This window comes from Flagellimonas sp. 2504JD1-5, from assembly GCF_053618295.1.
This window is the reverse complement of sequence record NZ_JBSIOU010000002.1, coordinates 346,029-403,310: the sequence shown is the minus strand read 5'-3', so window position 1 is coordinate 403,310 and position 57,282 is coordinate 346,029. Positions and strand designations below refer to the sequence as shown.

General features: G+C 39.1%; 61 protein-coding genes (1 of these 61 cut by a window edge). 41 read left to right on the top strand and 20 right to left on the bottom strand.

All coding sequences use genetic code 11. From position 1 onward, the window contains the following. Window positions 1-4: 4 nt before the first annotated feature. Window positions 5-1,231: an HD domain-containing protein gene (locus tag ACULLG_RS11255; RefSeq protein ID WP_452126888.1), complete on the bottom strand. Its 1,227-nt coding sequence runs from the start codon at window positions 1,229-1,231 to the stop codon at window positions 5-7. Between the two features lie 37 nt (window positions 1,232-1,268). Here ACULLG_RS11255 and porX point away from each other — a divergent pair, with 37 nt between their 5' ends. From porX to ACULLG_RS11225, 6 genes are all read left to right on the top strand, one after another. Continuing rightward, a complete protein-coding gene (porX, locus tag ACULLG_RS11250; protein WP_452126887.1) occupies window positions 1,269-2,813 on the top strand; it encodes a T9SS response regulator signal transducer PorX in 1,545 nt (514 codons plus the stop codon). A 9-nt stretch (window positions 2,814-2,822) separates the two neighbouring features. After that, entirely contained in the window at window positions 2,823-3,233 is a 411-nt protein-coding gene (gene tsaE / locus ACULLG_RS11245) for a tRNA (adenosine(37)-N6)-threonylcarbamoyltransferase complex ATPase subunit type 1 TsaE (protein ID WP_452126886.1), read from the top strand. A 173-nt stretch (window positions 3,234-3,406) separates the two neighbouring features. Continuing rightward, window positions 3,407-3,541 (top strand): hypothetical protein, encoded by a 135-nt coding sequence (locus ACULLG_RS11240; RefSeq protein ID WP_452126885.1) that lies wholly within the window; start codon window positions 3,407-3,409, stop codon window positions 3,539-3,541. Window positions 3,542-3,627: 86 nt separating this feature from the next. Further along, a complete protein-coding gene (locus tag ACULLG_RS11235; protein ID WP_452126884.1) occupies window positions 3,628-4,170 on the top strand; it encodes a hypothetical protein in 543 nt (180 codons plus the stop codon). A 43-nt stretch (window positions 4,171-4,213) separates the two neighbouring features. Next, window positions 4,214-5,413: an alanine dehydrogenase gene (locus ACULLG_RS11230; protein ID WP_452126883.1), complete on the top strand. Its 1,200-nt coding sequence runs from the start codon at window positions 4,214-4,216 to the stop codon at window positions 5,411-5,413. A gap of 6 nt (window positions 5,414-5,419) precedes the next feature. After that, window positions 5,420-5,770 carry a DUF4258 domain-containing protein gene (locus ACULLG_RS11225; protein WP_452126882.1) on the top strand — a complete coding sequence of 117 codons (351 nt, stop codon included), beginning with the start codon at window positions 5,420-5,422 and terminating at the stop codon, window positions 5,768-5,770. Window positions 5,771-5,772: 2 nt separating this feature from the next. On the opposite strand, the gene ACULLG_RS11220 is transcribed toward ACULLG_RS11225, so the two are convergent. Next, on the bottom strand, window positions 5,773-6,945 hold the full coding sequence (locus ACULLG_RS11220; RefSeq protein WP_452126881.1) for a proline dehydrogenase family protein: 1,173 nt from the start codon (window positions 6,943-6,945) through the stop codon (window positions 5,773-5,775). Between the two features lie 91 nt (window positions 6,946-7,036). Here ACULLG_RS11220 and aroB point away from each other — a divergent pair, with 91 nt between their 5' ends. Continuing rightward, window positions 7,037-8,095, top strand: coding sequence for a 3-dehydroquinate synthase (aroB, locus tag ACULLG_RS11215; protein ID WP_452126880.1), 1,059 nt, complete (start codon window positions 7,037-7,039; stop codon window positions 8,093-8,095). A gap of 95 nt (window positions 8,096-8,190) precedes the next feature. Next, window positions 8,191-8,529, top strand: a complete 339-nt coding sequence (locus ACULLG_RS11210) for a hypothetical protein (protein WP_452126879.1) — start codon at window positions 8,191-8,193, stop codon at window positions 8,527-8,529. A gap of 10 nt (window positions 8,530-8,539) precedes the next feature. Here ACULLG_RS11210 and ACULLG_RS11205 read toward each other — a convergent pair whose 3' ends face one another. From ACULLG_RS11205 to ACULLG_RS11195, 3 genes are all read right to left on the bottom strand, one after another. After that, the gene (locus ACULLG_RS11205; protein ID WP_452126878.1) at window positions 8,540-9,058 is read right to left on the bottom strand and encodes a DinB family protein; all 519 of its coding nucleotides are present in this window, start codon (window positions 9,056-9,058) and stop codon (window positions 8,540-8,542) included. Between the two features lie 20 nt (window positions 9,059-9,078). Next, a complete protein-coding gene (locus tag ACULLG_RS11200) occupies window positions 9,079-9,558 on the bottom strand; it encodes an Lrp/AsnC family transcriptional regulator (protein ID WP_166522416.1) in 480 nt (159 codons plus the stop codon). Between the two features lie 100 nt (window positions 9,559-9,658). Then, on the bottom strand, window positions 9,659-10,768 hold the full coding sequence (locus tag ACULLG_RS11195; RefSeq protein ID WP_452126877.1) for a M14 family metallopeptidase: 1,110 nt from the start codon (window positions 10,766-10,768) through the stop codon (window positions 9,659-9,661). 284 nt (window positions 10,769-11,052) lie between these two features. Between ACULLG_RS11195 and ACULLG_RS11190 the strand changes: the two genes are divergently transcribed. The 3 genes from ACULLG_RS11190 to ACULLG_RS11180 are packed head-to-tail and all read left to right on the top strand — an operon-like array spanning window position 11,053 to window position 12,674. Continuing rightward, on the top strand, window positions 11,053-11,436 hold the full coding sequence (locus ACULLG_RS11190) for a helix-turn-helix transcriptional regulator (RefSeq protein WP_452126876.1): 384 nt from the start codon (window positions 11,053-11,055) through the stop codon (window positions 11,434-11,436). 45 nt (window positions 11,437-11,481) lie between these two features. Beyond that, the gene (locus ACULLG_RS11185) at window positions 11,482-11,859 is read left to right on the top strand and encodes a DNA topoisomerase IV (protein ID WP_452126875.1); all 378 of its coding nucleotides are present in this window, start codon (window positions 11,482-11,484) and stop codon (window positions 11,857-11,859) included. A gap of 2 nt (window positions 11,860-11,861) precedes the next feature. After that, the gene (locus ACULLG_RS11180; protein ID WP_452126874.1) at window positions 11,862-12,674 is read left to right on the top strand and encodes a TerC family protein; all 813 of its coding nucleotides are present in this window, start codon (window positions 11,862-11,864) and stop codon (window positions 12,672-12,674) included. Here the strand turns inward: ACULLG_RS11180 and ACULLG_RS11175 are convergent, their stop codons facing one another. The 5 genes from ACULLG_RS11175 to ACULLG_RS11155 all read right to left on the bottom strand — a co-directional run bounded on the left by ACULLG_RS11175 (window position 12,675) and on the right by ACULLG_RS11155 (window position 19,670). Continuing rightward, window positions 12,675-13,631 carry a sterol desaturase family protein gene (locus ACULLG_RS11175; RefSeq protein ID WP_452126873.1) on the bottom strand — a complete coding sequence of 319 codons (957 nt, stop codon included), beginning with the start codon at window positions 13,629-13,631 and terminating at the stop codon, window positions 12,675-12,677. Window positions 13,632-13,693: 62 nt separating this feature from the next. After that, entirely contained in the window at window positions 13,694-16,324 is a 2,631-nt protein-coding gene (locus ACULLG_RS11170; RefSeq protein WP_452126872.1) for a DNA gyrase/topoisomerase IV subunit A, read from the bottom strand. Between the two features lie 30 nt (window positions 16,325-16,354). Continuing rightward, the gene (locus ACULLG_RS11165) at window positions 16,355-18,208 is read right to left on the bottom strand and encodes a DNA topoisomerase IV subunit B (protein WP_452126871.1); all 1,854 of its coding nucleotides are present in this window, start codon (window positions 18,206-18,208) and stop codon (window positions 16,355-16,357) included. Between the two features lie 101 nt (window positions 18,209-18,309). After that, window positions 18,310-19,404 carry a redox-regulated ATPase YchF gene (ychF, locus tag ACULLG_RS11160; RefSeq protein WP_452126870.1) on the bottom strand — a complete coding sequence of 365 codons (1,095 nt, stop codon included), beginning with the start codon at window positions 19,402-19,404 and terminating at the stop codon, window positions 18,310-18,312. Window positions 19,405-19,541: 137 nt separating this feature from the next. Beyond that, complete coding sequence (locus ACULLG_RS11155) at window positions 19,542-19,670, bottom strand: hypothetical protein (RefSeq protein ID WP_452126869.1); 129 nt, start codon at window positions 19,668-19,670, stop codon at window positions 19,542-19,544. A 109-nt stretch (window positions 19,671-19,779) separates the two neighbouring features. Between ACULLG_RS11155 and ACULLG_RS11150 the strand changes: the two genes are divergently transcribed. Further along, a complete protein-coding gene (locus ACULLG_RS11150; protein ID WP_452126868.1) occupies window positions 19,780-20,556 on the top strand; it encodes an agmatinase family protein in 777 nt (258 codons plus the stop codon). Window position 20,557: 1 nt separating this feature from the next. On the opposite strand, the gene ACULLG_RS11145 is transcribed toward ACULLG_RS11150, so the two are convergent. Continuing rightward, complete coding sequence (locus ACULLG_RS11145; protein WP_452126867.1) at window positions 20,558-20,911, bottom strand: 4Fe-4S dicluster domain-containing protein; 354 nt, start codon at window positions 20,909-20,911, stop codon at window positions 20,558-20,560. Between the two features lie 90 nt (window positions 20,912-21,001). Between ACULLG_RS11145 and ACULLG_RS11140 the strand changes: the two genes are divergently transcribed. From ACULLG_RS11140 to ACULLG_RS11105, 8 genes are all read left to right on the top strand, one after another. After that, window positions 21,002-22,048 carry an acyl-CoA reductase gene (locus tag ACULLG_RS11140; protein ID WP_452126866.1) on the top strand — a complete coding sequence of 349 codons (1,047 nt, stop codon included), beginning with the start codon at window positions 21,002-21,004 and terminating at the stop codon, window positions 22,046-22,048. Window positions 22,049-22,163: 115 nt separating this feature from the next. Next, window positions 22,164-23,228: a 3-phosphoserine/phosphohydroxythreonine transaminase gene (serC, locus tag ACULLG_RS11135; RefSeq protein ID WP_452126865.1), complete on the top strand. Its 1,065-nt coding sequence runs from the start codon at window positions 22,164-22,166 to the stop codon at window positions 23,226-23,228. A gap of 6 nt (window positions 23,229-23,234) precedes the next feature. Continuing rightward, window positions 23,235-24,185, top strand: coding sequence for a D-2-hydroxyacid dehydrogenase (locus tag ACULLG_RS11130; protein ID WP_452126864.1), 951 nt, complete (start codon window positions 23,235-23,237; stop codon window positions 24,183-24,185). Between the two features lie 53 nt (window positions 24,186-24,238). Continuing rightward, entirely contained in the window at window positions 24,239-24,880 is a 642-nt protein-coding gene (locus ACULLG_RS11125; protein WP_452126863.1) for a DUF937 domain-containing protein, read from the top strand. Window positions 24,881-24,948: 68 nt separating this feature from the next. Next, window positions 24,949-25,407 carry a DUF6146 family protein gene (locus ACULLG_RS11120; RefSeq protein WP_452126862.1) on the top strand — a complete coding sequence of 153 codons (459 nt, stop codon included), beginning with the start codon at window positions 24,949-24,951 and terminating at the stop codon, window positions 25,405-25,407. A 30-nt stretch (window positions 25,408-25,437) separates the two neighbouring features. Beyond that, the gene (locus tag ACULLG_RS11115; RefSeq protein WP_452126861.1) at window positions 25,438-25,953 is read left to right on the top strand and encodes a DUF6787 family protein; all 516 of its coding nucleotides are present in this window, start codon (window positions 25,438-25,440) and stop codon (window positions 25,951-25,953) included. Between the two features lie 54 nt (window positions 25,954-26,007). Beyond that, window positions 26,008-26,343, top strand: a complete 336-nt coding sequence (locus ACULLG_RS11110; RefSeq protein ID WP_452126860.1) for a hypothetical protein — start codon at window positions 26,008-26,010, stop codon at window positions 26,341-26,343. 37 nt (window positions 26,344-26,380) lie between these two features. Beyond that, a complete protein-coding gene (locus ACULLG_RS11105) occupies window positions 26,381-28,630 on the top strand; it encodes a TonB-dependent receptor (RefSeq protein ID WP_452126859.1) in 2,250 nt (749 codons plus the stop codon). Window positions 28,631-28,753: 123 nt separating this feature from the next. On the opposite strand, the gene ACULLG_RS11100 is transcribed toward ACULLG_RS11105, so the two are convergent. Genes ACULLG_RS11100 through msrA form a run of 3 tightly spaced genes read right to left on the bottom strand, consistent with a single transcriptional unit; the run spans window position 28,754 to window position 30,235 of the window. After that, window positions 28,754-29,050: a hypothetical protein gene (locus tag ACULLG_RS11100; RefSeq protein ID WP_452126858.1), complete on the bottom strand. Its 297-nt coding sequence runs from the start codon at window positions 29,048-29,050 to the stop codon at window positions 28,754-28,756. A gap of 40 nt (window positions 29,051-29,090) precedes the next feature. Further along, complete coding sequence (gene folE / locus ACULLG_RS11095) at window positions 29,091-29,690, bottom strand: GTP cyclohydrolase I FolE (RefSeq protein ID WP_452126857.1); 600 nt, start codon at window positions 29,688-29,690, stop codon at window positions 29,091-29,093. Window positions 29,691-29,692: 2 nt separating this feature from the next. Further along, window positions 29,693-30,235, bottom strand: a complete 543-nt coding sequence (gene msrA, locus ACULLG_RS11090; RefSeq protein ID WP_452126856.1) for a peptide-methionine (S)-S-oxide reductase MsrA — start codon at window positions 30,233-30,235, stop codon at window positions 29,693-29,695. Between the two features lie 175 nt (window positions 30,236-30,410). On the opposite strand from msrA, the gene ACULLG_RS11085 reads away from it, so the two are divergent. From ACULLG_RS11085 to ACULLG_RS11070, 4 genes are all read left to right on the top strand, one after another. Continuing rightward, entirely contained in the window at window positions 30,411-31,073 is a 663-nt protein-coding gene (locus tag ACULLG_RS11085) for an ABC transporter ATP-binding protein (protein ID WP_452126855.1), read from the top strand. A gap of 8 nt (window positions 31,074-31,081) precedes the next feature. Then, on the top strand, window positions 31,082-31,846 hold the full coding sequence (locus ACULLG_RS11080; RefSeq protein WP_452126854.1) for a TIGR02757 family protein: 765 nt from the start codon (window positions 31,082-31,084) through the stop codon (window positions 31,844-31,846). Between the two features lie 62 nt (window positions 31,847-31,908). After that, window positions 31,909-32,754: an alpha/beta hydrolase gene (locus ACULLG_RS11075; protein ID WP_452126853.1), complete on the top strand. Its 846-nt coding sequence runs from the start codon at window positions 31,909-31,911 to the stop codon at window positions 32,752-32,754. A 16-nt stretch (window positions 32,755-32,770) separates the two neighbouring features. Further along, window positions 32,771-33,175 carry a gamma-glutamylcyclotransferase family protein gene (locus ACULLG_RS11070; protein WP_452126852.1) on the top strand — a complete coding sequence of 135 codons (405 nt, stop codon included), beginning with the start codon at window positions 32,771-32,773 and terminating at the stop codon, window positions 33,173-33,175. 20 nt (window positions 33,176-33,195) lie between these two features. Here ACULLG_RS11070 and ACULLG_RS11065 read toward each other — a convergent pair whose 3' ends face one another. Beyond that, window positions 33,196-34,230 carry a helix-turn-helix domain-containing protein gene (locus ACULLG_RS11065; RefSeq protein ID WP_452126851.1) on the bottom strand — a complete coding sequence of 345 codons (1,035 nt, stop codon included), beginning with the start codon at window positions 34,228-34,230 and terminating at the stop codon, window positions 33,196-33,198. A gap of 87 nt (window positions 34,231-34,317) precedes the next feature. Here ACULLG_RS11065 and ACULLG_RS11060 point away from each other — a divergent pair, with 87 nt between their 5' ends. The 14 genes from ACULLG_RS11060 (at window position 34,318) to ACULLG_RS10995 (ending at window position 49,103) form a co-directional block, all read left to right on the top strand. Beyond that, window positions 34,318-35,493: a hypothetical protein gene (locus ACULLG_RS11060; protein WP_452126850.1), complete on the top strand. Its 1,176-nt coding sequence runs from the start codon at window positions 34,318-34,320 to the stop codon at window positions 35,491-35,493. Beyond that, on the top strand, window positions 35,490-36,878 hold the full coding sequence (locus ACULLG_RS11055) for a hypothetical protein (protein ID WP_452126849.1): 1,389 nt from the start codon (window positions 35,490-35,492) through the stop codon (window positions 36,876-36,878). Before ACULLG_RS11060 ends, ACULLG_RS11055 begins: the two co-directional genes overlap by 4 nt. A 251-nt stretch (window positions 36,879-37,129) precedes the next feature. Further along, entirely contained in the window at window positions 37,130-38,146 is a 1,017-nt protein-coding gene (gene mgrA, locus ACULLG_RS11050) for an L-glyceraldehyde 3-phosphate reductase (RefSeq protein ID WP_452126848.1), read from the top strand. Between the two features lie 54 nt (window positions 38,147-38,200). Continuing rightward, on the top strand, window positions 38,201-39,688 hold the full coding sequence (locus tag ACULLG_RS11045) for a S10 family peptidase (protein ID WP_452126847.1): 1,488 nt from the start codon (window positions 38,201-38,203) through the stop codon (window positions 39,686-39,688). Window positions 39,689-39,710: 22 nt separating this feature from the next. Then, window positions 39,711-40,316, top strand: coding sequence for a carboxymuconolactone decarboxylase family protein (locus tag ACULLG_RS11040; protein ID WP_452126846.1), 606 nt, complete (start codon window positions 39,711-39,713; stop codon window positions 40,314-40,316). A 5-nt stretch (window positions 40,317-40,321) separates the two neighbouring features. Continuing rightward, window positions 40,322-41,491: a heparan-alpha-glucosaminide N-acetyltransferase domain-containing protein gene (locus ACULLG_RS11035; protein WP_452126845.1), complete on the top strand. Its 1,170-nt coding sequence runs from the start codon at window positions 40,322-40,324 to the stop codon at window positions 41,489-41,491. After that, window positions 41,488-42,066 carry a hypothetical protein gene (locus tag ACULLG_RS11030; protein ID WP_452126844.1) on the top strand — a complete coding sequence of 193 codons (579 nt, stop codon included), beginning with the start codon at window positions 41,488-41,490 and terminating at the stop codon, window positions 42,064-42,066. The genes ACULLG_RS11035 and ACULLG_RS11030 overlap by 4 nt, the downstream gene beginning before the upstream one ends. A 52-nt stretch (window positions 42,067-42,118) precedes the next feature. Beyond that, window positions 42,119-42,808 carry an SGNH/GDSL hydrolase family protein gene (locus tag ACULLG_RS11025; protein ID WP_452126843.1) on the top strand — a complete coding sequence of 230 codons (690 nt, stop codon included), beginning with the start codon at window positions 42,119-42,121 and terminating at the stop codon, window positions 42,806-42,808. Then, window positions 42,805-43,749 (top strand): hypothetical protein, encoded by a 945-nt coding sequence (locus ACULLG_RS11020; RefSeq protein WP_452126842.1) that lies wholly within the window; start codon window positions 42,805-42,807, stop codon window positions 43,747-43,749. Before ACULLG_RS11025 ends, ACULLG_RS11020 begins: the two co-directional genes overlap by 4 nt. 32 nt (window positions 43,750-43,781) lie before the next feature. After that, on the top strand, window positions 43,782-44,789 hold the full coding sequence (locus ACULLG_RS11015) for a glycosyltransferase family 2 protein (RefSeq protein WP_452126841.1): 1,008 nt from the start codon (window positions 43,782-43,784) through the stop codon (window positions 44,787-44,789). 144 nt (window positions 44,790-44,933) lie between these two features. After that, on the top strand, window positions 44,934-46,856 hold the full coding sequence (locus tag ACULLG_RS11010) for a BatA domain-containing protein (RefSeq protein ID WP_452126840.1): 1,923 nt from the start codon (window positions 44,934-44,936) through the stop codon (window positions 46,854-46,856). Further along, window positions 46,853-48,106 (top strand): dihydroorotase, encoded by a 1,254-nt coding sequence (locus tag ACULLG_RS11005; RefSeq protein WP_452126839.1) that lies wholly within the window; start codon window positions 46,853-46,855, stop codon window positions 48,104-48,106. The genes ACULLG_RS11010 and ACULLG_RS11005 overlap by 4 nt, the downstream gene beginning before the upstream one ends. A 4-nt stretch (window positions 48,107-48,110) precedes the next feature. After that, complete coding sequence (locus ACULLG_RS11000) at window positions 48,111-48,434, top strand: DUF4870 domain-containing protein (RefSeq protein WP_452126838.1); 324 nt, start codon at window positions 48,111-48,113, stop codon at window positions 48,432-48,434. Window positions 48,435-48,443: 9 nt separating this feature from the next. Further along, window positions 48,444-49,103 (top strand): alpha/beta hydrolase, encoded by a 660-nt coding sequence (locus ACULLG_RS10995; RefSeq protein WP_452126837.1) that lies wholly within the window; start codon window positions 48,444-48,446, stop codon window positions 49,101-49,103. 286 nt (window positions 49,104-49,389) lie between these two features. On the opposite strand, the gene ACULLG_RS10990 is transcribed toward ACULLG_RS10995, so the two are convergent. Both ACULLG_RS10990 and ACULLG_RS10985 read right to left on the bottom strand, forming a co-directional pair. After that, on the bottom strand, window positions 49,390-49,884 hold the full coding sequence (locus tag ACULLG_RS10990) for a hydrolase (RefSeq protein WP_452126836.1): 495 nt from the start codon (window positions 49,882-49,884) through the stop codon (window positions 49,390-49,392). A 19-nt stretch (window positions 49,885-49,903) separates the two neighbouring features. Then, the gene (locus tag ACULLG_RS10985; protein WP_452127970.1) at window positions 49,904-50,668 is read right to left on the bottom strand and encodes an MBL fold metallo-hydrolase; all 765 of its coding nucleotides are present in this window, start codon (window positions 50,666-50,668) and stop codon (window positions 49,904-49,906) included. Between the two features lie 88 nt (window positions 50,669-50,756). On the opposite strand from ACULLG_RS10985, the gene ACULLG_RS10980 reads away from it, so the two are divergent. Next, a complete protein-coding gene (locus tag ACULLG_RS10980) occupies window positions 50,757-52,223 on the top strand; it encodes a TonB-dependent receptor (protein ID WP_452126835.1) in 1,467 nt (488 codons plus the stop codon). A gap of 34 nt (window positions 52,224-52,257) precedes the next feature. On the opposite strand, the gene ACULLG_RS10975 is transcribed toward ACULLG_RS10980, so the two are convergent. Together ACULLG_RS10975 and bcp are read right to left on the bottom strand one after the other, a co-directional pair. Then, window positions 52,258-52,977, bottom strand: coding sequence for a carbohydrate-binding family 9-like protein (locus ACULLG_RS10975; protein WP_452126834.1), 720 nt, complete (start codon window positions 52,975-52,977; stop codon window positions 52,258-52,260). An 83-nt stretch (window positions 52,978-53,060) separates the two neighbouring features. After that, window positions 53,061-53,513 (bottom strand): thioredoxin-dependent thiol peroxidase, encoded by a 453-nt coding sequence (bcp, locus tag ACULLG_RS10970; protein ID WP_452126833.1) that lies wholly within the window; start codon window positions 53,511-53,513, stop codon window positions 53,061-53,063. A gap of 39 nt (window positions 53,514-53,552) precedes the next feature. Here bcp and ACULLG_RS10965 point away from each other — a divergent pair, with 39 nt between their 5' ends. After that, the gene (locus tag ACULLG_RS10965) at window positions 53,553-54,209 is read left to right on the top strand and encodes an endonuclease III domain-containing protein (RefSeq protein WP_452126832.1); all 657 of its coding nucleotides are present in this window, start codon (window positions 53,553-53,555) and stop codon (window positions 54,207-54,209) included. 370 nt (window positions 54,210-54,579) lie between these two features. Here ACULLG_RS10965 and ACULLG_RS10960 read toward each other — a convergent pair whose 3' ends face one another. Then, window positions 54,580-55,161 (bottom strand): RNA polymerase sigma factor, encoded by a 582-nt coding sequence (locus ACULLG_RS10960; RefSeq protein ID WP_452126831.1) that lies wholly within the window; start codon window positions 55,159-55,161, stop codon window positions 54,580-54,582. A gap of 247 nt (window positions 55,162-55,408) precedes the next feature. On the opposite strand from ACULLG_RS10960, the gene uvrA reads away from it, so the two are divergent. Then, window positions 55,409-57,282 carry the 5' portion of an excinuclease ABC subunit UvrA gene (gene uvrA / locus ACULLG_RS10955; protein ID WP_452126830.1) on the top strand. 904 nt of this gene lie beyond the right edge of the window, so 1,874 of the gene's 2,778 nt are visible here — the first part of the coding sequence; its start codon is at window positions 55,409-55,411; its stop codon lies beyond the right edge, outside the window.

The window sequence follows — 57,282 nt, the reverse complement described above, 5'->3', positions numbered from 1 at the left end:
TTTGTTAAACGCTTTCTTTGGGGTAACAGCAATAATATTTTGTCACTGTTTTGGACAGGGCTTTTAAGCTCAACTGGTCCGATTCTTTAAGAACATCGGTCACCTTGCCATTTTTCTTGAGTATTTTAATTGCCTGATGCCCCTGATTGTAGGCCTTGTTCGAAATTTCACCTTGAAAAACAAAATAAGGCACCTCACCCTCTGTAAGATTTAACGTTTGAGCCACCGTTTTAAGTTTAGCATTAATTTTTTCAGGTGCAAATGGCTTATTCTTTATTTTGATGTTCAGCAGATTCCGGTTCAGAAGCATTTGACAAAGTTTCGACAGCACAAAATCATTATGGAACTGCCATGCCTTGATTGCACCCAACACATCAATATCATCCAAAAGCGCAAATTTTTTCAAGGTGCCTGGATTGAAACTCGGACTATCTTGCGTCTTAAGGAAAGACAATACGGTTAGTCCACCTTCTATTTCAACATCTTCTATTAACAGCTGCTTGGCCCTGTGCATAATTCGAACTAGAAGTTGCTCTGCCATTAAACCTGTTTTATGCAGATACACCTGCCAGTACATAAATCTCCGCGCCATTAAAAATTTCTCAACGGCATAAATTCCTTTCTCCTCCACTACCAAATTGCCATCAACAACATTCAACATCGAAATTAATCGCTCTGAATTGATATTACCTTCGGTAACCCCCGCATAAAAACTATCCCGTTTTAAATAATCCAATCGGTCCATATCCAATTGACTCGACACCAATTGATTAAGGAATGGTCTTGGATACTCACCCTTGAAAATGGAAATGGCCGTATCCAATTTACCTTCAAACTCCTTATTAAGGTATAGCATAAACTCGAGGGACAATTGCTCATGACTAATTCCTTTCACAAAAAAACCTTCCAAGGCATGTGAGAAAGGACCGTGGCCAATATCGTGCAAAAGAATGGCACATAACAGGCCGGTTTCTTCTTCTTGACTTATGTCAATGTCCTTCCATCTAAGAATTTGAATTGCCCTGGTCATCAAGTGCATACTTCCCAGTGCATGGTGGAATCTGGTATGATGCGCCCCGGGATAAACCAAGTATGACATCCCCATTTGCGAAATCCTTCGTAAGCGCTGAAAGTACGGATGGGCGATTAGGTCAAAAATAAGTTGATTTGGTGTTCCAATAAAACCGTAAATTGGATCGTTAAATACTTTGAGCTTATTGGTGTCTGCCAAGAAAGTTGATTTTTAGTAGCGCAAAGATAACCACTATATGAACAAGATCACAATTCTGTGGGTCGATGACGAGATCGACCTCTTAAAACCGCATATTCTTTTTCTTGAAAATAAAAACTATAAGGTAGTCACCAGCCAGAGTGGACAGGATGCCTTGGAAGAGTTGCGGAATTCCTTTTTTGATATCGTTTTTTTGGATGAGAACATGCCCGGCATCTCGGGTTTGGAAACCTTGACCGAAATAAAAAAACTCGATGCCTCAATTCCGGTGGTGATGATCACCAAGAGTGAGGAAGAGTATATCATGGACGAGGCCATCGGCTCCAAGATTGCCGATTATTTAATCAAACCCGTAAATCCAAACCAGATTTTGTTGTCCTTAAAAAAGAGTTTGGACAATTCCCGTTTGGTTTCTGAGAAAACAACCGCCAACTATCAGCAAGAGTTTCGGAAAATCGCAATGGATTTGTCCATGGTGAACAGCCATGAGGAATGGACAGAGCTCTATAAAAAATTGATCTATTGGGAACTGCAACTGGAGGAAATTGAGGATACCGGCATGACGGAGATTTTGGAATCGCAAAAGACCGAGGCCAATTCCCAGTTCAGTAAGTTTATCGACAAAAATTACCCGGATTGGTTTCAAAATGGGGAGGGGCCCATCATGTCGCATACCCTATTTCGGAAAAAGATTCAACCCGAACTCGAAGGCGGCAAAACTTTATTGGTTGTAATTGACAACCTTCGGTTTGATCAGTGGTTGGCCTTTGAGGAAACATTGAGTATGCATTACAAGAAAAAGCAAGAAGATTCCTATTATAGTATTTTGCCCACCGCAACACAATACGCCCGTAATTCCATTTTCTCGGGCTTGATGCCTTTGGATATGGAAAAAAGACATCCCAATTGGTGGAAAAATGATACCGATGAAGGCGGCAAGAATCTGTTTGAGGCAGAATTTTTGGGTGCCCAGCTCAAACGTTTGGGCTTGGACCTGAAATGGGAATACCACAAGATCAGCAGTTTAAAACAAGGGAAACATCTGGCGCAGAACTTTAGATCTCAAAAAGACAACGATCTTACCGTTTTGGTTTACAATTTTGTGGACATGCTATCCCATTCCAAGACTGAGATGGAAGTAATCAAGGAACTCGCTTCCAATGACAAGGCCTACCGTTCCCTTACAGTAAGTTGGTTTAAAAACTCACCTTTGTTGGAAATTATCCAATCTGCACAAAACATGGACATGAAATTGATATTGACCACCGATCATGGCACCATCAATGTAAAGCAACCCTCAAAGGTTATCGGAGATCGAGACACCAGCCTTAACTTAAGGTATAAAACAGGTAGAAGCCTAACCTATGAAAAAAGAGACGTGCTTGCCGCGGAGAATCCCCAAAACATTCACCTTCCCAATATTAATCTGAGCAGTTGTTTCATTTTTGCTAAGAACGATATGTTCTTTGCCTATCCCAATAACTACAACCATTATGTGGGATATTACAGAAATACCTATCAACATGGAGGGGTTTCTCTTGAAGAAATGATCGTACCTTTTGTAGTTTTGGACCCAAAATAGATTCGTTCGATGACCTTCCATAAAGATGAACTGGAAAAAACGGCCCAATATGTTTTGGACAATGCCAAAACCAAAACCCTTTGTTTTTATGGAGAGATGGGTGCCGGTAAAACAACATTGATAAAATCCATCGTAAAAAAATTGGGGGGAATGGATAATGCCAACAGCCCAACGTTCGGATTGGTGAACGAATATCACGATCAAGATGGAAATCTTTTGGCCTATCATTTTGATTTTTACCGGATTGAAAATGAAATGGAAGCTTTGGATTTGGGATTGGAAGATTATCTGAATTCCGATGCCTGGATTTTTATGGAATGGCCGGAGAAAATAGAATCCTTGCTGCCCAACGAAGTTGTCTCCGTTTACTTACACTTTATCGATGAAAACACCCGTTCAATCGAGTTTAGTGCTGATTGAAATTAATTACAACTATCTTTTTTCAAGTTTCGATAAACGGCAAATCTGTCGGTAAAATGCTTTTATTTTAGGATGAAATGCAATTTTTATCGATGAAATGCATGTAGGATAAGTAAAATTTCCTACATTTGTTATTGAAATGAATTCATTTATTAACCAAAAACTCTTTTACGATGAACACTAAAAGATTATTTTTTGGATTATTGGCTGTTGCTTTTTTGGCAATGACGGCGGTTTCAACCGATGTTATCAATGTTGATAAGGACCAGCAGGTTAATGTCAATAAATTAAAAATTGGCAAAAAGTAAGTAACATAAAAGATGCTTTCTTTTAAACCCCTTCAAGTAAGGGGTTTTTTTATACAATAAATGGAAGGATCTTTAGTTATTACTGTATGCAAGCCAAAAAAAAGGTAAGAAAGAGACTTATAATAGAGGGGTTGTTAACTTTATTAGTTGCACTATCTCCTGTCTTATTTTATTCTTATAAGTACACCTCTAATGATACCGAATCTCTTGATTTTATTTTTTTTGAGATTAGTTCAAATGGATTCGCAGATGCTCGAACTGCTCTGTGGTTCTACCTCATTAAAATTGTCCCATTGACCTTGCTGATCATATGGTTTGTTACTAATAAACAATGGTGGTATCATGCCATTTTAATTCCAATTGCGATGTATAGCTTTCAGCTGTACAGTGTTATTGCGAACAATTCTCAAGACGTTGATGAAAATGAGGTGTTTTATGTAATTGCGGTAACCATGGTAGTGGTACCCATTGTATATTTCATAAGAGTGAAGTTAATAGATAAACATGTTCATGGCATTGACTTGGACGCCATGGATACGGAACTCCGCATCTTAAAAGAAAAAGAAGAACTGCGTAAAGAGCGTGAGAAATTGGAGCAACGCCAGAAGACCCTTGCGAAAAAAATGTAAATTTGTTCCCATAGCCTAGGGATAAGCAACAGATTTACATGGTATGAACCAACCCTCCTCTCCTTTTAGTAAGCAACAACTTTTACCTCAAGAAGAAACTTTAGAGGTCCTAAAGCAAAAAGGTGAACTGTTTATTGGCCTTCCCAAAGAAAACCAATACCAAGAAAAACGAATCTGCCTTACCCCCGATGCGGTGAACGCGATTACCGCTCATGGACATCGTGTGCTTATTGAATCAGGAGCTGGTGAAGGGGCTAATTTTTCAGATGCTGATTATACCAATGCCGGTGGGGAAATTACCCGCGACACAAAAAAGGTGTTTTCTTGTCCACTGATTCTTAAAGTGGAACCTCCTACCCTTTCGGAAATTGACTTACTGAATCCCCAGACCACTGTGATTTCGGCACTGCAAATAAAAACACAGAGCAAAGAATACTTTGAGGCTATGGCCAAAAAACGGTTGACCGCCATTGCTTTTGAATACATTCGTGATGAAGATGGAAAATACCCAGCGGTAAGGTCATTAAGTGAAATAGCCGGGATTTCCTCCATCCTAGTTGCTTCCGAATTGATGGCCACAACCAATAAAGGAAACGGTTTGATGTTCGGAAACATTAGCGGAGTCCCTCCTGTTGAGGTTGTTATTATCGGTGCGGGGACGGTTGGTGAATTTGCTGCACGTTCCGCTTTGGGACTTGGTGCCAACATCAAAGTGTTTGACAATTCCATTACCAAGTTGCGGAACATACAGACCAATTTGAATCAAACGGTATACACATCGACCATTCAACCCAAAAATTTATTGAAGGCCTTAAAACGGTGCGATGTGGCCATTGGAGCGACCCGCGGAAAGGACCGCTCCCCCATTGTCGTGTCCAGTACTATGGTGGAAAATATGAAAAAAGGAGCCGTGATCATTGATGTAAGTATTGATATGGGCGGTTGTTTTGAAACCTCCGAAGTGACGAGCCATGACAAACCCACCATAGAAAAGTTTGAGGTGATACATTATGGGGTTCCCAATATTCCATCACGGTACCCGAGAACTTCATCCATTTCCATTAGCAACATTTTTACGCCCTATCTTTTAAAATTGGGCGAAGATGGCGGACTGGAAAATTCGTTGCGATTTGACAAAGGGCTACGCAATGGCCTATATATGTACCACGGCATTTTGACCAATAAATCAGTTGGGGATTGGTTCGGACTTACGTACAACGATATTAACTTTCTTATTTTTTAACAGCACATGGCATTTTTAAGACGCTTGGGATGGTATCTGGTTGGACTGTCCATTGGAATCATCTTTCTTATTTTCTTTCTGAAGAAAAAATCTGGGGAAAGTGGAATTGAGTTCTGTTATTTTCCCAATTGTCGGGTGTTAAAGGATATGCGTTCCAAGCCCATGGTCTTTTCAGAAGAGTTTAATCAAGCCAAAGATACTCTCCTTATCAAATCGTTTTTGACCGATGGCGATATTGACTTTGGAAAAAGCGACACCAAATCCGAGCCCTGCAAAACCTATTTTGTTAGTTATGAGCTTAAAACCTTAAAAGTTCAAAATTGCTCGGACGAAATTGTAATAGAATCCTTAGAGTAGAATCATAAATCCAATTTTCTTCGTTTCTTCTCTTTTTGTAATAACGAAAGTTCACGGGTGGTTTGTCCGGCAACGGAGGTATTTTCCTCGGCACGCCGAATCAGATAGGGCATTACATCCTTGACCGGGCCATAAGGCACATATTTGGCGGCATTAAATCCTTCGGCCGTTAAATTATAAGTGATGTGGTCGCTCATCCCGTACAATTGTCCAAACCAGATATGTTCCTCATTCGGCTTTAAACCCTTTTCCTCCATCTGCGTGATCAACTTTAAACAACTTTCTTCATTATGCGTGCCTGCGAAAATGGAAAGTACACCCAAATGTTGCATCATAAAGGTAATGGCAGCATCAAAGTTTTCGTCTGTCGCTTTTTTGGAGGGACAGATTGGGCTTTTATATCCCATTTCCTCAGCCCTTTCATTTTCTTTTTCCATATAGGCACCGCGTACCACTTTAAGCCCGATTTTAAATCCTTCGGATTCAGCAACACCATGTATCTCTTTCAGATAGTCCATCCTATCCCATCGGTACATTTGAAGGGTATTGTAAACTATGGTTTTTTTGGTGTTGTACTTGCGCATCATATCCATGGCAATGTCATCGGCTGCGGCTTGCATCCAGCTTTCTTCCGCATCAATAAGTAAGGCGACCTCCAGGTCATGTGCCTTTTTGCATACTTGGTCATAACGGTCCAATATGCGGTCCCAAGCTTTAGATTCTTCATCATTTAACGCTTTCCCAGCACTGACTTTTTCATAGAGTTCGAATCGCCCGAACCCGGTTGGCTTAAAAACGGCAAAGGGAATGGCATCTTTTTCCTTCACAAAATTCAATACTTCAAGGGTTTTGGATAGGGCAAAATCGAATTGGTCTTCGATCTCCTTTCCTTCTACCGAATAATCCAAAATGGAACAAACCCCTTTTCCATACATTTTGTCAATGATGGGTAGGCAGTCTTCCTCGTTTACCCCTCCGCAAAAATGGTCAAACACGGTTGCCCTTACCAAACCTTCAATGGGTAGATGTGCTTTGAGGGCAAAATTGGTGACAGCGGTACCAATCTTGACCAAGGGTTCGTTGGCTATCAATCTAAAAAGAAAGTAAGCGCGTTCTAGCTCGGAGTCGGTTTTTAATTGAAAAGCCGTTGCGGTATTCTCAAAATTCGGTTGCATTATTAGGAATCTTTTAAAGATTCAAATATAAGTCGGTCTTTGGGAAGATTATCTATTAAAATAGTCTTTATTTTGCACTGCAAACCAAATTATGGAATCCATCAAATCCCTCGCTTACGAAGTACATATGGAGGAGCTTGCCGAGGCCTCGCTCAGGCAGCATATCGCCAAAAGTGGTTACTCCTCAGTTTTTGTTTTGGTTGATGAGAATACCAAGGTACATTGCCTACCCAAGTTTATACACAAATTGGGCATGGCTCCTAACGCAATCTATGAAATTAAGGCAGGGGAAGTACACAAACATATTGGAACTTGTTCGCTAGTTTGGGAATGGTTGTCAGACGAAGGGGCCGATAGAAAAAGTCTGTTGATCAATCTTGGAGGAGGGGTTCTTACCGACCTTGGCGGTTTTGTGGCGTCCACTTTTAAAAGGGGAATTGATTTTATCAACGTGCCCACTACCCTTTTGGCCATGGTTGATGCATCCATCGGGGGGAAAACAGGTGTGGATCTGGGGGCGCTCAAAAATCAGATTGGTGTGATCAATCAACCACAGATGGTATTGGTGTTTCCTGAGTTTTTGGAAACCCTGGAACCCAGACAGGTAAAAAGTGGTTTTGCTGAAATGTTAAAGCACGGATTAATTGTTGATGAGGAATACTGGAAAACTTTACGTGCTACGGAAAACTTTGCCAACGGAAAATGCATTCAACAGTCCATTGCCATAAAAAATGAGGTGGTGAGCCAGGATCCTACCGAAAAAGGGCTCCGAAAAATCTTGAATTTTGGACATACGCTGGGTCATGCCATAGAATCCTATTTTTTGGAAAGTAATGATAAACCAACCTTGCTTCACGGGGAAGCAATTGCTGTTGGGATGATTCTTGAAGGGTATCTTTCGCATGAGCTTAAAGGTTTGTCCAAATTATCTCTGCAAGAAATCAAAGACACCTTTTTAAACCACTTTGACCGTGTAGAGTTTGATGGGAAGGACATACAGGCCATACTCCAACTTTTGATCTACGACAAAAAGAATTCACATGGAGAGGTGAACTTTGTACTGCTTCAGGCAATCGGATCTTCGGTTACTGATGTCAAAGTTCCGGAAAATCTTTTTGCAAAAGCTTTCGCTTACTACAAAGAACGATAGGTACGTATACTAAAACTGTATTGTTTACAACTCTTTGCAAGCTTCGATTTCAAAAATTTATAGCTTAGGATAAGAAATCAAAAACCTAATCTACCATGAAACGAATCTTGATCGATTACAAAAAACTGGACCACGCTGTGGCAGCGGTACTTATTGATTCTTATCCATATGGTTATGGTGATGAAGATATTATCACCCTTAAAAAACCCAATGGGGAAATCATTGAAGCCGTTGAGGTTAAAACAGCAGATGCCATTTATTTGGTGAAGATAAGTAAGAGTCTTTCCAATTTTATTTCCAATTTCGAGGAAAACATTGAAAAGGAATTGGACAAGAGTTCAGAAACAGAGGCTGTTTCGGGGACAGAGGAAAGTCCTTTGCCAAACCAGGAAAAAGAATCAGAAAACGATGCTGAAAATAATAGCTTATTGTAAATAGTTACGCCTAATCCAGATATCGTTCGTGTACAATTTTCAGGTGATGCGCCTGATGTCCGCAAATAATAAAGCCCATGGCCCTTGTGCTCATTTCCGAACCACTGGCCATACCCACCCTTTTTAAAGCTTCCTCATCAAAAGAACGAAATAGGGTAATGGTTGACTCACGTACCGTCTTATACTCTTCAAGTATATCTTGCTTACTTTTTGAATCCACATTTGATTGCGGAACATAGATATCCTGATCAAATCCTGCTAAAGCGGTTTTGTCATTTCGCGCAAAGCGCAAAGCTCTATATTGAAAAACCCTTTCGGCATCAATTACGTGAACCAAAAGTTCCGCCAAAGTCCATTTTCCATCGGCATAGGCATAACCCAATTTGTTTTCTGGAAGGTTTTCAAGGAAAGAAATCAGTCTGTCCCTCCCCTGTTCCAATTCAATTAACAAAGGATTTTCTCCAACCGATAGCACATAGTTATGGTAAAAGGGGTTGTATTCCGAAGGCGATAATTCAGATGCAAGCATTGTTTATGTAAAAAAGTAAATTAAAGTTCGTTGAAAATGGTATGCATCAAACGTTTTTTGTCGTTGATGCTTTCCTCAAGAGAAATCATGGTTTCTGTTCGGCTGATTCCATCAATATCATCAATCTTAAAAATAATGTTCTTGGCGTGGGTTGTATCCTTTGCCCTGATCTTACAGAAAATATTGAATTTACCGGTGGTGATATGCGCAACCGTTACATAAGGGATTTGACTCAAGCGTTCCAATACAAATTTGGTTTGATGGGTTTTTTCAAGAAAAATGCCAACATAGGCTATAAACGAGTATCCAAGTTTTACATAATCCAAAGTCAATGAAGATCCCTTGATAATTCCAGATTCTTCCATTTTCTTGACTCTTACATGGACCGTTCCAGCAGAAATCAGCAATTTTTTGGCAATATCCGTAAAAGGTGTACGGGTATTATCAATCAACATGTCTAAAATCTGGTGGTCAATCTCGTCTAGTTTTACCTTGCTCATAGTGTGATTATTTTCAGCAAAATTAGTTAATTAAGAAATTATATTTAAAAAAAATGAGGTTTTTTTAAACAAAATGTAACATTTGCCCAAAATTGCGATACTATTTTCTTATATCCAAGATTAAATCAAGGACTTCCTTTTTATTCTTTAAAAGATTTAGGTCTTTTTCATTTGCACAATCTAGTTTCTGGTGACCAAAATAACCTTCCAAATCACCAGAATTGGCAAGTTCAGGAATAAAGATGATGGTTTCATTTTCCACTACTTCTTTATAACGAACACCAATGCTTGTTCCACTTATTAGTCCTGGATTGATTTTCTGGGCGTTCTGAATCAAGATATCATAAAACAGCTTTTGATTTTCTGGTATATCAAAATAGTCCTCTGTTTTATTCGCCTCAACAGTATCTTTTGAAATTGTTTTGATGCCCTCTATCAAAGCCTGAAAGATATATTCCCTGGTCCGTTCCCGTTCATAATCTTCTGGATAGTGTCCCGCTTCAAAAAGAATAGTGGGCACGCCTGACATTTGGAAGGAGTCGCCGACGCAATTGTCGTTGAACCCATCGTCATACCGTCCAACCTGTCCGGGGATTAGTGCCTGTAACCTTCTATTCATAGCTACAATCAATTTCATTGCCGTCTCACGTGTAGGCGTCAGCTTTCGACTTTCATCACTTGAGGGTGACAAAAATGAAATTGTTGCCGGTTTTGAAAGCTTCCCTGCACTAAAAAGGGTTCGCTGATCATGAAGATTGAAGCAAAAATCTGGTTTAAATTCGTTGAAGAGCTTACGCAGTATTTTACTTTCAGGTTGTGTTCGTTCCTTGGCATCCCTGTTCAGATCAACGGCATTTGCATTTACCCGGGTGTAATTCTCTGCTCCATCTGGATTTAAAATAGGAACAATCAATAGGCTACAATTTTTTAAAACAGCATTGGCAGTTTCAACTCCAGAATGAAAAAAATTGACCAAGTCCAAAACAGCTTTTGTTGTGGTTGATTCGTTTCCATGCATTTGGGACCACATTAAAATCTTAGTGGAGCCTTCTCCGATTGAGATGGACTTTATGAGTTTTTTATTAACGGATTCACCCACCACATTTATAGCTGACTGTTCCAACTTGGGAAGCCATTTATACTCCAACATTTTGGATGTAACATATCTCCCGTGAACTGATACTTCTTTAAAATTCTTGTGATTGATCATTACACAACATATATCAAAGTTTACAAAAGTAAACCAATAAAAAGTTACAAATGTGAATGACTTAAACCTTGAATGTTCCATTTGTAATCCTTTCCAGTTCAAAAGTCGATACAATTGTAAACAAAAATGAAATTATCAAATAACAATAATGTATTATGTTATAAATCAATGGTTTAAAATTATTTATATGATGTTATGATTGATGTTTTGTGTAAAGAAACATCCAACTATGATTTGTCCTTGGATAATTAGTTTCCTAATTTTGACCTATAAATAATACAATTGTGAATGAAGCTATCATAGAAAGGATTCGAACCATAATTAACCATTATGGACTTACGGTTTCCACTTTTGCTGACAAAATCGGAGTGCAGCGATCTAGCATTTCACATTTACTAAATGGCAGAAACAGACCTAGTCTTGATTTTGTATTAAAAGTTGTTCAAACTTATCCAGAAGTAAATCTATATTGGCTCTTAAATGGCAAAGGTGAATTTCCGTCGAAAGACCATTTGGAACACCCCTCTCCCATTCCTGCCCCTGATATTTCAAAAACTGAAGAAAGAACAGTACAGATTTCAGCGACGGAACAAAACCAAAAAGAACCCGTCAAAATTGTCATTTTCTATGCTGATGGTTCTTTTGAATCTTTTAACGCAAAAAATTGATTCGGTAGCCACTTCAATTCCATTCTTTGGGTTTACTTTGCACCTATGTCAAGATTATCACTTCTTTTCGCAGGATTAATTTTAATAATCTCCTGTCAGGCTCCACCCCAACGTAATTGTGGCAATTTCAAGACAGGCAAGTTCTCGTTCACTACCACCATTGATGGCAAGGAAATGACCACCACTTTTATCAGGAGTTCGGATAGGGAGGTTGATTTTTTTGACGGGAAGCAAGACACCTCCTCCGTTAGATGGATCAATGATTGTGAGTATGTTTTGAAAAACCTAAACCCAAAGAACAAGGCGGAAGAAAAGTCAATACATATAAAAATATTGACAACTTCAGATTCTTCTTATACATTTGAATACAACGCCATTGGCGATAAACGAAAATTTAAAGGAACTGCTTTTAAAACACACTAACCATGTTTGAGATTTTTACTAGCCCAGATGCCTGGATGGCATTGCTGACCCTGACCTTTTTAGAGATTATATTGGGAATTGATAATATTATTTTCATCTCAATTGCCGCAGGTAAGCTGGAAAAGAAGGATAGAAGAAAAGCCACCAATATAGGATTGGTATTGGCAATGGGTATGCGAATTCTTTTGCTTTTTGGGATAACCTGGCTCACCAAAATGAAAAAACCCTTTTTGGTTCTGGATGAAGGATGGATAACCGGAGGTATCAGCTGGCAAGCGGTTATTTTGTTTTTGGGTGGACTTTTCCTTTTGTATAAAAGCACCAAGGAAATTCATGAAAAAATTGAAGATAGAGGACATGATGAACGTGAAGTTACCAAATCAAGGTCATCGTCCTTGACCAATGCCATTATTCAAATTACGGTGATCAATATTGTTTTTTCATTTGACTCCATCCTGACTGCTATTGGGATGACCAATGGCATTTCTCCAAACCCAACTGATGCTTTGGTTTTGATGGTTACTGCCGTAGTGGTATCCGTGGTTATTATGATGTTGTTTGCGAATCCAGTAGGTGAGTTTGTTAACAGGCATCCTTCTGTTCAGGTTTTGGGCCTGTCCTTTTTAATTCTGATTGGATTTATGCTTATTGCCGAAGCAGCACATTTATCCCATTTAATCGTATTTGAGAACGAAGTAGGAGCTATACCGAAAGGATATCTCTATTTTGCCATTGCATTCTCACTAATGGTAGAGTTTTTTGATCTTCGAATGAAAAAGAACAAAGGCAAGGACAGTGAAGTTTTGGAAGAATAATTAATTGGGTCTTTGATAGACTAATTCTGGATGCGCAACTTTATGTTCTTCATGAAGCTTTTGTTGCTGTTTTACTGTTAGCGTGCTTCCATCGTGGCTCCATCCCGGAGGTCCAAAAATATACATGAATTTATGGTATAGATTTTTGGATTTCTTTGTATCGTTCCAAATATCCTTGAACTCATGGGTTAAGATCACCACAGGATTGTATGAATTTGGAGAATGAATAACTCCATATTTAACATCAATATCATCATCCAATTCCTTCCATGTACCAAACAATTTGTCAAAAATATTCAAGAAACCACCATGGTTTTTATCCAAATACTCCACATTCTGGGCATGGTGTACCTGGTGCATGGTGTGGGTGTTAAAGATTTTTTCAATAAAACCCATTTTAGGTACATAGACTGAATGTAATTGAAACTGCCACAACGCCTCAATTCCCAAACACACTACTACCATTTCGGGCGGAAAGCCGATGGCCGGCATCCACATATAAAAAAGGGGTTTATATAGAATGGTGAACCATCCATTTCGCACCGCGGTACCAAGGTTGAAGTTGTCAGATGAATGGTGAACAATATGTGCTGCCCAGAGAATCCGAATTTCATGATTGGCCCTGTGGAACCAATAATAGGTAAAATCATCTGCCAACTGACATATAAGCCACATATACCATGCATATCCAAAGGATTCATACCCCAACAGATTGGTTCTTATACCGTCTACCTCTGGATTCCAAATTTCATAAACCGATTCAAACAGTACAATGGCAAAAATAACCTTGAACAGTGGGCCTAGAAGCGCAGAACCTATACCCATAAATCCACTGGCAGCTAAATCTTTCCAATTATAAAGGTGTTCATCGCCATGGGTCTTACTATAGGTAAGTTCAAATAAAATAAAGGCAATAAAAACGGGAACGCCGTAAACCAGCGGGTTGGTAAAATCCATAAATGTGTCTAAGCGTTAGTTTAGTGTGTATAGCTTATCTGGCAAAATAGCGGAATAAAACGTTAAAACAAAGTGGTTTGCTCTGAACTTTCGTCATTTCCGTCCCTGTCATTAGTTTCAGAGGAGCTCACTTGTTCCTCATCCACAACCTCAATTTCTTGTGGTTCAGGTTCTTTGGGTTCTTCAAAGGGAAGCGGCTCCAAAGCGTTGATGCTTTTTACTTTTTCCGTGGTCAGCTGGTTCCCTATAGCCTTTATTCCTTTGACCGAGATAAAGTCTTCCACTTCTACCTGTTGATTTGGCTTGGCTTCTTTACCCCGGGGTTTGGAAAATTCTATCTCAATTAGTGGTCTCCAATCAGTAGAAACCAATTCCAAATGGGATTTTGGATGGTCCGAAATAACAATATCTTCTTTGTTCGGACTATCTATAAGAAATCGTTTTACGTAATAGCGCTCTTTCTCACCTTCGTAATGCACCACTGAAACAGGCTTCTTAGGGTTCCATTTTTCCAATACAATCATATCGTCATTAAACCGTGTCACTAAATCCGGTGGAATAGTTTTTACTTTTCCTTTTTGATCTACCACCAATAAAAGGTCATCTCCCTTGAAATCTCCCAAAAGCTCTCCCCTACCATCAACATTTAGCCTGCTGACCACATCGTCAAACCAAATTTTTCTGGGTTTTAATGTAGATACTCCTTTTTCCTTGAGTTCAATGCGCTTGACAGCATATTTGGTGACCAGATTTCCTTTGGAAGCCCTACCTTTTATAATCAAATCAGCAAAATCAAGATCCCATTTCAACTTTTTAATGCTTCCCGACTGGCGCAACAAAACAGTGATCACTTCCGCTTCCCCATTTGGGTTTGCAGAAAAATAAAGTACTTCAGCTGAAGGTTTACCCCCGGCCAACTGATACATTTTATCTCGGGTCACCCCAGTAACATTGAATCTTTTGATATAGCTTGGGCCACCTCGTCCATCTTTGTAAATCATATTATAGGTGGTCCTGCTGTCTTTCTTTTTAAATACACCGACATGCATAATGTTTTTACCCACAAAAGTTTTAGAGTCAACCTTGGTGACCATCATCTCCCCTTTTTTGGTAAAGACAATGATGTCGTCTATATCACTACAATCTGTAACGTATTCATCTTTTCTGAGTGAAGTGCCTATGAATCCTTCCTCTCTATTTACATATAGTTTGGTATTTCGAATCACCACCTTTGTCGCCTCTATATCGTCAAAAATCTTTATTTCTGATTTTCGTTCGCGACCCTTGCCGTATTTCTTTTTCAGTTCTTTGAAATAATCGATGGCATAATCCACCAAATGCGCCAAATGATGTTTGGTCTGTGCTATTTTCTCCTCTAAACTATCAATAAGTTGTTGGGCCTTCTCTAAATCGAACTTGGAAATACGCTTGATTCGAATTTCTGTCAATCGAACAATATCTTCCTCTGTTACTGCTCTTTTAAGGTTTTTGGTGTGAGGTTTCAAGCCCTTGTCAATCGCTGCAATAACGCCTTCCCAAGTTTCCTCTTCCTCAATATCCCTATAAATTCTATTTTCAATAAAAATCCGTTCCAAGGAAGAAAAGTGCCATTGTTCTTCGAGTTCACCAAGTTGAATTTCGAGCTCTGCTTTCAACAACTCTACCGTATAATCAGTTGAGCGCTCCAGCATTTCATGGACCCCTATGAACAATGGTTTGTTGTCTTCAATAATACACCCCAAGGGCGAAATGGAAGATTCACAGGAAGTAAATGCATAAAGCGCATCTATGGTTTTATCTGGAGATATACCACTTGGAAGGTGTACCAAAATCTCAACTTCTGCAGCAGTATTATCTTCTATCCTCTTAATCTTGATCTTACCCTTGTCATTGGCTTTTAATATGGAATCAATTAAGGATGAAGTGTTGGTTCCATAAGGTATTTCCTTGATGACCAAGGTGTTTTTATCGAATGTGGATATCTTGGCTCTAACCCGAATTTTTCCTCCGCGTAAACCTTCATTGTAATTGGTAACGTCAATAATTCCGGCTGTGGGGAAATCAGGAAATAGCTTGAAACGTTGTCCTCGCAAGTGTTTCATAGAGGCATCTATCAACTCGTTAAAGTTGTGTGGTAAAATCTTGGTGGACAATCCCACAGCAATACCTTCGGCGCCTTGGGCAAGCAATAATGGAAATTTTACAGGAAGATTGACCGGTTCTTTTTTTCGACCGTCATAAGAAAGCTGCCATTCTGTAATCTTGGGGCTATAAACCACGTCGAGCGCAAACTTGGAAAGTCTGGCTTCAATATATCGTGATGCCGCAGCACTATCTCCGGTAAGTATGTTTCCCCAGTTACCTTGGGTGTCAATGAGTAAATCTTTCTGTCCAATTTGAACCATGGCATCAGCAATACTTGCATCGCCATGCGGGTGGTATTGCATGGTATGGCCCACTACATTGGCCACTTTGTTGTAACGCCCGTCATCCAACTCCTTCAACGCATGCATAATACGGCGTTGCACGGGTTTAAAACCATCTTCGATGGCTGGAACTGCACGCTCTAGTATAACATAGGAAGCATAGTCCAAAAACCAATCCTTGTACATCCCCGTAACCCGGGTAAGTGTATCTTGGGAATTTTCCTGGCTTTCTAGACCTTCATCATTCAATTCTTCGTTCTCTTCCATTTAGAAGGAATACATTTTATTCGTTTATAGTTAGTTTTCCTCTATTAAATCAAGTTCTACTTTAAGATTTTTTATAATAAATTCTTGACGGTCAGGGGTATTTTTACCCATGTAAAATTTCAACAGATTATCAATACTCATGGCTTTATCCAACATCACCGGTTCCAAACGGATATCATCACCTATAAAATGTTGGAACTCATCCGGAGAAATCTCACCTAATCCTTTGAATCTTGTTATTTCTGGTTTTCCTGTGAGTTTTTGAATTGCATTTCTTCTCTCCTCTTCACTATAGCAATAAATGGTCTCCTTTTTATTTCGAACCCTAAAAAGAGGTGTTTGAAGAATATACAGATGGTTTTCTTTTATCAACTCAGGAAAAAATTGCAAGAAGAATGTAATTAATAGGAGTCTTATGTGCATTCCATCCACATCTGCATCCGTAGCAATTACAATATTATTGTACCGAAGGTCTTCCATTGACTCCTCGATATTAAGTGCTGCCTGTAGAAGATTGAATTCTTCATTTTCATATACAATCTTTTTGGACATTCCATAGGAATTCAAAGGCTTGCCCCGCAAACTAAAGACTGCTTGGGTATTTACATCCCTTGATTTGGTGATTGATCCTGAAGCGGAATCTCCCTCCGTGATAAACAATGTAGATTCCAGCCTTCTGTCCTTCTTCATATCCTGAAGGTGCACACGGCAATCACGTAATTTTTTATTGTGCAAGCTTGCTTTTTTGGCACGATCGCGAGCAAGCTTTCGAATACCTGACAGTTCTTTACGTTCTTTTTCCGCTTGCACGATTTTGCGCTGAATTGCTTCAGCGGTAGTTTGATTTTTATGCAAGAAATTATCAAGATATTTTCCAACAAAGTCGTTGATGTATGTGCGTACGGTAGGTAACTTTCCACCCATATCTGTTGAACCAAGTTTGGTCTTGGTCTGACTTTCAAACACTGGCTCCATTACTTTTATAGAAATGGCAGAAATTATCGACTTCCTAATATCTGAAGCATCATAGTTTTTCCCATAAAAATCTCGGACGGTTTTTACAATAGCCTCTCTAAAGGCGGCTTGGTGTGTTCCTCCCTGAGTGGTGTGCTGTCCGTTTACAAATGAGTGGTACTCTTCGCTATACTGTGTTCTGCTATGTGTAATGGCTACCTCAATGTCATCCCCTTTTAAGTGAATTATTGGATATAGAAAATCTTCTTGGTTATTGTTATCCTCCAATAAATCCCTTAAACCATTCTCTGAAAAGAATTTTTCACCATTAAAAACAATGGTCAATCCTGGATTCAGGTACACATAATTCTTGAGCATGCGTTCTACATACTCATTTCTGTACTTGAATTTTTTGAAGATAGTTTCGTCCGGTGTAAAACTAACTTTGGTGCCCCGTCTTCTGGAAGTTTCCTCCAAAAGCTCTTCATTGACCAAGTTTCCTGCCTGAAATTCGGCTGATTTTGATTTGCCGTCGCGGTTCGATTCCACCTTAAAATAATTGGATAAGGCATTCACAGCCTTGGTCCCCACCCCATTCAATCCAACCGACTTCTTAAAAGCTCGGGTATCATATTTTCCACCGGTATTCATTTTTGACACCACATCTACTACTTTACCCAGTGGAATCCCCCGACCATAATCCCTGACGTTGACAATATTTTCTTTGATATTGATTTCGATGGTCTTACCGGCTCCCATTACGAACTCGTCGATACAATTATCAATAACCTCCTTAAGGAGAATATAGATACCATCATCGGCTGAAGAGCCGTCGCCAAGCTTACCTATATACATTCCAGGACGCATGCGGATATGCTCCTTCCAATCCAACGAACGAATGTTGTCTTCTGTATACTTGGTTTCTGCCATTAGTAAGGGTTAATCCTCGCTAATATAAAATTTAGAGCTAAAAATAAAAGTGTGGACAATGGAAAGTAATCAACAAATACTGTTGATATACCTATATTCTGCTAAACATTGAACCTAAAATGCATCACATCGCCATCTCTCACGATATATTCCTTTCCTTCCACTCGCATGCGACCAGCTTCTTTTACTTTGGTCTCACTACCGTAGTTGACATAGTCCTCATAAGAAATAACCTCTGCGCGAATAAAGCCTTTTTCAAAGTCGGTATGGATAACACCTGCTGCCTGCGGAGCGGTAGCGCCAACAGGAATTGTCCAGGCTCTAACTTCTTTTACACCCGCGGTAAAATAGGTTTCCAAGTCCAATAATGTATATGCGCCACGAATAAGCTTTGCCGAGCCAGGTTCGGTCAATCCCAAATCTTCCAAGAAAAGTTGGCGTTCTTCATAAGTTTCCAGCTCCGTGATATCAGCTTCAGTACCAACAGCTAAGAAAATGACTTCTGCATTTTCATTGGCCACAGCTGCTTTCACCTTTTCCACATAGTCGTTGCCTTCCACGGCGGCTCCTTCATCTACATTACACACGTACATCACCGGTTTATCCGTAATCAACTGCAAGGGTTTCACGTATTCCAGTCGGTTGTCATCATCAATTTCAATTGCACGAACAGAAGTGCCCGCTTCTAACCCTTCTTTCAACATATTCAGGACAGCTTCTTCTTTTTGCGCTTCTTTGTTCCCGGTTTTGGCAGCACGTTTTACCTTGTCCAATTTTTTATCTACGCTTTCCAAATCCTTTAACTGCAGTTCCATATCAATGGTCTCCTTATCCCTCATCGGGTCCACTGATCCATCCACGTGCACTATATTATCATTGTCAAAACATCGCAGTACATGAAGAATAGCATCGGTTTCTCTAATATTTCCCAGAAACTGATTGCCTAAACCTTCTCCTTTACTTGCTCCTTTGACCAAACCAGCAATATCGACAATCTCAACCGTGGCCGGAATAACCTTTTCGGGATTCACCAACTCCTCCAATTTTTCCAATCTCGGATCGGGTACATTGACCACTCCAATGTTAGGCTCAATGGTACAGAACGGGAAATTTGCGCTTTGCGCCTTTGCATTGGATAAACAATTAAAAAGTGTTGATTTTCCAACATTGGGCAATCCTACGATACCAGCTTTCATTAAAAAGATATTAGATGTTAGATTTCAGTAGTCAGAATTCGAAGATTTCTGTTTACTGAGCATTGACAATTGTTCATTGATTTTTCCGGCTGCAAATATAAGCTGAAGTTTTATATGGGAAACTATGTTTTATGAAGCTAAAATCCTTTTATCAACATATAAACGGCAAGTATAATGACCACCATGATGCCAAAAATTGCCGCCACAGAAAGAATACAGCCCGCATTTTTCCAAAATCCACTATACTCTTTTTCCTTTTCTTCCATTGATTGGTTTACAATGATCAGGCAAAAGTAACAAGAAATACCAGGATATAATCTTTCTCAAATGGACAATTAACAAACAATCCTTACTTTCAATTTTTAAATTTGGGCTATGGGTAAAATCACAATTCAGGGAATCGTTTATGATGAAAAATCCTCTTTTCTCAGAGGTCCGAGCTTAGCTCCTCCTCTAATCCGAACAGCGTATCACAGTAACTCCGCCAACTATTGTGCCGAGGATGGTACGCTTATAACCCCAGAGTTATTCGAGGACACCGGCGACCACACTATAAAAAATTATTTTGATATCTCTGAGACAACATCAAAACAGCTAGAAATTGGAAATCCTGTTATCACTCTTGGTGGTGACCATTCCATAACTTTTCCAATAATCCAAGCATTTTATGCTATACATGGAAAGCTGGATATTTTACATATTGATGCGCATGGGGATTTATATGAAAAATTTGAAGGCGACCCTTATTCCCATGCCTGCCCTTTTTATAACATCATGAAAAATGGACTTGCTGAAAATTTGTTTCAAGTTGGCATCCGCACCTTGAACGATACCCAAAGAGTAAATGCCAAAAGGTTTGGTGTGAAGATCTGTGAGATGAAGGACTTTCAATCTTTCAGAATGCCAAAATTCGAAAATCCGCTGTACCTTTCTTTGGATATGGATGCTCTGGACCCTGCATTTGCTCCGGGAGTTTCACATCACGAACCCGGAGGTTTAAGCACAAGACAAGTACTGGATATTATTCAAGAAATTAAAGTTCCAATTGTGGGTGCCGATATTGTTGAGTACAATCCAACTAGGGACATCAATGATATGACCGCTATGGTGTGTGCAAAATTATTTAAGGAAATAGCTGTTAAAATGCTCTAACTTACCCATCAGGGTGCATAAATTTCTGTTTTCCAAGAAGAATCTCCTCAGATTCCACCCTGTCTTCATCGGGAACACAGCAATCTACAGGGCATACTGCCGCACACTGCGGTTCTTCATGAAAGCCCATGCATTCTGTACACTTATCGGGTGCTATATAATAAATCTCATCACTAACGGGTTCCTGTACTTCATCTGCATTGACAGCTTTGCCATCAGGTAAAACAACATCTCCCTCTAGAGAGGTGCCATCACTATATCTCCATTCATCAGCACCTTCGTATATCGCAGTGTTAGGGCACTCTGGCTCACAAGCTCCACAGTTGATGCATTCGTCTGTTATGATAATTGCCATAATTTTCCTTTTCCTTTATACTGAAATCAGTTCAGCATGCTTACTTTTGGGGGACAAAAATAAACCCTACCAAATTAGTGTACAAATATAATGACGGCAGATAACCAAAGATTGAAAGCTTTTGTTAAACTTGGAAATTATCTCAAGGATTTTTGTGAAAATCACAATTCCGATTCCCAAACGGAGTTTTTGTCACTAAATGAGGCATTAACCAGAGCCAGACAACAGAATTCATGGTTCACTCAAGAAAATCTCATTCATGCACTGAACCATTGGTCTTCTCTTTTGACAAAGAGCAGTTTAACACAATGGACATCTAGGTATACTTTAAAACAATTAACGGAGCCTAAGACCATTGCTGTGGTAATGGCAGGAAATATTCCACTGGTTGGTTTTCATGATTTTATTTGCATTTTGCTTTCAGGCCACAAGGTCCTTGCTAAAACGTCTTCAAATGATAAAATTTTGCTTCCATTTTTATCTGATTTTTTAATTCAACAAGAACCAGAATTAAAGGATGCTATTAAATTTACCGATGGGAAGTTTGAACAGTTTGACGCCGTAATCGCCACTGGAAGCAATAATACCAGCCGTTATTTTGAATACTACTTTGGTAAAAAGCCAAATATTATTCGAAAAAACAGGAATGCTGTGGCCGTGCTCACCGGAAATGAGTCAGAAGAACAGCTAAAAGCTTTGGGAGAGGATATTTTTAGGTACTGGGGATTGGGGTGTAGAAATGTCTCCAAAATTTTTGTGCCTAAAAATTATGATTTCGACCAGCTCTTCAATGCCTTGTTCAACTTTAAGGACATCATCAATCATACCAAATACGCCAACAATTATGATTATAACAAGGCTGTTTATTTGATGAGCGAGTTCAAAATTCTGGATAATGGCTTTCTGATTTTAAAGGAAGATGAAAGTTTTTCCTCTCCCATTGCCTCTCTGTTTCATGAATTTTATGATTCAGAGGAAGTTTTAAAACAAGAATTGGTTAAGAGTGAAGAAGATATTCAATGTATCGTTTCCCATGGAATGTTCGACCATGAAATTGCCTTTGGGGAAACCCAAAAACCTAAATTGGATGACTACGCAGATGGTGTTGACACCATGAAATTCCTGTTGGAACTTTAGCCAAAATGATTGTTTTCATATCCAAGATTTTTTAAGACCTTTATCGCTTAATTAAAAACAAGCTTGTTGGATTTCCCTCAACAATCCTGCAATAATGACCCTTTTAAACGAACACATGAAAAAACATAATTTTAGTGCCGGCCCCTGTATTTTGCCACAAGAAGTAATGCGAAAAGCGGCTGAAGCGGTTGTTGAACTGGATGGTATAGGACTCTCATTAATAGAGATTTCGCATCGGAGCAAAGAATTTGTTGCCATTATGGAGAAAGCGCGTTCCTTGGCTTTGGAACTTTTGGGTCTTGAAGGCAAAGGATACCAAGCATTGTTTCTTCAAGGAGGTGCCAGTACACAATTTTTAATGGCGGCTTACAATCTTCTTGAGAAAAAAGCAGGTTATGTAAATACAGGAACCTGGAGCCTTAAGGCCATAAAAGAGGCGAGATTATTTGGGGATATTCAAGAGGTAGCCTCTTCTCAAGATCAAAATTTTAACTATATACCCAAAGGCTATACTATCCCAAAAGATTTAGATTACCTACACCTTACATCCAACAACACCATTTTTGGCACACAGATAAAGGAATTCCCCAAAACCAATGTTCCCTTGGTCTGTGATATGAGCTCCGATATTTTTTCACGTCAAATGGATTTTTCAAAATTCGATTTGATATACGCTGGAGCTCAAAAAAATATGGGTCCAGCGGGAACAACATTGGTTATAGTTAAGGAGGATATTTTAGGAAAAGTATCTAGAAAAATTCCTTCCATGTTAGACTATGCTGTTCATGCTGGTAAAGACAGTATGTTCAATACTCCACCTGTATTTGCGGTCTATGTGTCCATGCTTACCATGCAGTGGTTGAAGGATTTGGGAGGAATTGAGGCAATCGAAGAAATTAATGAGCGAAAGGCTAATCTTATATATTCCGAAATCGAACTGAATCCGGTTTTCTCTGGATTTGCAGCGAAAGAAGACCGTTCTAACATGAACGCCACCTTTAATATTACGGATGAAACACTGAAGGAAATTTTCGATGAAAAATGTAAAGAAGCTGGAATCAATGGAATCAATGGTCACCGTTCAGTTGGAGGGTATAGAGCTTCCATGTACAATGCACTTCCTTTGGAAAGTGTTGGTGTACTGGTTGATATTATGAGTGAATTGGAAAAGAAAGGATAACAAACCATGAAAATATTAGCCAACGACGGTATCGCCCAATCCGGAATAGACAAACTTCAATCCAAAGGTTTTGAAGTGATAACAACAAAAGTAGCTCAAGAACAACTCGAAAATTTTATCAATACTAATAATGTTAGTGCCTTGCTAGTGCGAAGTGCCACTGAAGCAAGAAAATCATTGATCGATGCTTGTCCAAGCCTAAAACTGATTGGTCGTGGTGGCGTTGGTATGGACAATATCGACGTGACCTACGCAAAATCAAAAGGTGTACATGTCATCAATACTCCAGCTGCTTCATCAGAATCTGTAGCCGAATTGGTTTTTGCCCATTTGTTTGGTGGAGTTCGATTTTTGTACGATTCAAACCGAAATATGCCCTTGGAAGGCGATAGCAAGTTCAAACAACTCAAAAAGAGCTATGCCGGAGGTTCCGAGTTAAGAGGAAAGACCCTTGGAGTTGTCGGTTTTGGACGTATAGGTCAAGCCGTCGCCAAAATGGCGCTTGGATTGGGTATGAAAGTGATTTTCCACGATCCAATTGTTGAAAATGTCGGCCTGGAAGTTTCTTTTTATGATGGCCAATCTGTAAAATTTGAATTGGACAACCATGACTTTGATTCTGTCTTAAAAAATTCAGACTTCGTAAGTGTCCATGTACCCGCACAAAAAAATTATGTATTGAGCAAAAGGGAATTTGATCTGATGAAAACAGGTGTTGGAGTAGTCAATGCCTCACGTGGTGGGGTTCTTGACGAAGTTGCCCTAGTAGATGCCCTGGAAAACGAAAAGGTAGCATTTGCCGGTTTGGACGTTTTTGAATCAGAGCCAAACCCTGAAATTCGTATTTTGATGCATCCAAAAATTTCATTGACTCCACATATTGGTGCCGCTACAAAAGAGGCCCAAAATCGCATAGGTTTGGAGTTGGCAGATCAAATCATCAAATTGTTAAAGTAAATTCTAAGCTTTTTCTTTTTTGTACATTGTCATTCTAAACTAAACACTATAAAATGTCAGGATTATTAGATTTATTGAACAGCCCAATGGGCAAACAATTAATAAGTGGAGTAGCTGGTCAAACTGGGCAACCTGAAAATAAAACAGCCGATGTTTTAAGCATGGCCATGCCCCTGTTGATGGGCGCCATGAAAAGAAATGCTTCCACGTCCAATGGAGCTGAAGGATTAATGAATGCACTTTCATCCAAACATGATGGCAGTATTTTGGACAATTTAGGAGGTCTTTTCGGAGGTGGTGTGGACAAAGGCGTAATGGATGATGGAGCTGGAATATTAGGACACGTATTTGGTGCAAAACAACCACAGGTGGAGAATGCACTAAGCAGCAAATCTGGGATTGATGCTGGTGCCATCTCCCAAATTTTGAAAATCGCAGCCCCTATCCTACTCGGATATTTGGGAAAACAAACAAGACAACAAAAAGTAAACAGTCCAGATGCCCTCAGTGGCCTTTTAGGTGGATTAATGGGTGGTGGCAGTTCCGCTAGAAAGCAACAATCACTAATTGAAACCTTCTTAGACTCTGATGGCGATGGAAGTGTGGTTGATGATTTGGCTGGAATGGTACTCAATAGTAGTGGACGCAAAAAAAGCGGTCTTGGTGGACTCTTGGGTGGACTCTTTGGGAAATAAATAAGAGCTTAACGTTATTTAACAAGGCCATTTGTTAGTCCAAATGGCTTTTTTTGTATCTTAATGTTATGAAAAAGAGAGATTTATACAAGGGGTTTACGGCTATTTTGATAGTGGGCATGTTGCTGTCCTGCACCTCACAAAAACAAGCAATAGACATTTCAACAGATGAACAGGCTGTTTTCAATTCAAATAGCGAAGAAAAAGTAGAGATTAAAGATGAAAAGACCGAATATGAAATAATAATCATCGAACCCGGTTTTTTTACATGGCTGCAGAGCATTGCTCGACCAGAAGGGTATTATTCCCAAAGTTTTCTGGAAAATAGAAACAGGTTACTGGTAATAAGCTGGAACCAAAGGGTGTTGCAGCCCCAGCGGTTTAACCCAAGTCTGTATGAGCTTCAAATTGATTATGACCCCAACATAGACTACGGGTATGAGGTCAATTACAAGCTGTATAATTATTTTATCTACTTCCAACGAAAGTACAATCAAAGGTTAGGACCTTTTCTTCCTAGAATTTAATGTGCTATTTTAGCCGTCGAATTTTATTGGATGGAAAAAATAAAGAGACGTTGGGATATTACTAAAAACTGGCAGTATTTCTTTCCCATTTTTGGCGCCGTACTGGTTTTATTGACTGCCTATATCATAGCGAGACGTCTTTTACATCTTTTTAATCTTAACAACACCGCTCTTGAATGGGTTTTTACCTTGGGAGTCGGGGCCGTGTTCTATTTTGCAATGATTCGTTTTTTTCTTTGGTGCTTTAAAAAATTAAAAAATAAGTGGCCTGTTGAACAGCGCTGGGAAATGATAGCCATTTTTATCGTGTTTGCCATTACGGGAAGTGTCTCGGGTAAGCTAGCCGGACCATTTACCGATTTTCTGGGAATTCAGAAGGGGAATGTTAGCGGGTGGATTTTTTGGACATTTAGAATTTTGCTCATTTTCCCTATTTACCAGGTGCTTTTGGTATGCTTTGGCTGGTTATTTGGTCAGTTTCAATTTTTCTGGAATTTTGAGAAGAAAATGTTGAAACGCATGGGGCTTGGCTTTCTCTTTCCTTAGTTTATGTTTTTTTTAACACAATTAAAGAAGAGGTCTCGATTACCTTTGCAACCTATGATTTCGTTTCTTCCAAAACGGTTTGCTTCGTTTGTATCCCTTCTACTTGTTATTGGGCTGCTAACACCTTCAGCAATAAAACTGGCCCATGCCCTACATGGACATTCAAAGGAGGAACGTTGTGTTTCCCAAGGAACCAATCATATCCATCATATAGATTTTGATTGTGATTTTCAGGATTTCAATACCGTATCAAAAGTAGTTTTTACCTCTGTTGATTTTTCTTCCTTAGATACCATCACTTTTGATTCACCAAGTACATTTTATTCATTTCTTCTTAACCAAAACAAGAAAGAGCAGTTAAAGCTCAGGGGACCTCCCAATGTTTCATAGATCACAAGTAAGAATTCAATAACTTATTATTTATACAATGAAACAGCTTTATACTGCAGTGCTATTGGCATTGTGTCCATTATATTTTTATGCCCAAAACACAATTTCGGGCACAATAACCAATTCCGAAGATGGAGAACCGTTATCGGGTGTCTCTGTTTATATACCAAAACTTGAAAAAGGTGCTGTCACCGAGGACAACGGCGCTTATACTATAACAAAATTACCGGAAGGTAAATACAAATTAATCGTGTCCTATCTAGGGTTTGAGACACATTCCACCGAAGTTAACTTAATCCATGGTGAAAATCAGTTCAGCTTTCAAATGACTCCTTCCGCCATTGAAATTGACGAAGTTGTACTTTCCACTCCTTTTCACAAATTGCAACGTGAAAATGTGATGAAAGTGGAGCAAAAAACCGTTGCTGAACTTAAAAGCAATGGCGCCATTACACTTGCGGACGGAATCACTAATATACCTGGTGTTTCTACTGTTTCCACAGGTGTTGGAATCGGGAAACCCGTTATTCGTGGATTAAGTTCTAACCGTGTAGTGGTCTATACACAAGGAGTACGTTTGGAAAACCAACAATTTGGTGACGAGCACGGCCTAGGAATCAACGATGCAGGTATTTCCAGTGTTGAGGTTATCAAAGGTCCAGCTTCATTATTGTATGGTTCGGATGCCCTTGGTGGTGTTTTGTACTTGAATCCTGAAAGTTTTGAACTGCCAAACAACACTTCGGGGGATATTAATCTAAATTACTTGACAAACACTGCAGGTTACGGAACCAACGCAGGGTTTAAAACTTCAGGTGAAAAGTTTCGTTTTTTGGTCAGGGGCGCCTATAATTCCAATGCTGACTATGTTACTGGTAATGATGTTAAGGTAACAAATTCAAGATTCAAGGAAACCGATATTAAAACAGGACTGGGATATCAGTCCACCAAATTTAAAACGGAGCTTAGATACAACTTCAATGATTCAGATTTGGGTATTCCTGAGGAAATTGGGGAACAAAACAGGGACCGCACTCCATTGTTACCCAATCAGGTAATCAAATCTCATATTTTGAGCTCCAAGACCAATTTCTTTTTAAAGAATTCAAGTTTACAGGCCATTTTTGGATACACTTTTAATGACAGAAAGGAATTTGAAGAACATCATCATGGTGAAGAAGAAGAAGAAGAAGAAGAAGAGGAAGAAGGCCCCGCCTTATTTATGGAGTTGAGCACTTTTAACTACAACCTTCAATTTAATCCACAATGGGGAAATATCACCACAATTTTTGGTGTCCAGGGAATGCATCAGAAAAATGAGAATTTTGGTGAGGAAGTATTGATCCCTGACGCGATTACCAACGATTTTGGAATTTTGGCCACTTCACACATTCATTTTAATAAAAGTGATTTGCAACTGGGTGTACGTTATGACCTTCGTTCTATAAATGGCGAACAAAATGGAATACAAGGTGAGGAAGGCTTTATAAATGCCATTAGTAAAGACTATACAAATTTTAACCTGGCCGCAGGGTATAGAGTGGACCTGTCTAAAAATGTCTTGGCAAGAATAAACCTAGCTACAGGATTTAGAGCTCCAAACTTATCCGAACTGACATCCAATGGAACACATGAGGGTACAAATCGTTTTGAAATTGGCAACCCTAATTTGGAAAGTGAAAAGAATTTCCAGATTGACTTGGCCCTTGAGTACGAGAATAAACATGTTGAAGTCTATGCCAACGCTTTTCTGAACAGCGTTGATAATTTTATATTCATTGAACCCAATGGGGAATTTGTGGATGAAGACCCAGTGTTTTTATATACACAGCAAGATGCTACGCTATACGGAGGGGAATTTGGAATACATTTTCACCCCCATCCTTTGGATTGGCTTCATTACGAAAGCAGTTTTGATTTGGTAATCGGAGAGTTAAAAGACGATACTCCCCTACCCTTGATTCCTGCAAATCGATGGAATAATACACTACGTGTCGAATGGGATTCACCAAAGGGCTTAAAAACCAAAAGCTATGCTTTTATCACATTACAGTCAGTTTTTGACCAAAACAAAGTGGGGGAATTTGAAACAAGTACTCCGGGTTATGCTTTGTTTAACATGGGTATTGGAGGAGAGTTAAAGGTTTTTAATCAACCCGTAGGATTCAAAATCAGCGGAAACAACCTTTTTGACAAAAACTATATTTCACATCTATCGCGTTTGAAAACTGATGGCATTGCCAATATTGGACGCAACATCGCACTCAATCTGAGCATTCCATTATAAGATTGAAGAATCGTTTTTAATGTCACTTCGGGCGGAGTCGAGAAGTCTTACAATTCGAATTTATGGATTGGTCTCGACTGCGCTCGACCTGACTTGAATGACAACTTCAAAATAATCCATAAATTAATCTAGTAGTTTGTCGCCCTTTTTGGTGTTCAGGACATAGGTGTACAGCCACATCAATGTAAATGATGGAATAATATCCATACCCGGCACAAGTTCTTCCACAAAAGTAAATATACCAGCTGCCTGCCCTACTTTTCCCTTGTACATACGGGTCATAAGCCAACCCGCTGCGGGAGCCCAGATAACATCGGAAAACTCCCCTATTCCCGGAATGGCAAATGATAACATTCCTATTCCGTCGAATAACAATCCCAGTAATAAATGTTTGTACTTGGGGTCTTTTTCCTTTCCCATCGATGAAAAATAGGAAATCGAATTGAGATGGAAAAATGGATTACGACAAATCGGAGCTTATAAGCTTCAGAAACTCGTTCCGGGTTTCAATTTTTTCAAATTGTCCTCGAAACCCCGAAGTCGTGGTTACAGAATTTTGTTTCTGAACTCCCCGCATCATCATACACATATGCGAAGCTTCAATTACCACGGCCACCCCTTGTGGCTTTAAAGTGTCGTTGATGCATTCCAAAACATCGTGTGTTAAACGCTCCTGCACCTGCAATCTTCGGGCAAAAACATCTACTATGCGTGGTATTTTACTCAATCCAACAATGTATCCATTTGGAATATAGGCAATATGGGCCTTTCCAAAAAAAGGCAGCATATGATGCTCACATAACGAATACACTTCAATATCCTTTATGATCACCATATCGTCATAGTCTTCCTTGAACATGGCTCCCTTTAAAATTTCTTCGGCATTTTGCTTGTACCCCTGAGTTAGAAACAGCATTGCCTTTGCTGCACGTTCAGGGGTTTTTAAAAGTCCATCACGATTCACATCCTCTCCAATCTCATCAATTATTTTGGAGAAACGGTCTTTGACTTCATTGGTGACATTTATGTTGTATTCTTCTAAGTTTTTATATGGTGCCATGGTTATTTTACAGTGTTTAGCTTATTAGAGAAGTGTTTGTTCAGCTTTTTAATTTTAGGATCTATAATGACCTGGCAATAAGGCTGCGATTTATGGTCGTTATAATAATTTTGATGTTCTTCTTCCGCCAAATAGAAAGGTTGTGCCTCCGATACAGCGGTGACCACTGGCGAAGGAAAAATATTTTCTTTTTTCAAAAGTGCAATAAACTGTTCCGCCAACTCTTTTTGTTGTGGGGTAGTATAAAAAATCTCGCTTCGATACTGAGTCCCTACATCATTTCCCTGACGGTTCAAGGTTGTAGGGTCGTGTGTTGCAAAAAATACTTCTAGCAACTCGGTATAAGAAACTTCGTTGGGATTAAAACTAATTTGAATAGCCTCGGCATGTCCTGTTCGTCCAGTACATATTTCCCTATAAGCTGGGTTCTTTATAGCACCCCCAGTATAGCCAGACTTTACTTCATTCACGCCATTAAGTCGTTGAAAAATAGCTTCGGTACACCAAAAGCACCCACCGGCGAAAATTGCCGTTTCCAAATTCATATTGTTTTGATTGTCCATTTATAGTTGAAAAGTAAACCAAAGATGTTGATTGTACAACCAATGGTTTTAATTAAACACAATTAAAAGTCGTAATTCAATAAGAAAACTTTATTTAAAATCTCGATTTTTGCATGCTGAACAGTAATCCTTACTTTCACACCATAAAGCAACTTTAATGATCAAAGCTGTAAACATTCAAAAAAGTTACGGACAACTGCAAGTGTTAAAGGGGGTTGATCTGGAAATACAAAAACAGGAGGTAGTTTCCATTGTTGGAGCTTCCGGAGCTGGAAAAACCACCCTGTTACAGATTTTGGGCACCTTGGATGCGCCATCCAATCCTAAAGATTGTTCGCTCGCCGTAAATGATATTGATGTTTTGAAATTAAAGGATAAACCCTTAGCACGATTTAGAAATGAACATATTGGGTTCATTTTTCAGTTTCACCAGTTACTGCCCGAATTTACTGCCTTGGAAAATGTTTGTATTCCAGCTTTTATTAAAAAGACCCAAAAAGCTGAAGCGGAGAGAAGGGCCAAAGAGTTACTGGATTTTTTAGGATTGAAAAATCGATATGATCATAAGCCCAATGCTTTATCAGGTGGGGAACAACAGCGTGTTGCCGTAGCCCGCTCCCTGATCAATAATCCTTCTGTGATTTTAGCAGATGAACCAAGTGGTAATTTAGATTCAGAAAGTGCAGATAATTTGCATCAGTTATTTTTTAAACTACGTGATGAGTTTGGGCAAACCTTTGTTTTGGTAACACATAACTCCGAATTGGCGAATATGGCCGACCGTAAACTGACCATGGTTGACGGGCAAATTGTTTCTTAATTCATTTTATGACCCAATCGGAACTTAAAGAATTCTTGGATGCCAAAGTGGTCCAATATAATCACCCCAGGTTTTTAGAGGATGACCCAATACAAGTTCCGCATCGCTTTTCAAGAAAAGAGGATATAGAAATCAGTGGTTTTTTAACGGCCACCATCGCGTGGGGAAACCGAAAAAGTATTATAAAAAATTCCAACCACTTAATGGAGCTTTTGGATAATTCTCCTTATGATTTTGTGTTGAACCATTCGGAAAATGACTTGGAAAAACTGACCAACTTCGTTCATAGGACTTTTAACGGAATTGACCTTCAGTATTTTGTCCAGGCGCTGAAAAATGTCTATAAAAACCATGATGGATTGGAATCGGTATTTGCCAGACATCAAGATAAAGACTCCCTGCAAAACTCAATTTCTAAATTTAAAACCACCTTTTTTGAACTTCAACATCAACCAAGAACCCAAAAACATGTTTCGGACCCGTTAAAGGGTTCTGCTGCCAAACGAATTAATATGTTTTTACGCTGGATGGTTCGAGACAATAGCACCGGGGTGGATTTTGGCATTTGGAAAAGTTTAAAACCTAGTCAACTTTCGTGCCCGTTGGATGTCCATTCTGGGAATGTAGCCCGAAAACTGAAGCTGCTCAAACGCAAACAAAATGATGCCAGGGCATTGGCTGAGTTAGATAAAAATCTTAGAAAGCTAGATCCAACGGATCCTGTAAAATATGATTTTGCCTTGTTCGGATTGGGGGTTTTTGAAAGGTTTTAAATTCCTCCCCTATCTTTTTATTTGATGTATCTTTATTTCAGTGTTAAGTACTACCAACCACCATGGACCAATCAAAAAAAATAAGCATTGGTAAATTAGAGTTCGACTGCCGATTTTCCGGGGATAAAACCAATGAACCCGTTATTTTACTTCATGGCTTTCCCGAAACATCCATTATGTGGACCAGACTCATGAATTACCTTGCCTCTATTGGCTATTACTGCATAGCGCCAGATATGCGAGGTTATAGCCAAGGTGCTTGCCCCAAAGGGGTGAAAAACTATACCCTTGAAAAGCTTAAAGGAGATATATTTGATATCAGTGACGTTTTAGGTATAAATAAATTTCATTTGATTGCCCATGATTGGGGAGCAATCATTGGGTGGGATATTGTTTATAATAATCCAGACAGAATCATGAGTTGGACTGCTTTATCCGTCCCTCATCATAAAGCATTTGCAAAGGCCTACAAAACGGACCCGATCCAAAAAAAGAAAAGTAGATATGTTAAACTTTTTCTATTGCCTTTTATTCCCGAATATAAGATTCGAAAGGATGATTTTAAAGGATTTAGGTGGTTATGGAAAAACAGCTCACCCAAAGAAGTGGAAAATTATCTGTCTGTTTTTAGAAGAAAGTCCTCTTTGACCGCTACTCTTAATTATTACAGGGCAAATCTCGGACGAAAAAAAATGCAATCCATAGGTAATATTGAAACCCCTACCCTTTTTATTTGGGGCAATAAAGATTTAGCCGTGGGTGAAATAGCTGCCAAAGGGAACCACAAATACATGACCGGAGACTATACCTTTCTTGAAGTGGATGGCGGGCATTGGTTAATTCAGACCAATTATAACCAACTGGAGCAAGCCATAGAAAGGCACTTGGTCAAGTATAGCAATAACTAATGTTTTAGAACTAGCAATGGAGGTATTCTTTTACGGCCTGTTTATGGATTCTGCCATTTTAAGCAAAAACGGTCTTAAGCCGTCTAATCCTAGAAAGGGATACCTTGATGATTACGGCTTAAAAATTGGAAATAGAGCTTCTTTGATTCCTTCCAAGGGGGAACGGTCTTACGGAATTGTGATGACCTGTGACCAAGAGGCAATCCAAACGCTTTACTCAGAATCCAGTGTTGCCGATTATATTCCGGAAGAGGTCAATATTGTCACCGAAACCAAGGATTCGGTTAAAGCACTTTGTTATAATCTACCTTTCGAATTACTAACAGGCACCAATACCGCATATGCGGAAGCACTCCATGCCTTGGTAAAACAAAAAGGGTTTCCGAAAGATTATCTGGATAAGATCAAAAAAATGCAGTAATGTAATTCTACTGACCTGAATTACCCCTTAAATTTTGTACGATATTCCGACGGAGTCAACCCTGTATAATTCTTAAATGCCGAATTAAAGGTAGATCGGGTATTAAACCCTACTTGATAGAAAATATCCTTAATCGTTTTTTCATGATTTTGAGGATTTTCTATCAATTCCAAGGAAGCCTTAATGCGCAAACCGTTGATTATGTTCAAAAAAGAATCTCCATAATGATGACTTAGATAACGTGATACATGGTATGAAGACACCCTTAAATCTTTTGCTACTTTTTGCTGGCTTATAAGAGGGTCCGTAAAAACCTGGGGCTTGGTAATGTATTCCGAAAATTCTTTTTGGAGCTTTTCCAATATATATTTGGGCAAATCAGATTGGTCTTTTATGCCAAACTTCGATTTTTTGGAGGCTAAAGAGTGAACTAGGTAAAGCAAGGAAAAAGCCAAAATAGATTGTGATACTACGTATAATACCCAAGCCATGGTTTCTGAAATAAGGTTCAACCTCCACCATAGAACCAGTTCCATGGTGTGGACTAAATAACTAATCATCCACAACCCTAATATGGTCTTAACAGCTGACCAGCCAACCTTTGGGAATATCCTATTTTTAAATTTACCCAATATGTAAGCAGCGTAGATTACAAAGTGTACGAATGCAAAAATGCTCATTAACGCTTCGTCAATCGAGGTTGTCCAAAACAAGAAAAGGCAAACTAGAGCAGGAATGGAATGTACCAACATTGTCCAACGTAGATGGTCATATTTGAGGCTAGATAGCATAACAGGTCCCAAAAGAAAATTGAAAAGTACGTAGAGCGGATGCAAAGAATCCATGAATCCCGAATATCCGGGCAGCCAACCCGTAAACTTCAGCATGCTCCATAACAGACCCCATATGTTTATGATGAGAATGGTCGAAATAGCCGGTGCCCAAACACGTATGGTCAGTTTCTCTTTGTGGTTTACAAGAATGCCAAGCACAAGTCCAGACAAACAGAGTATCAAAAAGTTTAAAAGACTTTTGATCCAAAGTAACTCGTTCATGTTCAAATGTCCTTAAATGATATAAAAGCGAGGTTCGAATTAAATAATTCCTATCAATATTAAGAACAATTCGGATAATATTGGTGCATGAACAAAATCTTATTTGCGGTCATTTCATTGTTAACCGTTGTAGGGAACGCACAGGAAATTAAGTTTATTAAAAAATTGCCCTTTCCAAATAGTATCGTAAGCAGCGAGTTAACCATGAGTCTTTATAACAATCATCTTATCGCTTCGATACTTACAGTAAATCCGAATGCATTGACACCCACTTATGGAACCCTTTTAATGGAATCTTACAATTTGGGGAAGGATTGGGCCATTCGACCAGCAAAGCACACCAAAGAGGCCGCGGACCCTTGGATAACCATGCTTGGCGGTAATAAATTTGTTTTCACAGATATCAGTGAAGGAAACCGGTTTCATTTACAAAGTTTCGTAACCAACAATGGAAAATGGGAGCAGCCCATTTCTCATGGAGTGGGACATGATTATGCAACCGTACTGTCCGATTCTGGAAGTAGTTACATTTTTTCGACCCAAAAGGTAGGGTCCGACATGGTTCTTTATGTGTACAAAACCAAAAATGGAACCTCGAAAAAGCGATCTATTGAGGTTTTTAACGGAGTAGATTTGAGTTTTAAAAAACCTGTCTTTGTCAATGACCAGATTGCCATTCCAGTAGTATTGAGGGGTAGTTGGAATGGCAAATCAAGTACTAATTTTGGTCAGATGACCAGTTGGCTTTTAATGCTGGATAAACAAAGTTTAGATGCTTCCACTCCATTACTGATCACACACCTTTCGGGAGCAAAGCATCATATTTTGGTAAAAGGAATTGACAAACTCTATTACTTTTTTACCGATGTGGAAAGAAAAGAACTGAGCGTGGTTATGAGTTCCGACCTTGGAAAAAGTTGGACCAAATCAAAATTGGTTGCGAAGGGAGATTATTTAATTAACCTTGACGCTGCGGTATGGTATAAAGACCATGCCGTGATTGTTTTTACAAACGAAGAATCAAAAGGAAGTTTTCAAAAATATGTATTGCACATAAATGAAAAAATGGAAGCTTCAAATCCTATTAAATTGGGGAGATTAAGCAGACCAGACCAACGTAACGGATGGGCTGTCAGAGCTTGGCCCCAGGGTGGTGATTATTGTGGTTTGGTTGCAAATGAGCCAGATGGACTATATATCATGTGGTCATCAGCACCTGATGGTGTTTTCAATCCTTATTTTGCGAAAATTTCCATAAAATGAAAAAACTTTCAATTTTAATCTACTTTTTTACCTATTGTTTTTTTGCGCAAAGTTCGGATTCACTAAAAATTAAGGCCGCAGAATATATATCAAAACTTCAACCCTCACTTTTTGACATTAGTGAAACCGTCTGGAGTTATTCAGAGCCTTCTTTTATGGACCATCGAACATCAAAATTGTATAAAACCATATTAGTAGAGGAAGGTTTCAGCCTTGAAGAAAATATAGGCGGTTATCCAACTATGTTTATTGCCTCGTTCGGAAATAAAGGTCCGATAATTGGAATTCTTGCAGAAGCAGACGCAGATAGCCCTCTGGAACCAATAGAACATTTGGATTTACCAAATTCCGATTTCGGACATGGAGCGGGACATCATTTACTTGGCACAGGAAGTCTTGGAGCAGCTTTAGTACTCAAAAAACTGGTTGAAAAGGAGAAAATTGATGCTCAAATTAGGTTTCTTTTCAGTTCTGGAGAAGGTAGCCTGGGCGGTAGGGTACCAATGGTGAAAAATGGGCATTTCGACCATATGGATCTGGCATTCTTTTGGCATCCGGCCCCGGTAACCTCGGCAAACCTCTCCAAATGGGATGCCCTTATCGATTTAGAAATAACCTATGCGGGTGCGAATGCATTAAAAAATGCTATGATTCTTGTTAATTACTTTGAACAACTTAAGAAAGAACATAGCACCGATGCCCTTCTAAGAGCCAAGATTCAAAACACCGCATACAATCTTGCCGTACCTGACGATAGTGTCAAACTTCAACTAAGAATTCAACATTCCACACAAGAGGAGGCCATTTCAATATTTAGCAGCTTAAAAAAATATCTGGAAACCCAGAAAAAAGATATTCAAGTGCAGTGGAAAGTTTTTAGAGGTTTGCATGAGTTCATCCCCACATTAAGCGGTAACCAACTCGCCTATCATCATATTTCGGCTTTGGAGAAAAGAAAAGTGACCAACAAGGATATAAAGCTTTCAAATCTTATATATCAACTTGCTTCTGAAGAAAAGGGTCTCTTTTTAACAGACCCCTTACCCTTTAAAAAGCAAAGATCAGAAGGGCTATATGGCTACGCAAGTGATATTGGCGATGTTAGTTGGCAGGTACCATTAATTTCATTTGTTATTGGTTGGATACCATCGGGGCTTTCAATGCAAAATTGGGAAGCAGCAGCTTTTGGGAATAGTGAATATGCCAAAGCTGCCATGATTCATGCCATAAAAACAATCACATTTACAACGCTTGATTACTTGTCAAATCCAGATGCGCAAAAACAAATCAAGTTAGAGTTTGATACTAGAAAAAAAGGAAGGCATTATTTTGATGAAATAGAAATTCATGACTTACCCGCCTCGAAGGAAAAAAGGAGTTATTAAGGTGGATTATTCATTTCCAAATCAAGAGAAAACATATTTAGTATTAAAAAGTAAGTTCATATTGCCATTTTTTCCTCTACCGACGTGAAAATATGGTCTACAATTAAAACTATACCTATATGCATAATCTCTAATATCCCTCTTTCTGAAGTAGAGCATTATCAAAAATTTAAGTTAAAATCTCCAAAACTGGAATATCTCTATCGAAATGTGATAAATTTAGTTCCCTTAACACAACTATACCTTTACACATGGCTTTAAATGACTCCTTTGGGGTGGAAAATTACGTTCCAAACGAAAGTAGATATGATAAGATGCAATACAGACGTTGCGGTAACAGCGGACTCCTTCTCCCTAAGATTTCCTTGGGGCTCTGGCACAACTTCGGACACACAAACGATTTCAATAACGCACGTCAAATTTTAAGAACTGCCTTTGACAATGGGATAACTCATTTTGACCTTGCAAACAACTATGGTCCACCCTATGGAGCGGCTGAAGATAATTTTGGTCGTCTTTTCAATAAAGATTTTAAAAATTACAGGGATGAATTGATTATCTCCTCAAAAGCTGGATGGGATATGTGGCCGGGGCCTTATGGTAACTTCGGCTCTAGAAAATATTTAATTGCAAGTCTAGATCAGAGTCTGAATAGGATGGGACTTGATTATGTGGATATATTTTATCACCATAGGCCTGACCCTGATACTCCTTTGGAAGAAACCATGGGAGTACTGCATCATATGGTTCAACAGGGCAAAGCACTTTACGTGGGTATATCCCAATATAGTGCCGAGGACACCAGAAGAGCATACGATATCCTAAAGGACCTTGGAACTCCGTTGCTTATTCACCAGCCGAGATATAATATGATGGACAGGTGGGTGGAAGATGGACTTCTTGATGTTTTGGGTGAAAAAGGTATTGGTGCTATACCATTTTCACCTCTAGAACAGGGTATCCTTACCAATAAATACTTAAAGGGTATTCCAAAGGATTCAAGAGCTGCAAAGGATGCCCGTTATTTAAAGTCTGACCAAATCACGCCCGAGCTTTTGGAAAAAGTCATGAAATTGGATGCCATTGCCAACGCAAGAAACCAAAGTTTGGCTCAAATGGCCTTGGCCTGGGTATTAAAAGATGAGCGTATCACAACTGTTTTAATCGGTGCTAGCAGAACAGAACAACTTTTGGACAATATAAAGGCTTTGGACAATCTGACCTTCACCAAAGAAGAGCTTGAAAAAATTGAAGCAATTTTAAAATAAGGGAAAACCAATATTGTAAGAATCTGACTAATTCAAATATAAAATGAAACCGACATGAAAAAAATCCAATTCATGCTGTGCATCATCCTGTGCAGTACACTTGCGCTTGCCCAAAATAGAAAACTCCCGGCGGATACCACTGTTACCACCCAGCACAATGTTACCATCAATGGTTCAAGTTTAAGCTATACAGCTACCACGGGCACACAACCTGTTTGGGACGAAATGGGCGAACCCATCGCTTCCTTACATTACACCTACTACACCAAAAACAATGTAAAAAATAGAGCTGAACGCCCGCTGTTGATTTCTTTTAACGGAGGTCCAGGGTCCGGTTCTGTTTGGATGCACCTTGCCTACACCGGCCCTCGAATTTTAAAGATTGACGATGAGGGCCACCCAGTGCAACCTTATGGGGTAAAACACAATCCATATTCTGTTTTGGATGTGACGGACATCGTATATGTAAATCCAGCAAACACGGGTTATTCCAGAACCATTCCAGAAAAAGGTGAAAAGGTGGACCGTGACAAATTCTTTGGGATAAATGCCGATGTAAAGTATTTGGCCGAGTGGCTAAATACTTTCGTTACAAGAAACAATCGTTGGCGCTCCCCCAAATACATTATTGGTGAAAGTTATGGAGGAACCAGGGTAATGGGGCTTTCATTGGCTTTACAGAACCAACAGTGGATGTATTTAAATGGGGTGATCATGGTTTCTCCGGCAGATTACAAAGTAATTCGCGTGGGTGGACCGGTTTCAAGTGCATTGAATCTGCCCTACTACACAGCAGCAGCATGGCATCACAAGGCCTTACCAACTGAACTTCAAAACAAAGATTTATTGGATATTTTGCCAGAGTCAGAGGAATACACTGTCAATACTTTAATTCCTGCCATTGCCAAGGGAGGTTTTATTTCAGATGCAGAACGGAAAAATGTCGCCAAAAAAATGGCCTATTATTCAGGATTACAGGAAAAAGACATCCTAGACCATAATCTGGATGTACCCACACAGTTCTTCTGGAAAAATCTATTGAAAGATAATGGCGGATACAATGTTGGAAGGTTGGATAGCCGCTATCTAGGAATCGATAGGCAGCTTTTTGGGGATAGTCCCGATTATTCTGCGGAGTTGACTTCTTGGCTGCACAGCTTCGCCCCTGCCATCAACTACTATTTACAGGAAGAATTAAAATTCAAAACTGATATCAAATACAATATGTTCGGTCCGGTGCATCCATGGAACAATGAGGATGACAACACTAGGGATAACCTCAGACAGGCCATGGCACAAAATCCATATCTGAATGTTTTGGTACAATCCGGTTATTACGACGGAGCCACTACTTACTTCAATGCCAAATACACCATGTGGCAGGTAGACCCAAGTGGCCGCATGAGAGATCGTTTCGAGTTCAAAGGCTACCGTTCAGGACATATGATGTATCTACGACGTGAAGATTTGAAAAAAGCCAATGATGACTTACGGGCATTTATTCTTAGGACTTCGGCCACAGGTCAAAGCGCAAAATATTAATCCTGTTTTGATATAGAATCCCATGAGTTGGATTAAAGTAATCGAATACGAAAATGCCGACCCACAGCTAAAAAGAATCTATGATCGGGTCAAAGGACCAAATAACAATGTAGACAACGTCCTCTCTATTCATAGCTTAAGGCCACATTCCCTTGTTGGGCATATGACACTCTATAAAAATGTGTTGCACAATTCCAACAACGAACTTCCCAAGTGGTATTTGGAGGCAATTGGCGTTTATGTAAGTTTCCTTAATAAATGTGATTATTGCGTCAAACATCATTTTGAAGGGTTCAAAAAATTGTTGAATGAGGATGAAAAATCTGAAAGCTTTTTACAAGCCGTTAAACTTGATGACCTAACCACCTTTTTTGATGAAAAGTTTTTGGCTGGAATGGCGTATTCCAAAAAATTGACCTTGGAACACCATGCAATTGTCCAAGAAGATATTGTTCTCCTTAAATCCATTGGTTTTAGTGATGGGCAAATCTTGGAAATAAACCAGGTCGCAAGTTACTTTAACTATGTTAATCGAACCGTTTTGGGGCTCGGTGTAAACATAAAAGGTGATATTTTAGGATTATCCCCAAATGAAAGTGGAGATCCCAATAATTGGAGTCATAAATAACAACTATGAGAATTGCATCCATTGACATTCTAAGAGCCCTGACCATGGCACTCATGATTTGGGTAAATGATTTTTGGACCTTAACCGAGGTTCCAAAATGGTTGCAACATGCATCTGCAACAGAAGATTATTTGGGATTTTCCGATGTGATTTTTCCTTTATTTCTTTTCATTGTAGGACTCAGTATTCCATATGCCATTCAACATCGACTTTCAAAAAATGAAAGTACAATAACCATTGGGAAACATATTCTAATCCGCTCATTCTCCCTTTTGTTCATTGGATACTTCATGGTCAATTATGAAACGCATCATGAAACCATGGGACTGGGCAAATATCTTTGGTGCTTCCTGATGGCGTTGGCCGTGGTTTTGGTTTGGATGAATTGGAAAAAAAGTCCACTTCCGAAAAAATGGCATATCGTTTTTCAAGTTGTTGGGCTGCTCATCTTTGCGTATTTGGCCATTGTATATAAAGGTGGTAACTCTGGAGGAGACTGGATGAAACCTCAATGGTGGGGCATACTCGGTCTTATAGGTTGGGCCTACCTTGCCAATGCACTGGTATATCTTTTTACCAAAGGTAATTTATACGCTATGTTGGTTTTGTGGCTATTATTCAATGTGTTGTCGGTTTTATCCACAGCTACTGATTTATTGCACTTTGATGGGATTTTGAGCACTATATCCCCCCTTTACTCCGGAACCATTCCTGCATTCACATCCGCTGGTGTTGTTGCTTCCCTATTGTTTCAAAGATTTGGTAAGTCCAATAATAAATCTTCTTATGCCATACTAATGGTATTGGGCATAATTTGTTTGGTTTATGGGCTCGGAACCAGACCAATTTGGGGTATTTCTAAAATTCAAGGAACGCCATCGTGGATGGCCATATGCTCGGGCATAGGCTTTTTGTCCTTTGTCTTATTACATTATATCGCAGACGTATTGAAAATTACAAAGTGGGCAGATTTTATAAAACCAGCAGGTACGGCAACCTTGACTTGCTATATGATTCCCTACTTTGTTTATCCTTTGCGAAACTTAAGTTATATTAGATTGCCTGAAGTTTTAAACTCAGGCGTCGTAGGATTACTCATTTCTATGCTGTTTGCACTCTTGGTTGTTGTTTTTACTGGATGGCTGGAGCGTAAAGGCTATAAACTAAAATTATGAGAAAAATTATTCTTTCAGCTGTTGTGTGTGTGTTTTGCCTGTCGGTTACCAGGGCACAACAAATTCCTTCAAAAACATGGCAAATTAAAACCGCTGTTATGGCTGTTCCCCAAGATTATAAAGATGGTGCAAAGGTTTACGGGTACAATTCCGAAGGAAAATTTACTACCCTCCGTGAAGGCACCAACGATTATATTGCCTTGGCGTCCGACCCAAAAAGAGAGAAATTCTCAACCGCGGCTTATCATAAAGATTTAGAACCGTTCATGGCGCGTGGAAGAGAGTTAAAAGCTCAAGGGAAAGAAGCCCAGGAGATTTTCGACATCCGTGAAGAAGAAGTGAAGGCTGGCAAATTACAAATGCCCGATAAAGCAACGCTATGTGTTTTTACAGGAACGGTGAATTCTGAAACCATGGAAATTGAAAATCCATATGTCCGCTACGTCTTTTATATTCCCTATGCCACAGGTGAATCTACCGGTTTACCTACCACGCCCACTCCCCCAGGCCATGCATGGCTAATGAACCCAGGGACACATAGGGCACATATTATGATCACGCCCCCAAAGAATTAGGCATGATTGCTTTACGCCGCTATCTAGTTGGTTTTAAAAACAAAATAATTCAATGCAAAAATTTAAAATACTATTTCTTATTGTGCTCTCCTTTTTAGGTTTCTCGAAAAAAATCGATGCCCAAGATTGGGCAAATCTCCAAAAATACCAGGAGGCCAATGCAACATTACCAGCTTTGACAGATGGTGAAAATCGAGTAGTTTTTATGGGCAATTCCATCACGGAAGGATGGTCCATTGCAAGTCCTAAATTTTTTGAAGGCAAACCTTATATAAATAGAGGCATTAGTGGCCAGACCACGCCGCAAATGCTTTTAAGATTTCGTCAAGATGTAATTGCCTTACAACCAAAAATCGTTCTTATCCTAGCGGGTACCAATGACATTGCAGGGAATACAGGTCCCGCTACCTTGGAGCAGATTCATGATAATATCCTATCTATGGTGGAATTGGCTGAAGCAAACCGAATTCGTCCAATTATATGTTCGGTGGTTCCCGCCTTTGACTATCCATGGCGTCCTGGCCTGAATCCCAATGTAAAAATTCCTGAGCTGAATGCCATGCTTCAGGCAACTGCGAAACAAAAAGGACTAATTTATCTGGATTATTTCAGTTCCATGGCCGATAAACGCAATGGGCTTCCCGAAGCTTTGGCCGAGGATGGTGTACATCCTACCAAAAAAGGGTATGCCATAATGGAAACATTGGCTGAAAAAGCCATTCAAAAAGCACTTGTAAAATGAAATTAAGCCCTATTACTTTTGTACTCTTTGCCATCGTGACCACGGCCTTTGGACAAACCAAAATTTCCGTTTCCCCTGCCATAAAAGTGCTTAAGAAGTTTGACAAGGTTAGGGATTTCACACTGTCAAAAACTGGAGATGAAGCCTATTTTACCATTCAATCAGCAAATGAGGAAGTTTCAATAATTGCAAGTTCCAATGTAAGGGAGAATGAATGGGAAACACCCAAAATTGCACCGTTTTCCGGGAAATACAAAGATCTTGAGCCTTTTTTAAGCCCAGATGGTTTGAAACTGTATTTTGTATCGAATCGACCATTGGACAATACTGGTACAGAAACCAAGGATTTTGATATTTGGTATGTAGAAAGAACTGACGTAAATTCTGTTTGGTCCGCTCCAATCAACATGGGAACTCCTGTGAACACAGAACATAATGAGTTTTATCCCGCTGTAGCACGAAATGGTAATCTTTATTTTACCTGTGACTGCCCGTCTGCGGTTGGAAGAGACGACATTTTCTATTCCAGCTTTGAAAATGGAAATTATACCTTACCAAAACCCTTGAGCCCAAATATTAATACGGAAGGATTTGAATACAATTCCTATATCTCGCAAGATGATTCTTATCTGCTGTTTGGGGGTTACAATCGTGAAGATGGCCAAGGAAGCGGTGATATTTATATTAGTTTTAAAAATCAAAATGGCGAATGGTCAAAAGCAAAACCTTTGCCCATAGGAATCAATTCAAAGTACATGGACTATTGTCCCTTTGTTGATGAAGACAACAATGTACTGTACTTTACAAGCCGTAGAAGTCTTAATCCAGATACCCCAATCCAATCCATTGAGGTACTTTCGAAATTTTTTGATACCTACCAGAATGGGAACAGCAGGTTGTACAAAGCTAAGATCAACCTAAAAGCCTTAATGGTTAACTAGCCTTCACCACTTGATTTTGTTTACTTTGCATCATGGAAAATCCCTTGGTGAGTATCCTGATTCCTTTTAAAAATACTGCGCATTTTCTTGTGGAATGTCTGGATTCCGTTATAAACCAAGAATATCAGCATTGGGAAGTATTGGCGGTGAACGACCATTCAGATGACGACAGTTTTGCGCTTTTATCAGTCTATTCAAAGAAAGACACCCGAATCAAGGTTTTCACAAATAAAGGAAAGGGGATTATCCCGGCACTACGAACCGCATATGCCAATGCTTCCGGAGGTTACATCACACGTATGGATTCCGATGACATTATGCAACCAAATAGATTGCAACACATGGTAAATGCCCTTGTTAAAAATGGAAAAGGTCATATTTCAGTAGGACAGGTGAAGTATTTCTCGGATAGCGGTATCAGTAATGGATATGCACGTTACGAAAGATGGCTGAATCAACTGACTGTACGCGGCAATAACTATTCAGAAATCTACAAAGAATGTGTAATTCCATCACCCTGCTGGATGGCTTTTCGGGAAGATCTTGATGCATGCGGAGCTTTTTTTCCCGACCGATATCCTGAAGATTATGACCTTACATTTCGATGTTATGAAAAAGGTCTAAAAGTTATACCCTGTAACACAATTTTGCATCTGTGGCGCGATTATGATAGTAGAACTTCACGAACCCACGAACACTACGCCCAAAACTACTTTTTGGAAATTAAGCTGCATTACTTTCTTAAACTGGATAGAGAAAAAGTTCGTCCCCTTGCCATTTGGGGTGCCGGTTTTAAGGGAAAAACAATTTCAAAAAAATTAGTGGAACAAAACATTGATTTTACCTGGCTTTGTGATAACCCAAAGAAAATTGGGAAAAAAATTTACGAAACTGAATTGGTTCATTTTAAAGCATTGGAAAGCTTAAAAAATCCACAGAGCATAGTTACGGTGGCCAATGAAGAAGCCCAAAGTGAAATACGCGATTTCTTCAACGGTATTGGACATCATCCAATGAAAGATTATTTCTTTTTCTGTTGAACAATTATTAATGCCCAATACACGATTAACAGTGGCCAATAATCAATCCTAATAGCTAATGTATTGTTAATTGGCTATTGTTTATTGACAAATTGTTAATCGAACATTGTTTTAATACCTATATTTGACCAATCAAAGTTGGGAATGCAGTTTAAACATCCAGAAATTCTTTGGACCCTTTTTCTTCTACTAATTCCCATTTTAATCCATCTTTTCCAGCTACGTCGATTCAAGAAAACGCCATTCACCAATGTAGCGATGCTTCAAAAAGTGGTTTCCGAATCAAGAAAAAGCAATACCCTTAAAAAGTGGCTGCTCCTAGCTACCCGTCTATTGTTGCTTGCCTCCCTGGTCATTGCTTTTGCGCAACCTTTTTCCGCCACGACCAGCGCACTTCAACAAAAAGAAACAGTTGTGTATTTAGATGATTCGTTCAGCATGCAAGCCAAATCCAATGGCATTACATTATTGGAAAAGGCAATACAGGACTTGCTAAAAAGTATGGATGAGGAGCAAGTTTTCAGTCTCTTTACAAATGAACGTTCATTTAAAAACATTACCCTAAAAGATATCCAGAACAATCTACTTTCATTGCCCTATTCGCATAAACAATTGACCTTGGACGAAATTCAATTAAAGGGAAATACACTTTTTAGTAAAGTTGATGGCACAGAAAAAAACCTTATTCTAATTTCTGATTTTCAGCATAGATTATCTCCTTCAGAATTTGCCGTTGATTCCACCTCCAATAATTATTTTGTTCCGGTACGTCCAAAAGAGTCCAAGAACGTAGCTATTGATTCTACTTATATACAAACAGGTTCTTTGGACCAACTTTCTTTAACCATACTTCTTTCTGGTGGAAGTGATGCAGAAGCACTTCCCATTTCACTGTATAACAGCGATACATTAATTGCAAAGACTTCGGCTAAATTTGAACCTAACGGCACTTCCAAAGTTGAGTTTTCAATTCCTTCCAACAAGGAAATCAATGGCCGATTACAAGTCACTGAACCTGGGTTAACCTACGACAATCAATTTTATTTCAACATCAACAAAAAAGAAAAAATAAACGTACTTGTCATTGATGAGCAGAATGTAGATTACCTGTCGCGTTTATATACTCCTGAGGAGTTTGAATTAAAACAAACCACAATTAGTCAATTGGATTATAGTGCTATTGATCAACAAAATGTAGTTATCCTCAATGGTTTAACAACCATACCCAATAGCCTGCAACAAGTATTGAGAAGTTTTAAAGCAAATGGAGGCACCTTAATTATCATCCCATCGGAGGCAGCAGATTTAACCTCTTACAATCCGTTTTTATCCGGCTATTATGGCAGCAGATTTGAAGCGGGAAACGTTGGTGATAAAAAAATCACTTCCATCTCCTTTGGACATCCATTGTATAAAAATGTTTTTGAAAGAGAGGTTTATAATTTCCAATATCCATCGGTAAATCACTTTTTCAAACTGAAATCCAAAGCTCCCAAAATATTGTCATTTGAAGGGGGCGACGCGTTTTTGGTTGGAAATGACGGCTTTTATCTATTCACAGCTTCGCTCAATGCTGAAAATTCCAATTTTAAAAATTCCCCGTTGATCGTGCCCACTTTGTATAATATGGCGGCATTCAGTTTGAGAACAGCGCAACTTTATCTCACTTTGGGTGCTATCCGAAACATAGATATTCCCATCCAGCTGGGCAATGATAATATTTTGAACGTTTCAAAAAAAGGAAACACCTTTATTCCGCTACAACAAAATTTCCCAAATAAGGTACGACTGACATTTGATGACAACCCCACTGAAGATGGTATATTTGATATTGTGAACAAGGATCAGTTTCTTAAACATATCAGTTTTAATTACCCCAGAACGGAAAGTAAATTAAACTATATAGACCTGGGCAATTTACCCAATATTAGTGTCTTGGATTCCATTCCATCCCTGTTTGATCATCTCGAATCAGAACGTAGTATTGACGCTTATTGGAAATGGTTTGTTATTTTAGCGCTGCTTTTGGCGCTCATTGAAGTAATCATTCAAAAATTCATTACATGAACATGCTGCTGAAGTCGGCCAAGATCATATCTCCAGAGAACAAGGCACTGCACCTTAAAAAAAGAGATATTCTTATTAAAAAGGGAATTATTGAAAAGATTGCAGCTTCCGTGGATGTACCCTCCAACACCAAGGTCATCGATAAAGAAAACCTGCATGTTTCCCTAGGATGGTTCGACTCGGGTGTGAGTTTTGGTGAACCGGGCTTCGAAGAACGGGAAACCATTGCGAATGGACTTAAGGTCGCCGGCCATAGTGGTTTTACCGATATCGTCCTCAATCCGAACACCAACCCCGTTCCTGATACCAGTTCTGATGTGGTTTTCCTTAAGGAAAGAGCAAGCGGCAGTGCTACCCGGGTATATCCTATGGGGACTTTGACCAAAAATGCTGATGGAGTGGATTTGGCCGAATTGTTTGATATGCAAAATGCTGGGGCCGTGGCTTTTTATGACTTTAAAAAACAAATTGCCAATCCGAACCTGCTCAAAATTGCCATGCTTTACGCCCAAAATTTTGATGGACTCGTATTTTCATTTCCCATGGATAACCAAATTAAGGGGAAAGGGATTGTGCATGAAGGAGAGGTTTCTACCTCTCTGGGGCTAAAGGGTATCCCAAGTTTAGCCGAAGAACTTCAAATTGCACGGGACCTTTTTATATTGGAATATACCGGAGGAAAATTACATATTCCGACCATTTCAACAGCCGATTCTGTTAAGCTGATTGCCAATGCAAAAAAGAAGGGATTGGACGTGAGCTGCAGCGTTGCCATTCACAACCTTATTTATACTGACGAATCCTTGAAGGAATTCGACACCTTTTATAAAGTAGTTCCACCACTACGAAGTAGCAAGGATTGTAAGGCATTGATAAAGGGGTTGAAGGATGGAACCATTGATTATGTGACTACCGACCATCTCCCAATCGATATTGAAGAAAAACGGGTTGAATTTGACAATGCTGCCAATGGAACTATTGGATTGGAATCGGCTTTTGGAATTTTGAACTCCCTTTTTGACCTAGATGAAACCATTACCTTGCTAACCAAAGGGCGTGAACGATTTGGGTTGGATAGCCCACAAATTAAAGAAGGGCACGAAGCCTGCCTAACCCTTTTTAACCCGGACACTGATTCAGTATTTAAGGCTGAAGACATACTATCCACTTCAAAAAACAGTATGTTCTTGGGAGCATCCTTAAAGGGAAAGGTATACGGAATCATGAGCAATAACCAAATTACAATCTAACATTGTGAGCAAATCAAATTCTGGAAGAACGACCGCTATTGTTGCCTATCTGACCATAGTTGGGAGTTTAATCGCGATAACCATGAACATTGAACCCAAAAATGCCTTTGCTCGTTTTCATACTCGACAGGCTTTCGGTATTCACTTGATTTTTCATGCAATGGCCATCGTGCTCACCTTTACAGGTGTTGCTTATGCCTCATTGGGATTGTATCTTATTTACCTTGTTATTTGGGGATATGGGTTTGTTCAAGCCTTGAATGGAAAAACCAAACCACTGCCTATTCTTGGGGAACATTTTCAAAAATGGTTTACCTTTATTCCATAATTTAAAAAGATGCCCCCCACCTCACTTTCTTTGGAACACCTGCAACGTCCCTCGTCCATAACTACAGGAAAAATTCCCTCGGTTTTTATGTTTCATGGATATGGAAGCAATGAGGAAGACCTGTTTTCTTTTGCTTCAGAACTCCCCAAGGAACTTTATGTAATCTCAGTTAAAGCACCCTACGACCTTGAACCTTTTGGCCATGCTTGGTATGCTATCAATTTTGATGCGGAATATGGTAAATGGAGCGATGATGAACAAGCTAAAACCTCTAGGGACAAAATTGTTGCCTTTATAGATGAAGCCTGCGAAGCCTATGGATTGGATAAAGAGAATATTACACTTTTAGGCTTTAGTCAAGGAACTATTCTTAGCTATTCTATTGCGTTGTCATTCCCCGAAAAAATTAAGAATGTTATAGCCCTGAGTGGTTATATCAATGAAAATATTCTGATTGACGATTACAACGAAAAAGACCATAGCAATCTCAATATTTACGCTTCGCATGGGCAGGTAGACCAAGTGATTCCTTTGGAATGGGCCCAAAAAACACCTGGTTTCCTTAACAAACTGGGAATACAGCACACCTATGAAGAGTTTCCAGTTGGCCATGGGGTGTCTCCCCAGAACTTCTATTCATTTAGGGAATGGCTAAATAAGCATATTTAGATTCCTCTTCCCCTTTAATTTACTGAGATATTTTAGTGCACTTTGTATCAAACCAAATACTGAATGTTAAATGTTGAATTTTAAGTTTTCTGCATTTAATGTTAGCCGATATGATGCAAGAAATGGTCTGTAAGGCTCTTAAAATTCCAAGTGATTTGTGGAATTCGTGTCAAACTAGATTTGGACCATTGGATTCTTGGAATTTGGAGTTTGGAATTTGGAGTTTGGAATTTGGAATTTGGAATTTGGAAAAAAATCCTTTCCCATAAACCTTCATCAATGCCTATCAGTTACTCCGGGTATAGAGCAAATGATCTAGTAAGGTAAAATCGACACCTAAATCGTCCTTAAGTTCGTATTTGATAACCAAATCACCCCAGTATTTTCCATCGGAAAAGTCTGCCAATATCCATTTATGGTTCAGAACTTTGATTTTATTTATTTTAAAATCGCTTTCCATTCCGTCATAGGGAACCAAAGGGTTGTTTCCCTTTTTTTCGTTGGTCTCCAATAGCTTATCTTCTATGTAGCGTACAGGATTCTTTAAATTCAGGTGATCATAATAGGCCAAGGCATCGTCATTGTTTTCCAGTGAAAAATACTGGATGTCCAATATTTTCAATTGCGATTGTTGTAATGAATCGTTGAGTTGGGCCACTTCTGTTTCCAATTTCTGAATATTGGAATTCATACTTTTTTGAAAATTGTTGGCACTGATAAACTGGTATAATAGTATCAACGCAGCAAACACAAATAAATAAAGGAAGATTTTACTTTTCATCTATTCAAATTTTATTGTTTTAAATCTTTAATTGTAAATTATCGTAGGCCAAAAACATATTTTTGGGTAGTTCCTTTTCCACTTCAGAATGGAATCCCAACAAATGACTGATATGGGTGAAATAGGTTTTTTCGGCCTTTACCTTTTTTGAAAATTCAATAGCCTCTTCCAAGTTAAAATGGGAATGATGGGGCTGTTTTCTCAGGGCATTGACCACCAATACCTTTGCACCTTCAATTTTTTTGGCCTCCTCATCTTCTACTCGTTTTACATCTGTCAGGTAGACAAAATCTCCAAAACGATAGCCAAAAACGGGTAATCTGTTGTGATACGCCTCTATTGGGATTACCTCTATTCCGCCCAGCAACAAAGGTTTGTCTTTTTCAACAAGATTCACCTGAACGGCAGGTGCGCCTGGATATCTGTCCTCGTCCGCAAAAATATAGTCGAATCTCTTTTTAAGGGATTGTGCTACCCGCTCATGGGCATAAATTGGGACATCACCTTGTCTAAAAAAGAAAGGCCGAATGTCATCTATACCAGCAGTATGGTCAGCGTGTTCATGGGTAAAGAGTATACCGTCTAATTTTGGTATTGGGTTGATGAGCATTTGCTGTCTAAAATCGGGGCCGCAGTCCACCACATAATTGAAATCTTTCCAAGAGATTAGAACCGACACCCGAAGCCTTTTGTCTTTTGGGTCTTTGCTCAAACAGACAGGATGATCACTTCCAATTATAGGTATTCCCTGGGAGGTTCCTGTTCCCAAAAAAGTAATGGTCATCATATCATCCATTAAATTCAAAATTATAACTTATTTATTTAATAGATTTGATTAAGAGTGTAACTTTGTTTTCAATAAAATTCAGGTTATGGCCACTGCACCTAACAATCCACATGCTTTTGAAAATATCCCTTCCATCAAGGCGAAAACGCTAAGAATAAACCTAAATCCGAACATCTACGGAACCTTTGCCGAAATAGGCGCGGGCCAGGAAACAGCAAGGCAGTTTTTTAGGGCCGGTGGAGCATCAGGTACCATTGCAAAGGCGATGAGTGCTTACGACAAGGCTTTTAGTGATGCCATTTACGGTTCTGAAGATGATGGCAGGTACGTTACACAGGCCCGGCTAAAGCGGATGTTGGCCCATGAAATGAATTTGGTAGAGGAACGGATCAGTCGTGAAAACAACCCCGATTATTTGTTTTTCACCTATGCCAACACCGTCGCCACTATCGATTTTTCCAAAAGATATAAAGGACATGGATGGATTGGTATCCGGTTTCAATTGGATCCAAAGCAAAAAGAATTTGATGAAATTATCTTGCATATTCGTTTTAAGCAAACCGAAGCTAGATTACAACAAGAAACTTTAGGTACCCTGGGTGTAAATCTTATTTATGGGGCATTTTTCAAGTATCATAAACCCAAAAAGCTGCTAAAGTATCTATATGACCATATCGACAAGGATACGATTGAAATAGATATGATCAATTTTACAGGTCCTAATTTCAAAGATGTGGACAACAGATTGATGAGTCTGCAGCTTATTAAAAATGATATGACCGATGCGGTGATGTTTGGCCCCGATGGAAACAACTTATTGCCAGCATCCGTACTTTATAAAAAGAATATCCTTGCATTACGAGGTAGCTTTCGACCCGTTACCAAGGTGAACATGGATATGTTCCAGAAATCCTACGATATTTTTATTCGGGAACAAACTGTGGAATATGAAAACACCATTGTGGTGTTTGAAATTACATTATCCAATCTAAAAGCTTCGGGTGAGATTGATGAACAAGATTTTATGGACAGGGCCGAACTCCTTTGTTCCCTTGGGCATACCGTTTTGATTTCCAAATTCCAAGAATACTATAGGCTTGTAGAATATTTCAACAATTATACAAAAGCCAAAATAGGATTGACCATGGGTGTCAATAATTTGGTTGATGTATTTGATGAAAAATACTATCGTGATTTAAGTGGTGGTATCTTGGAAGCGTTTGGAAAATTGTTCTTTAAAGACCTCAAGGTTTACTTGTACCCGATGAAAGATGCCACTACTGGGCAGATCATGACCAGTAACAACGTAAAGGTCCACCCAAGAATGAAAGAATTGTATAAATTCTTTAAATATAATGGCAAGGTGATGGATATTATAGACTATGATCCTGATATCATGCATATTTTCTCAAGGGAAGTACTAAAACGAATCACCAACGATGAAGAAGGTTGGGAAGAAATGCTTCCAGAGGGTATTGCTGAAATGATCAAGGAGAAACAGTTGTTCACCAAGAAAAAGAAACTTCCTGAAAAAGAAGAAGTCAACAAATAACACTCCCAAGATGTAATGCTTCGGTAAAACCCAGCTATTCGGATAGCAGCAACTGGCCAAAAGATGTTGGCACGTGAAAATCAGGGTCTTTTGTCTTGGGGTCTACCCAGGTAATCCATTTAAAATCATTATCAGGATTTTTAGCATCAGGCAATTCGTCCGTGTCAGCGCGAAAAATTCCAGCTTCCAATATTCCTTCCTTCAGCAACCCTAAATCCCTTAGCGATTGTTTACTTATAACCATATCCAACCGGTAGCCGTCCTTCAATATTTTACCAACAGTAAACAAATGCCCCTTCGGCCATGTCCAATTGTCATCAAAAATTCGATAATGTGAGGCGGCAAAATCCAAAATAGCTCCATTCGGGTCCACCTCTAGACAATAGTAGTTTTTAAGTTCTTCATCTTTTCTGATAAAAATCTCCACCCTATCCGACCTAATAATGTCCCTTTTCTTTTGATAACCATCGTAAATAACCAGATTGGTATCCTTTACGTCGTATCTCAAATAAAGGTATTCATTGGTATGCAAAGCCCTAAAAATTGTTTCTTGCATGGGTTCACTTCGCCATGGCTGCGAAAATTCATCCAACACATTGGCCTTTTCCCATAAACTATCGTCCAAAGAATTTGGGATATTATCATTTTCATTCACCTTTAAAACGGTATAGGTTTTCATGCCATCGTAATTTTTACAGCCAAAAAGACACATTACAATACTTGCAACGGCCATAGAAATAACCAGATGTCTCATGGTATTTGAATAAACAAGGTATACTACAAACTTAGTTTATTTGGGGCAAGACCCGAAAGTCACAGCTGTTAGATTATACAGGTTTAAGACAGGATTTGTTGTGTATGATTCTTTGCTTTGACCTTATCAATGACTTTTTCTACTACGCCATTTTCATCAATGACAAACGTAATTCTGTGGATTCCATCAAAAACCCGTCCCATAAATTTTTTTGGACCCCATACTCCAAAGGCATCAATTACAGCATGTTCGGTATCGGCCAATAAGGGATAGGGAAAGTTAAACTTGTTTCTGAAATTGGTCTGTTTTCTTTCGGTGTCTTCGCTAACTCCCAAAATTTCATACCCTTGTTCCTTCAATTCACTGTAATGGTCCCTTATATTACAGGCTTCTATGGTACAAGTTGGTGTGTTGGCTCGTGGATAGAAAAAGACCACTAATTTCTTTCCATTGAAATCGGAAAGATTTACAGTGTTTCCATCTTGGTCTTTTGCTGAAAATTCAGGTACTTTATCCCCTACTTTTAATGTGTTCATGAATTGAAATCTTTAAGAATTGTTCAAAGCTAAACTAATATGACGAAACAGGAGAAGGTAAATTTTACAATAAAAACTTTGGATGAACTTTATCCAACAATTCCTATTCCGCTTGATCATAAAGACCCATATACCCTGTTAATTGCCGTACTGTTATCTGCCCAAAGTACCGACATTCGGGTAAACCAGATTACCCCGCTGTTGTTCGCCAGAGCGGATAATCCTTTTGATATGGTAAAACTGAGTGTAGATGAGATTCGAGAGATTATAAAACCGGTTGGGCTTTCTCCCATGAAATCCAAAGGAATCCATGGCCTTTCTCAAATATTGATAGAAAAGTACAAGGGAGAGGTTCCAAAAGAAATGGAACTTCTTGAAGAATTACCAGCTGTGGGGCATAAAACAGCGAGTGTTGTGGTATCACAAGCCTTTGGTATTCCAGCCTTTCCTGTAGATACACATATTCATAGGTTAATGTATCGTTGGGGGTTTAGCAATGGTAAAAATGTGGTGCAGACCGAACGTGATGCCAAAAGATTGTTTCCCAAAGAAATTTGGAACAAGCTGCATCTTCAGATTATTTGGTACGGCCGGGAATATTCACCTGCTCGGGGCTGGGATTTGGAAAAAGACGTAATTACTAAGACAATCGGTAGGAAAACAGTATTGAACGAATACCATAAAAACAAAAAGTGATTGTTAGGTAATTCAAGAGTCACTTCAAGCGCAGTCGAGAAATCTTTATGATGCCATTTTTCGAATAGGTCTGGACTGCGCTCGACCTGACACGACAGATGACAAAACAAAAAGAGCCGCTAATTGCGGCTCTTTTTGTTTGATTTTGAAGTTTCTAGTTCAAAGTAACCTCAAATTTGTGTTTTTTGTAATCGACTACTTTAATCGATTTAGAGTAGCTAAGCAAGAAATCTATTGTTTCTCGTCTCGCTTTTACCGATTTAACGGTTTTTTGTTCTTCAGAGTAAATATTTTCCATATTCTAGCATTAATGTTACAATTAGATAACGCCGCTAAAATGGAAATATTGCTGTGTTCGATGGAATGCAGATTAATTCGTTAAAACGATATTATTCTTATTTACTATTTTTCTGAGGTTGATAAGGGCGTATCGCATTCTTCCTAAAGCAGTATTGATGCTAACCCCTGTGTTTTCGGAGATTTCCTTAAAACTCATGTCTTTATAGATACGCATGATCAGCACCTCTTTTTGATCTTCGGGCAATTCATCAATTAAAAGGGTCAAATCGCTATCAATCTGATCTTTTATGATTTGTTTTTCAGCATTTAGCTTTTCATCCTTGATCACAGAGAAGATATTGAAATCATCGTTCCCTTCAAATTTGGGCATTCTCTTATTCTTGCGGAAATGGTCAATAATCAAATTATGCGCAATTCGCATCACCCAAGGTAGAAATTTACCCTCTTCGCTATAAGTGCCCCTTTTCAGGGTTTTGATCACTTTAATAAAGGTATCCTGGAAGATGTCTTCAGCAACATCCCTATCCAATACTTTAGAGTAAATAAAACTGGAAATTCTTTGGTTATGCCTGTTGATCAAGCCTTCTAAAGCTTTTTCGTCTCCGGCAATGTAATTCTTTACTAATATCGAGTCATCAATCTGCAGTTCCATACAAATTACTTTTTGGTTAAAATTAGGGGTCTCCCTTTTCAAAGAAAGACTTAGAGTTATCAGCTTAATTTTAAAAAAGTAATTATTTCTGTATAGGCCTATCAGCTTTTTAATTACACATCAAATATAGAAAAACAGTATGCCTGTAAAAAAACTATGTTGTGATTTGGGCATTTTTAGATGTTAACTGATACAATATACGTATTAAGTGCCGGGTATTGTATCTTTGGAACCCTAATTTTAACATATGTCCACAATCCAAAACATAGATCCTAAGAAAAATATCATCATAAAAGGTGCCAAACTACATAACCTTAAGAACATTGATGTTGTAATTCCTAGGAACAAGCTTGTGGTCATCACCGGACTCTCTGGTTCTGGAAAATCAAGTTTGGCTTTCGACACCCTATATGCCGAAGGGCAAAGGCGTTATGTAGAGAGCCTATCTTCCTATGCCAGGCAATTTTTGGGAAAATTGGACAAACCCAAAGTGGATTATATAAAAGGTATAGCGCCGGCCATTGCCATTGAACAAAAAGTGAATTCGACCAATCCAAGATCAACGGTCGGAACCACTACCGAAATATATGACTATTTAAAACTGTTGTTCGCACGTATCGGAAAGACCATTTCCCCAGTTTCAGGAAACGAGGTCAAAAAGAACACCGTAACGGATGTCATCAACCATATAAAACCATTAGCCGAAGGTACCAAATTGTTATTGCTGGCTCCGATTACTATAAAAGAGGATAGAGATACCTTGAAATCTTTGGAGCTTTTTTCAAAACAGGGATACGCGCGTATTAAATATAAAGGAGAGGTTGTTCGAATTGACAATGTTCCCGAGAATATTGGTAGAACTTTTGATTTGGTGGTTGATAGGGTCATTGTAAAAGAAGACGAAGATTTTTACAACCGCTTGGCCAATGCTGTGGACAATGCTTTTTTTGAAGGCAAAGGACAATGTGCCATTGAAAATCTGGAAAATAAGGAAATTAAGATTTTCAGTAACCAGTTTGAATTGGATGGATTGAAATTCTTGGAACCCAACGTACATCTGTTCAGCTTTAATAATCCCTACGGTGCATGTCCAAAATGCGAAGGCTATGGTGATGTAATTGGTATTGATGAAGATTTGGTTGTTCCCAACACCGCTTTGTCAGTTTATGAGAATGCCGTTTTTCCGTGGCGAGGAGAAAGTATGGGTTGGTACCGCGACCAACTGGTCAATTCTGCTTACAAATTCGATTTCCCTATCCACAAACCATGGTTTGAGCTGTCCGAAGAACAAAAACAGTTGGTTTGGGACGGCAACGAGCACTTTATGGGCATCCATGCCTTTTTTCAACAATTAGAGGAAAAGAGTTATAAAATACAGAACAGGGTAATGCTCTCCCGGTATCGAGGAAAGACAAAATGTACCGTTTGTAGGGGAAAGCGATTGCGCAAAGAAGCAGATTATGTTAAAGTAGGAGGACATTCCATTTCAGATTTGATTGAACGCCCCATTAAAAAATTGATTCCTTTTTTCGAGGAACTTCAACTCTCGGAACACGATAACACCATTGCAAAAAGGTTGTTGAAAGAAATCACAACAAGATTGGATTTTTTAAGCAAAGTAGGACTGAGCTATTTGACATTAAACCGAAAATCCAATACCCTTTCAGGAGGCGAAAGTCAACGCATCAATTTGGCCACATCTTTGGGTAGTAGTTTAGTAGGTTCCATGTATATTTTGGATGAACCCAGCATCGGACTTCATCCCAAGGACACCGAAAATCTTATTGAGGTTCTCCTATCCCTTCGGGATTTGGGCAATACCGTAATTGTGGTGGAACATGACGAGGACATCATGAAAGCTGCGGACGAAGTCATCGATATTGGACCCGAAGCCGGTACACTGGGAGGTGAAGTGGTGGCCACCGGAAGTTTGGATGTCATATTAAAGGCCAATTCCTTGACCGCAGATTATTTAAATGGCACCAAAGAGATTCAAGTCCCTTCGGAGCGGCGTATTTCCAAAAACCATATACAAATTATTGGAGCGCGCGAAAACAACCTTAAAAATATCAATGTCACCTTTCCATTAAATATGCTCACAGTGGTCACCGGGGTTTCCGG

Bases quoted from the DNA above. Each gene is read 5' to 3' on its own strand.
- ACULLG_RS11030 (WP_452126844.1), top strand. From the start codon at position 41,488: ATGAGAAAAATTATTCTTTCAGCTGTTGTGTGTGTGTTTTGCCTGTCG.
- msrA (WP_452126856.1), bottom strand. From the start codon at position 30,235: ATGAATTTGGAAACGGCAATTTTCGCCGGTGGGTGCTTTTGGTGTACC.
- ACULLG_RS11105 (WP_452126859.1), top strand. From the start codon at position 26,381: ATGAAACAGCTTTATACTGCAGTGCTATTGGCATTGTGTCCATTATAT.
- ACULLG_RS11200 (WP_166522416.1), bottom strand. From the start codon at position 9,558: ATGAGCAAGGTAAAACTAGACGAGATTGACCACCAGATTTTAGACATG.
- ACULLG_RS10965 (WP_452126832.1), top strand. From the start codon at position 53,553: ATGACGAAACAGGAGAAGGTAAATTTTACAATAAAAACTTTGGATGAA.
- porX (WP_452126887.1), top strand. From the start codon at position 1,269: ATGAACAAGATCACAATTCTGTGGGTCGATGACGAGATCGACCTCTTA.
- ACULLG_RS11075 (WP_452126853.1), top strand. From the start codon at position 31,909: ATGGACCAATCAAAAAAAATAAGCATTGGTAAATTAGAGTTCGACTGC.
- ACULLG_RS11045 (WP_452126847.1), top strand. From the start codon at position 38,201: ATGAAAAAAATCCAATTCATGCTGTGCATCATCCTGTGCAGTACACTT.
- bcp (WP_452126833.1), bottom strand. From the start codon at position 53,513: ATGAACACATTAAAAGTAGGGGATAAAGTACCTGAATTTTCAGCAAAA.
- ACULLG_RS11170 (WP_452126872.1), bottom strand. From the start codon at position 16,324: ATGGAAGAGAACGAAGAATTGAATGATGAAGGTCTAGAAAGCCAGGAA.
- ACULLG_RS10980 (WP_452126835.1), top strand. From the start codon at position 50,757: ATGGCCACTGCACCTAACAATCCACATGCTTTTGAAAATATCCCTTCC.
- ACULLG_RS11240 (WP_452126885.1), top strand. From the start codon at position 3,407: ATGAACACTAAAAGATTATTTTTTGGATTATTGGCTGTTGCTTTTTTG.
- ACULLG_RS11120 (WP_452126862.1), top strand. From the start codon at position 24,949: ATGAAAAAGAGAGATTTATACAAGGGGTTTACGGCTATTTTGATAGTG.
- ACULLG_RS11225 (WP_452126882.1), top strand. From the start codon at position 5,420: ATGGCATTTTTAAGACGCTTGGGATGGTATCTGGTTGGACTGTCCATT.
- ACULLG_RS11155 (WP_452126869.1), bottom strand. From the start codon at position 19,670: ATGGAAGAAAAGGAAAAAGAGTATAGTGGATTTTGGAAAAATGCGGGC.
- ACULLG_RS10975 (WP_452126834.1), bottom strand. From the start codon at position 52,977: ATGAGACATCTGGTTATTTCTATGGCCGTTGCAAGTATTGTAATGTGT.
- ACULLG_RS11035 (WP_452126845.1), top strand. From the start codon at position 40,322: ATGAGAATTGCATCCATTGACATTCTAAGAGCCCTGACCATGGCACTC.
- ACULLG_RS10985 (WP_452127970.1), bottom strand. From the start codon at position 50,668: ATGACCATTACTTTTTTGGGAACAGGAACCTCCCAGGGAATACCTATA.
- tsaE (WP_452126886.1), top strand. From the start codon at position 2,823: ATGACCTTCCATAAAGATGAACTGGAAAAAACGGCCCAATATGTTTTG.
- ACULLG_RS11085 (WP_452126855.1), top strand. From the start codon at position 30,411: ATGATCAAAGCTGTAAACATTCAAAAAAGTTACGGACAACTGCAAGTG.
- ACULLG_RS11185 (WP_452126875.1), top strand. From the start codon at position 11,482: ATGTCAAGATTATCACTTCTTTTCGCAGGATTAATTTTAATAATCTCC.
- serC (WP_452126865.1), top strand. From the start codon at position 22,164: ATGAAAAAACATAATTTTAGTGCCGGCCCCTGTATTTTGCCACAAGAA.
- folE (WP_452126857.1), bottom strand. From the start codon at position 29,690: ATGGCACCATATAAAAACTTAGAAGAATACAACATAAATGTCACCAAT.
- mgrA (WP_452126848.1), top strand. From the start codon at position 37,130: ATGGCTTTAAATGACTCCTTTGGGGTGGAAAATTACGTTCCAAACGAA.
- ACULLG_RS11210 (WP_452126879.1), top strand. From the start codon at position 8,191: ATGAAACGAATCTTGATCGATTACAAAAAACTGGACCACGCTGTGGCA.
- ACULLG_RS11070 (WP_452126852.1), top strand. From the start codon at position 32,771: ATGGAGGTATTCTTTTACGGCCTGTTTATGGATTCTGCCATTTTAAGC.
- ACULLG_RS11065 (WP_452126851.1), bottom strand. From the start codon at position 34,230: ATGAACGAGTTACTTTGGATCAAAAGTCTTTTAAACTTTTTGATACTC.
- ACULLG_RS11195 (WP_452126877.1), bottom strand. From the start codon at position 10,768: ATGATCAATCACAAGAATTTTAAAGAAGTATCAGTTCACGGGAGATAT.
- ACULLG_RS11205 (WP_452126878.1), bottom strand. From the start codon at position 9,058: ATGCTTGCATCTGAATTATCGCCTTCGGAATACAACCCCTTTTACCAT.
- ACULLG_RS11015 (WP_452126841.1), top strand. From the start codon at position 43,782: ATGGAAAATCCCTTGGTGAGTATCCTGATTCCTTTTAAAAATACTGCG.
- ACULLG_RS11165 (WP_452126871.1), bottom strand. From the start codon at position 18,208: ATGGCAGAAACCAAGTATACAGAAGACAACATTCGTTCGTTGGATTGG.
- ACULLG_RS11145 (WP_452126867.1), bottom strand. From the start codon at position 20,911: ATGGCAATTATCATAACAGACGAATGCATCAACTGTGGAGCTTGTGAG.
- ACULLG_RS11080 (WP_452126854.1), top strand. From the start codon at position 31,082: ATGACCCAATCGGAACTTAAAGAATTCTTGGATGCCAAAGTGGTCCAA.
- ACULLG_RS11150 (WP_452126868.1), top strand. From the start codon at position 19,780: ATGGGTAAAATCACAATTCAGGGAATCGTTTATGATGAAAAATCCTCT.
- ACULLG_RS11060 (WP_452126850.1), top strand. From the start codon at position 34,318: ATGAACAAAATCTTATTTGCGGTCATTTCATTGTTAACCGTTGTAGGG.
- ACULLG_RS11115 (WP_452126861.1), top strand. From the start codon at position 25,438: ATGGAAAAAATAAAGAGACGTTGGGATATTACTAAAAACTGGCAGTAT.
- ACULLG_RS11130 (WP_452126864.1), top strand. From the start codon at position 23,235: ATGAAAATATTAGCCAACGACGGTATCGCCCAATCCGGAATAGACAAA.
- ychF (WP_452126870.1), bottom strand. From the start codon at position 19,404: ATGAAAGCTGGTATCGTAGGATTGCCCAATGTTGGAAAATCAACACTT.
- ACULLG_RS10960 (WP_452126831.1), bottom strand. From the start codon at position 55,161: ATGGAACTGCAGATTGATGACTCGATATTAGTAAAGAATTACATTGCC.
- ACULLG_RS11230 (WP_452126883.1), top strand. From the start codon at position 4,214: ATGAACCAACCCTCCTCTCCTTTTAGTAAGCAACAACTTTTACCTCAA.
- ACULLG_RS11100 (WP_452126858.1), bottom strand. From the start codon at position 29,050: ATGGGAAAGGAAAAAGACCCCAAGTACAAACATTTATTACTGGGATTG.
- ACULLG_RS10995 (WP_452126837.1), top strand. From the start codon at position 48,444: ATGCCCCCCACCTCACTTTCTTTGGAACACCTGCAACGTCCCTCGTCC.
- ACULLG_RS11040 (WP_452126846.1), top strand. From the start codon at position 39,711: ATGAGTTGGATTAAAGTAATCGAATACGAAAATGCCGACCCACAGCTA.
- ACULLG_RS11220 (WP_452126881.1), bottom strand. From the start codon at position 6,945: ATGCAACCGAATTTTGAGAATACCGCAACGGCTTTTCAATTAAAAACC.
- ACULLG_RS11235 (WP_452126884.1), top strand. From the start codon at position 3,628: ATGCAAGCCAAAAAAAAGGTAAGAAAGAGACTTATAATAGAGGGGTTG.
- aroB (WP_452126880.1), top strand. From the start codon at position 7,037: ATGGAATCCATCAAATCCCTCGCTTACGAAGTACATATGGAGGAGCTT.
- ACULLG_RS11020 (WP_452126842.1), top strand. From the start codon at position 42,805: ATGAAATTAAGCCCTATTACTTTTGTACTCTTTGCCATCGTGACCACG.
- ACULLG_RS11180 (WP_452126874.1), top strand. From the start codon at position 11,862: ATGTTTGAGATTTTTACTAGCCCAGATGCCTGGATGGCATTGCTGACC.
- ACULLG_RS11125 (WP_452126863.1), top strand. From the start codon at position 24,239: ATGTCAGGATTATTAGATTTATTGAACAGCCCAATGGGCAAACAATTA.
- ACULLG_RS11175 (WP_452126873.1), bottom strand. From the start codon at position 13,631: ATGGATTTTACCAACCCGCTGGTTTACGGCGTTCCCGTTTTTATTGCC.
- ACULLG_RS11005 (WP_452126839.1), top strand. From the start codon at position 46,853: ATGAACATGCTGCTGAAGTCGGCCAAGATCATATCTCCAGAGAACAAG.
- ACULLG_RS11010 (WP_452126840.1), top strand. From the start codon at position 44,934: ATGCAGTTTAAACATCCAGAAATTCTTTGGACCCTTTTTCTTCTACTA.
- ACULLG_RS11110 (WP_452126860.1), top strand. From the start codon at position 26,008: ATGATTTCGTTTCTTCCAAAACGGTTTGCTTCGTTTGTATCCCTTCTA.
- ACULLG_RS10990 (WP_452126836.1), bottom strand. From the start codon at position 49,884: ATGAAAAGTAAAATCTTCCTTTATTTATTTGTGTTTGCTGCGTTGATA.
- ACULLG_RS11025 (WP_452126843.1), top strand. From the start codon at position 42,119: ATGCAAAAATTTAAAATACTATTTCTTATTGTGCTCTCCTTTTTAGGT.
- ACULLG_RS11055 (WP_452126849.1), top strand. From the start codon at position 35,490: ATGAAAAAACTTTCAATTTTAATCTACTTTTTTACCTATTGTTTTTTT.
- ACULLG_RS11140 (WP_452126866.1), top strand. From the start codon at position 21,002: ATGACGGCAGATAACCAAAGATTGAAAGCTTTTGTTAAACTTGGAAAT.